53 protein-coding genes, 17 tRNA genes and 1 rRNA gene (1 of these 71 only partly in view) are annotated in these 56,658 nt (G+C 46.3%); 13 read left to right on the top strand and 58 right to left on the bottom strand.

Translation table 11 applies throughout. The annotated features are described in order from the left end of the window. The 4 genes from ACFORK_RS14755 to ACFORK_RS14740 all read right to left on the bottom strand — a co-directional run. Positions 1–699, bottom strand: partial view of a response regulator transcription factor gene (locus ACFORK_RS14755; protein WP_379200595.1) — the 5' portion only. 9 nt of this gene lie to the left of the window's left edge; only the first 699 of its 708 coding nucleotides appear in the window; it begins with the start codon at positions 697–699; its stop codon lies beyond the left edge, outside the window. 217 nt (positions 700–916) lie between these two features. After that, positions 917–1,177: a hypothetical protein gene (locus tag ACFORK_RS14750; protein ID WP_379200109.1), complete on the bottom strand. Its 261-nt coding sequence runs from the start codon at positions 1,175–1,177 to the stop codon at positions 917–919. Between the two features lie 29 nt (positions 1,178–1,206). Next, a complete protein-coding gene (locus ACFORK_RS14745) occupies positions 1,207–1,404 on the bottom strand; it encodes a DUF2933 domain-containing protein (RefSeq protein WP_379200107.1) in 198 nt (65 codons plus the stop codon). A 103-nt stretch (positions 1,405–1,507) separates the two neighbouring features. Next, positions 1,508–2,707 carry a cell wall-binding repeat-containing protein gene (locus ACFORK_RS14740; protein ID WP_379200105.1) on the bottom strand — a complete coding sequence of 400 codons (1,200 nt, stop codon included), beginning with the start codon at positions 2,705–2,707 and terminating at the stop codon, positions 1,508–1,510. Between the two features lie 184 nt (positions 2,708–2,891). Here ACFORK_RS14740 and ACFORK_RS14735 point away from each other — a divergent pair, with 184 nt between their 5' ends. Next, entirely contained in the window at positions 2,892–3,641 is a 750-nt protein-coding gene (locus ACFORK_RS14735) for a YqjF family protein (RefSeq protein ID WP_379200103.1), read from the top strand. 107 nt (positions 3,642–3,748) lie between these two features. On the opposite strand, the gene ACFORK_RS14730 is transcribed toward ACFORK_RS14735, so the two are convergent. From ACFORK_RS14730 to ACFORK_RS14720, 3 genes are all read right to left on the bottom strand, one after another. After that, on the bottom strand, positions 3,749–3,919 hold the full coding sequence (locus tag ACFORK_RS14730; RefSeq protein WP_379200101.1) for a hypothetical protein: 171 nt from the start codon (positions 3,917–3,919) through the stop codon (positions 3,749–3,751). A 101-nt stretch (positions 3,920–4,020) separates the two neighbouring features. Further along, complete coding sequence (locus ACFORK_RS14725; protein ID WP_379200099.1) at positions 4,021–4,587, bottom strand: hypothetical protein; 567 nt, start codon at positions 4,585–4,587, stop codon at positions 4,021–4,023. Then, positions 4,568–5,065: an RNA polymerase sigma factor gene (locus tag ACFORK_RS14720; protein WP_379200097.1), complete on the bottom strand. Its 498-nt coding sequence runs from the start codon at positions 5,063–5,065 to the stop codon at positions 4,568–4,570. The genes ACFORK_RS14725 and ACFORK_RS14720 overlap by 20 nt, the downstream gene beginning before the upstream one ends. Before the next feature lie 314 nt (positions 5,066–5,379). Between ACFORK_RS14720 and ACFORK_RS14715 the strand changes: the two genes are divergently transcribed. Then, positions 5,380–6,480, top strand: coding sequence for an MBL fold metallo-hydrolase (locus ACFORK_RS14715; RefSeq protein WP_379200095.1), 1,101 nt, complete (start codon positions 5,380–5,382; stop codon positions 6,478–6,480). Between the two features lie 76 nt (positions 6,481–6,556). Here the strand turns inward: ACFORK_RS14715 and ACFORK_RS14710 are convergent, their stop codons facing one another. Further along, positions 6,557–7,291, bottom strand: a complete 735-nt coding sequence (locus ACFORK_RS14710; protein WP_379200093.1) for a DNA polymerase subunit beta — start codon at positions 7,289–7,291, stop codon at positions 6,557–6,559. Between the two features lie 119 nt (positions 7,292–7,410). On the opposite strand from ACFORK_RS14710, the gene ACFORK_RS14705 reads away from it, so the two are divergent. The 3 genes from ACFORK_RS14705 (at position 7,411) to ACFORK_RS14695 (ending at position 10,123) form a co-directional block, all read left to right on the top strand. After that, positions 7,411–7,692: an ArsR/SmtB family transcription factor gene (locus ACFORK_RS14705; protein ID WP_379200091.1), complete on the top strand. Its 282-nt coding sequence runs from the start codon at positions 7,411–7,413 to the stop codon at positions 7,690–7,692. 61 nt (positions 7,693–7,753) lie between these two features. Continuing rightward, the gene (locus ACFORK_RS14700) at positions 7,754–8,800 is read left to right on the top strand and encodes an LLM class flavin-dependent oxidoreductase (protein WP_379200089.1); all 1,047 of its coding nucleotides are present in this window, start codon (positions 7,754–7,756) and stop codon (positions 8,798–8,800) included. A gap of 165 nt (positions 8,801–8,965) precedes the next feature. Next, positions 8,966–10,123, top strand: a complete 1,158-nt coding sequence (locus tag ACFORK_RS14695; RefSeq protein WP_379200087.1) for an MFS transporter — start codon at positions 8,966–8,968, stop codon at positions 10,121–10,123. Between the two features lie 313 nt (positions 10,124–10,436). Here ACFORK_RS14695 and ACFORK_RS14690 read toward each other — a convergent pair whose 3' ends face one another. The 4 genes from ACFORK_RS14690 to ACFORK_RS14675 form a co-directional block, all read right to left on the bottom strand. Further along, positions 10,437–10,736: an iron-sulfur cluster assembly accessory protein gene (locus ACFORK_RS14690; protein WP_379200085.1), complete on the bottom strand. Its 300-nt coding sequence runs from the start codon at positions 10,734–10,736 to the stop codon at positions 10,437–10,439. Positions 10,737–11,184: 448 nt separating this feature from the next. Continuing rightward, entirely contained in the window at positions 11,185–11,874 is a 690-nt protein-coding gene (locus ACFORK_RS14685; RefSeq protein ID WP_379200083.1) for a hypothetical protein, read from the bottom strand. 1,123 nt (positions 11,875–12,997) lie between these two features. Continuing rightward, positions 12,998–13,783 (bottom strand): TrmH family RNA methyltransferase, encoded by a 786-nt coding sequence (locus tag ACFORK_RS14680; RefSeq protein ID WP_379200081.1) that lies wholly within the window; start codon positions 13,781–13,783, stop codon positions 12,998–13,000. A 553-nt stretch (positions 13,784–14,336) separates the two neighbouring features. Continuing rightward, positions 14,337–15,035, bottom strand: a complete 699-nt coding sequence (locus ACFORK_RS14675; RefSeq protein ID WP_379200593.1) for a potassium channel family protein — start codon at positions 15,033–15,035, stop codon at positions 14,337–14,339. A gap of 95 nt (positions 15,036–15,130) precedes the next feature. Between ACFORK_RS14675 and sspI the strand changes: the two genes are divergently transcribed. After that, on the top strand, positions 15,131–15,370 hold the full coding sequence (sspI, locus tag ACFORK_RS14670; protein WP_379200591.1) for a small acid-soluble spore protein SspI: 240 nt from the start codon (positions 15,131–15,133) through the stop codon (positions 15,368–15,370). 119 nt (positions 15,371–15,489) lie between these two features. Here sspI and ACFORK_RS14665 read toward each other — a convergent pair whose 3' ends face one another. From ACFORK_RS14665 to ACFORK_RS14620, 10 genes are all read right to left on the bottom strand, one after another. Then, positions 15,490–17,073 carry a peptide chain release factor 3 gene (locus tag ACFORK_RS14665; protein ID WP_379200079.1) on the bottom strand — a complete coding sequence of 528 codons (1,584 nt, stop codon included), beginning with the start codon at positions 17,071–17,073 and terminating at the stop codon, positions 15,490–15,492. A 440-nt stretch (positions 17,074–17,513) separates the two neighbouring features. Beyond that, a complete protein-coding gene (zwf, locus tag ACFORK_RS14660) occupies positions 17,514–19,064 on the bottom strand; it encodes a glucose-6-phosphate dehydrogenase (RefSeq protein ID WP_379200077.1) in 1,551 nt (516 codons plus the stop codon). Between the two features lie 204 nt (positions 19,065–19,268). Next, positions 19,269–20,117, bottom strand: coding sequence for a YwmB family TATA-box binding protein (locus tag ACFORK_RS14655; protein ID WP_379200075.1), 849 nt, complete (start codon positions 20,115–20,117; stop codon positions 19,269–19,271). A 209-nt stretch (positions 20,118–20,326) separates the two neighbouring features. Then, positions 20,327–20,974: a response regulator gene (locus tag ACFORK_RS14650; protein WP_175369894.1), complete on the bottom strand. Its 648-nt coding sequence runs from the start codon at positions 20,972–20,974 to the stop codon at positions 20,327–20,329. Between the two features lie 24 nt (positions 20,975–20,998). Continuing rightward, positions 20,999–22,012: a sensor histidine kinase gene (locus ACFORK_RS14645; RefSeq protein ID WP_379200588.1), complete on the bottom strand. Its 1,014-nt coding sequence runs from the start codon at positions 22,010–22,012 to the stop codon at positions 20,999–21,001. A 44-nt stretch (positions 22,013–22,056) separates the two neighbouring features. Then, positions 22,057–22,704 (bottom strand): cell wall-active antibiotics response protein LiaF, encoded by a 648-nt coding sequence (liaF, locus tag ACFORK_RS14640; protein ID WP_379200073.1) that lies wholly within the window; start codon positions 22,702–22,704, stop codon positions 22,057–22,059. An 825-nt stretch (positions 22,705–23,529) separates the two neighbouring features. Further along, positions 23,530–24,231: a PspA/IM30 family protein gene (locus ACFORK_RS14635; RefSeq protein WP_379200071.1), complete on the bottom strand. Its 702-nt coding sequence runs from the start codon at positions 24,229–24,231 to the stop codon at positions 23,530–23,532. A gap of 2 nt (positions 24,232–24,233) precedes the next feature. Further along, complete coding sequence (locus ACFORK_RS14630) at positions 24,234–24,737, bottom strand: PspC domain-containing protein (RefSeq protein ID WP_379200069.1); 504 nt, start codon at positions 24,735–24,737, stop codon at positions 24,234–24,236. A gap of 4 nt (positions 24,738–24,741) precedes the next feature. Further along, positions 24,742–25,419 (bottom strand): PspA/IM30 family protein, encoded by a 678-nt coding sequence (locus tag ACFORK_RS14625; protein WP_379200067.1) that lies wholly within the window; start codon positions 25,417–25,419, stop codon positions 24,742–24,744. A gap of 47 nt (positions 25,420–25,466) precedes the next feature. Beyond that, entirely contained in the window at positions 25,467–25,769 is a 303-nt protein-coding gene (locus tag ACFORK_RS14620; protein WP_175369873.1) for a hypothetical protein, read from the bottom strand. Positions 25,770–26,057: 288 nt separating this feature from the next. Between ACFORK_RS14620 and ACFORK_RS14615 the strand changes: the two genes are divergently transcribed. From ACFORK_RS14615 to ACFORK_RS14600, 4 genes are all read left to right on the top strand, one after another. Then, positions 26,058–26,744: a response regulator transcription factor gene (locus ACFORK_RS14615; RefSeq protein WP_379200064.1), complete on the top strand. Its 687-nt coding sequence runs from the start codon at positions 26,058–26,060 to the stop codon at positions 26,742–26,744. Between the two features lie 11 nt (positions 26,745–26,755). Next, the gene (locus ACFORK_RS14610) at positions 26,756–27,772 is read left to right on the top strand and encodes a sensor histidine kinase (RefSeq protein ID WP_379200062.1); all 1,017 of its coding nucleotides are present in this window, start codon (positions 26,756–26,758) and stop codon (positions 27,770–27,772) included. Positions 27,773–27,871: 99 nt separating this feature from the next. Then, the gene (locus ACFORK_RS14605) at positions 27,872–28,570 is read left to right on the top strand and encodes an ABC transporter ATP-binding protein (RefSeq protein ID WP_379200060.1); all 699 of its coding nucleotides are present in this window, start codon (positions 27,872–27,874) and stop codon (positions 28,568–28,570) included. Further along, a complete protein-coding gene (locus ACFORK_RS14600) occupies positions 28,567–31,101 on the top strand; it encodes an ABC transporter permease (protein ID WP_379200058.1) in 2,535 nt (844 codons plus the stop codon). Before ACFORK_RS14605 ends, ACFORK_RS14600 begins: the two co-directional genes overlap by 4 nt. 125 nt (positions 31,102–31,226) lie before the next feature. Here ACFORK_RS14600 and ACFORK_RS14595 read toward each other — a convergent pair whose 3' ends face one another. From ACFORK_RS14595 to ACFORK_RS14535, 13 genes are all read right to left on the bottom strand, one after another. Further along, positions 31,227–32,069, bottom strand: coding sequence for a MetQ/NlpA family ABC transporter substrate-binding protein (locus tag ACFORK_RS14595; RefSeq protein ID WP_379200056.1), 843 nt, complete (start codon positions 32,067–32,069; stop codon positions 31,227–31,229). 291 nt (positions 32,070–32,360) lie between these two features. Beyond that, entirely contained in the window at positions 32,361–33,023 is a 663-nt protein-coding gene (locus tag ACFORK_RS14590) for a methionine ABC transporter permease (protein WP_379200054.1), read from the bottom strand. Beyond that, a complete protein-coding gene (locus ACFORK_RS14585; RefSeq protein ID WP_379200052.1) occupies positions 33,016–33,777 on the bottom strand; it encodes a methionine ABC transporter ATP-binding protein in 762 nt (253 codons plus the stop codon). Before ACFORK_RS14585 ends, ACFORK_RS14590 begins: the two co-directional genes overlap by 8 nt. 303 nt (positions 33,778–34,080) lie before the next feature. Further along, the gene (locus ACFORK_RS14580; protein ID WP_379200050.1) at positions 34,081–34,794 is read right to left on the bottom strand and encodes a GntR family transcriptional regulator; all 714 of its coding nucleotides are present in this window, start codon (positions 34,792–34,794) and stop codon (positions 34,081–34,083) included. A gap of 11 nt (positions 34,795–34,805) precedes the next feature. Further along, positions 34,806–35,822 (bottom strand): sugar kinase, encoded by a 1,017-nt coding sequence (locus ACFORK_RS14575; RefSeq protein WP_379200048.1) that lies wholly within the window; start codon positions 35,820–35,822, stop codon positions 34,806–34,808. Then, complete coding sequence (gene dagF, locus ACFORK_RS14570; RefSeq protein WP_379200046.1) at positions 35,815–36,570, bottom strand: 2-dehydro-3-deoxy-phosphogluconate aldolase; 756 nt, start codon at positions 36,568–36,570, stop codon at positions 35,815–35,817. Before dagF ends, ACFORK_RS14575 begins: the two co-directional genes overlap by 8 nt. 1 nt (position 36,571) lies before the next feature. Continuing rightward, positions 36,572–37,675 carry a DgaE family pyridoxal phosphate-dependent ammonia lyase gene (locus ACFORK_RS14565; protein WP_379200044.1) on the bottom strand — a complete coding sequence of 368 codons (1,104 nt, stop codon included), beginning with the start codon at positions 37,673–37,675 and terminating at the stop codon, positions 36,572–36,574. Then, complete coding sequence (locus ACFORK_RS14560) at positions 37,641–38,753, bottom strand: amidohydrolase/deacetylase family metallohydrolase (RefSeq protein ID WP_379200042.1); 1,113 nt, start codon at positions 38,751–38,753, stop codon at positions 37,641–37,643. The genes ACFORK_RS14565 and ACFORK_RS14560 overlap by 35 nt, the downstream gene beginning before the upstream one ends. 288 nt (positions 38,754–39,041) lie before the next feature. Continuing rightward, positions 39,042–41,543, bottom strand: a complete 2,502-nt coding sequence (locus ACFORK_RS14555; RefSeq protein WP_379200040.1) for a hypothetical protein — start codon at positions 41,541–41,543, stop codon at positions 39,042–39,044. Between the two features lie 27 nt (positions 41,544–41,570). Then, positions 41,571–42,704 (bottom strand): efflux RND transporter periplasmic adaptor subunit, encoded by a 1,134-nt coding sequence (locus tag ACFORK_RS14550; RefSeq protein WP_379200038.1) that lies wholly within the window; start codon positions 42,702–42,704, stop codon positions 41,571–41,573. Between the two features lie 76 nt (positions 42,705–42,780). Next, positions 42,781–44,118, bottom strand: a complete 1,338-nt coding sequence (locus ACFORK_RS14545) for an ABC transporter substrate-binding protein (RefSeq protein WP_379200036.1) — start codon at positions 44,116–44,118, stop codon at positions 42,781–42,783. 111 nt (positions 44,119–44,229) lie between these two features. Continuing rightward, positions 44,230–45,084 carry a carbohydrate ABC transporter permease gene (locus ACFORK_RS14540; RefSeq protein WP_379200586.1) on the bottom strand — a complete coding sequence of 285 codons (855 nt, stop codon included), beginning with the start codon at positions 45,082–45,084 and terminating at the stop codon, positions 44,230–44,232. Between the two features lie 34 nt (positions 45,085–45,118). Next, on the bottom strand, positions 45,119–45,985 hold the full coding sequence (locus tag ACFORK_RS14535) for a carbohydrate ABC transporter permease (RefSeq protein ID WP_379200034.1): 867 nt from the start codon (positions 45,983–45,985) through the stop codon (positions 45,119–45,121). A 178-nt stretch (positions 45,986–46,163) separates the two neighbouring features. Here ACFORK_RS14535 and ACFORK_RS14530 point away from each other — a divergent pair, with 178 nt between their 5' ends. Together ACFORK_RS14530 and ACFORK_RS14525 are read left to right on the top strand one after the other, a co-directional pair. Continuing rightward, positions 46,164–46,880: a response regulator transcription factor gene (locus tag ACFORK_RS14530; protein ID WP_379200032.1), complete on the top strand. Its 717-nt coding sequence runs from the start codon at positions 46,164–46,166 to the stop codon at positions 46,878–46,880. 39 nt (positions 46,881–46,919) lie between these two features. Continuing rightward, the gene (locus ACFORK_RS14525; RefSeq protein ID WP_379200030.1) at positions 46,920–47,240 is read left to right on the top strand and encodes a hypothetical protein; all 321 of its coding nucleotides are present in this window, start codon (positions 46,920–46,922) and stop codon (positions 47,238–47,240) included. A gap of 238 nt (positions 47,241–47,478) precedes the next feature. Here the strand turns inward: ACFORK_RS14525 and ACFORK_RS14520 are convergent, their stop codons facing one another. The 5 genes from ACFORK_RS14520 to ACFORK_RS14500 all read right to left on the bottom strand — a co-directional run bounded on the left by ACFORK_RS14520 (position 47,479) and on the right by ACFORK_RS14500 (position 53,157). After that, positions 47,479–48,426 carry an ABC transporter ATP-binding protein gene (locus tag ACFORK_RS14520; RefSeq protein ID WP_379200028.1) on the bottom strand — a complete coding sequence of 316 codons (948 nt, stop codon included), beginning with the start codon at positions 48,424–48,426 and terminating at the stop codon, positions 47,479–47,481. After that, positions 48,398–49,483 (bottom strand): ABC transporter ATP-binding protein, encoded by a 1,086-nt coding sequence (locus ACFORK_RS14515; protein ID WP_379200026.1) that lies wholly within the window; start codon positions 49,481–49,483, stop codon positions 48,398–48,400. Before ACFORK_RS14515 ends, ACFORK_RS14520 begins: the two co-directional genes overlap by 29 nt. 8 nt (positions 49,484–49,491) lie before the next feature. After that, on the bottom strand, positions 49,492–50,481 hold the full coding sequence (gene opp3C, locus ACFORK_RS14510; protein WP_379200024.1) for an oligopeptide ABC transporter permease: 990 nt from the start codon (positions 50,479–50,481) through the stop codon (positions 49,492–49,494). Next, entirely contained in the window at positions 50,481–51,416 is a 936-nt protein-coding gene (locus ACFORK_RS14505; protein ID WP_379200022.1) for an ABC transporter permease, read from the bottom strand. The genes opp3C and ACFORK_RS14505 overlap by 1 nt, the downstream gene beginning before the upstream one ends. Positions 51,417–51,486: 70 nt before the next feature. Next, entirely contained in the window at positions 51,487–53,157 is a 1,671-nt protein-coding gene (locus ACFORK_RS14500; protein ID WP_379200020.1) for a peptide ABC transporter substrate-binding protein, read from the bottom strand. A gap of 447 nt (positions 53,158–53,604) precedes the next feature. On the opposite strand from ACFORK_RS14500, the gene msrA reads away from it, so the two are divergent. After that, positions 53,605–54,108 (top strand): peptide-methionine (S)-S-oxide reductase MsrA, encoded by a 504-nt coding sequence (gene msrA / locus ACFORK_RS14495; RefSeq protein WP_379200018.1) that lies wholly within the window; start codon positions 53,605–53,607, stop codon positions 54,106–54,108. Positions 54,109–54,850: 742 nt separating this feature from the next. Here the strand turns inward: msrA and ACFORK_RS14490 are convergent. The 18 genes from ACFORK_RS14490 to ACFORK_RS14405 all read right to left on the bottom strand — a co-directional run. Beyond that, positions 54,851–54,929: transfer RNA gene (locus ACFORK_RS14490), tRNA-Leu, on the bottom strand. A gap of 29 nt (positions 54,930–54,958) precedes the next feature. Continuing rightward, positions 54,959–55,032, bottom strand: a tRNA-Cys gene (locus ACFORK_RS14485). Between the two features lie 7 nt (positions 55,033–55,039). Beyond that, a tRNA-Gly gene (locus ACFORK_RS14480) sits at positions 55,040–55,114 on the bottom strand. 5 nt (positions 55,115–55,119) lie between these two features. After that, positions 55,120–55,194: transfer RNA gene (locus tag ACFORK_RS14475), tRNA-Gln, on the bottom strand. 17 nt (positions 55,195–55,211) lie between these two features. Beyond that, positions 55,212–55,287 (bottom strand) — tRNA-His (locus tag ACFORK_RS14470). Between the two features lie 46 nt (positions 55,288–55,333). Then, positions 55,334–55,409 (bottom strand) — tRNA-His (locus tag ACFORK_RS14465). A 45-nt stretch (positions 55,410–55,454) separates the two neighbouring features. Beyond that, positions 55,455–55,530, bottom strand: a tRNA-His gene (locus ACFORK_RS14460). A 23-nt stretch (positions 55,531–55,553) separates the two neighbouring features. Next, positions 55,554–55,627, bottom strand: a tRNA-Trp gene (locus ACFORK_RS14455). 4 nt (positions 55,628–55,631) lie between these two features. After that, a tRNA-Tyr gene (locus ACFORK_RS14450) sits at positions 55,632–55,717 on the bottom strand. Between the two features lie 5 nt (positions 55,718–55,722). Then, a tRNA-Thr gene (locus ACFORK_RS14445) sits at positions 55,723–55,798 on the bottom strand. Between the two features lie 20 nt (positions 55,799–55,818). Then, positions 55,819–55,894: transfer RNA gene (locus ACFORK_RS14440), tRNA-Phe, on the bottom strand. 12 nt (positions 55,895–55,906) lie between these two features. Then, positions 55,907–55,984: transfer RNA gene (locus ACFORK_RS14435), tRNA-Asp, on the bottom strand. A gap of 4 nt (positions 55,985–55,988) precedes the next feature. Continuing rightward, positions 55,989–56,065: transfer RNA gene (locus ACFORK_RS14430), tRNA-Met, on the bottom strand. Positions 56,066–56,106: 41 nt separating this feature from the next. Beyond that, positions 56,107–56,182: transfer RNA gene (locus tag ACFORK_RS14425), tRNA-Val, on the bottom strand. 55 nt (positions 56,183–56,237) lie between these two features. After that, positions 56,238–56,312, bottom strand: a tRNA-Glu gene (locus ACFORK_RS14420). Between the two features lie 15 nt (positions 56,313–56,327). Beyond that, positions 56,328–56,420: transfer RNA gene (locus tag ACFORK_RS14415), tRNA-Ser, on the bottom strand. 3 nt (positions 56,421–56,423) lie between these two features. After that, positions 56,424–56,499 (bottom strand) — tRNA-Asn (locus ACFORK_RS14410). A gap of 62 nt (positions 56,500–56,561) precedes the next feature. Next, positions 56,562–56,658: ribosomal RNA gene (locus tag ACFORK_RS14405) — 23S ribosomal RNA — on the bottom strand; the annotation flags it as partial.

Below are 56,658 nucleotides of genomic sequence, written 5' to 3'. Positions count from 1 at the left end.
CTCTCCCGGAACCTGAAACTTATAACCGACACCCCACACGGTTTGAATCGGGTTGTAACCCATGCCCGCCTTTTGCAGCTTCTCACGAATATTCTTGATATGGGTATCAATCACCCGGCTCTCCCCTTCGTAGTCATGTCCCCACAATCTTTCCACCAGTTCCTCGCGGGTATAGGCACGTTGGCTGCTCTGGGCAAGCAAGAGTAACAGGTCGAATTCTTTTTGCGTAAAATCGACTACCGTCTCCTGAATATGAACCTCGCGAGCCTCCGGCCAGATCGACAGTTGCGGAAACTCCATGCTCCGCTGTTTAGGCTCGATGACCTGAGCCATTGCCGCTCTGCGAATCAGAGAATAGATTCTCGCCAGTAATTCTTCCGGTTCGAACGGCTTCGTTAAATAATCGTCTGCGCCAATGCCCAGACCATGGATCTTGTCCTTCGTCTCCGAACGTGCTGTGAGCATCAGAACAGGTATTGTTCCCAGCTCCCGAACAGCCTTGCACACTTGCCAGCCGTCCATATCTGGCATCATTACATCCAGCAGAATAATATCAAAATCATGCTTCTTGATCATGGACAAGGCCTCCCGGCCAGTCGAAGCCTCCTTAATCGCAAAGCCTTCTTTCATCAAATAAATGCGCAGCAGATTGCGCATATTCCACTCATCATCCACAACCAGCACCTGAAGCTTCGGCATGTTGTTCACCTTCTTCGCTCTTATGATCGATAGATACGGAGCCTTACTCTTCACTATATAGTAGCGCAAGCCATGCTCCGTCACAATGTCTTGGTCTGGTCAGTTAGACACGTAGCCGCAAGCATGAGTGACTTGCGGCTACGTGATGCTATTAAATCTGAACTTAATATCCGAACGTAAGGCTCGGTCGTCACTACGGAGAAATACATCTTAGATATCAATGCTTTTTCTTCCGCATCAATAAAGGCATCAACACCAGATGGGATAGCGGACAGAGAAGGAGCAGGCTGTACACTAATATCGAATTGGCTCCTCCACCACCTTTTACAGCATTGGCAGCAATCATCAGCACCACTGCAACCATTGGCAGAATACAGCATAGCTTCATCAATAGATTCCGTCTGCCACTTGCCTTAGGATCAGACTCCTTATGGTCTGGCCCATGGTTCTTCTCCGGCTGGTTTCCACAGCAACTCATTGTCGCAGCCTCCCCGGTTCTTTAATGTCTTAGCTCTGTTTCAGCTCTTGTATTTCCTTCTGCATCCTCTCATTTTGTATTCTGAGTTCTTGCAGTTCTGCTTGGAATTCTTGGGCAGCAGGTTGTTTGGATGACCCGTGTCCGTGTCCATGTCCTCCACGCATACCGAACATCATGAATATCATCATTAAAGGACACGCAAGCAGCAATAGCCAAGACCAGTCCATAGCGCAATACCTCCCAGGTAATCGGATTAATATCTTCATTGTACCGATACGATGTGTAGAATTGATGTGGAAGGCTTAGAAAATTGGAAGAGATCCGTGACCGTTAATGCCCAGCATGAGGGTTGCCCCCGGACGCAGGAGAAATCTCCAGCATATCATCAATCTCACTTTGTACTTTTTCAGAGATTCCAGCCTCGCTTCCAGTTAACCAGGCGTGGTTATAGGGCCCCTCTGCGGGCGATGTCTGGAACTTCGGCTGAACCTCCATTAAATATTCCATGACTGAGTCCGGCATCGCCTTCTTATCTACATACAGTAATGGAGCATGCTTGCCCAAATGGCTGAACGGAGCGGCGGCAATCGCCAGCATAGGGGAATCTGACGTCAGGAAAGAGAAGTTATGTCCCGGTGTGGTGATCCCCCAACCAAAGTCATTGCCTGTATCCTTAAACTTTGCAAAAGCAATAGCGTTCTCGTACGGGTCATCTCCCGAAATACGGGTAACCGTTCCGTACGTCTTCAGCTCATCCTCGACCTTAGCCGATACCGCCGATTTAGGACCCAAAATATAGATCGCTGCGTTCCCGCCACGTTCCTTTAGCACCTCCACAGTAGGCACAGGAATCTCTTCTTTCTTCACATATAACAGCGGTTCCGGCATATGGGCTATCCAGTTCACCGCAGGCAATGTATATTCAGGACTGTCCATGGAGCCGATAATCACGGCTTGGGGCAGCTTGCCTGACACTTTTTCATAATAAGCATCAATAGCCCGGGCTATAGCTGCCGGCTCGTCCCCCTCAATCTTGTCCATCTTCATATTCAGCGACTTCAGCTGTTCTTCCACGCTAGCCGTTACAGGACCTACGATCACAAGCTTAATTCCCTCATTTCCTTCCGCACCTTTGGGATTCAAACGTTTCAGCTCGTTCAAGGTCACTGCAGGAACAGTCTCTTTATTGAAAAAGAGTACAGGTCCATTGCTCGGATGATGGATCAAATCTGTACTGACGGCGGCAATCTGCCAATTGCCCACATCTGTCAGAACTACACTCGAAGGTGTGTTGCTATCGGTTCTTGCTGCCCAGAGCGTCCGCGAGACCAGCGCCGCCGCTTCGGCAGGATCGGAGGTGTTAATTCTTGTTGTATTTTTCGTGCCTACCCATGGCATGGCCACTGTAGCTCCGTCCTTTGGATTGGCAGTAGCAGCATCAGTATTAGCAGCCTTATTCCCGATTTGACATCCGGCCAGTGTAGCGCCCAGCGCTAGCGTTAACACGCCGACGACGATCATCTTTTTCATTACATTCCCTCCATTTTTAGATACCATATTTTTATTAGTTATTACTGTAACCAATAAGTATGGAGAAACTGTGTAGTTGACGGGGTATATAGGGGGAGCAAAGCAATCTTTGCTCAGGATGATTTATAAGTTTAAATATGGAGATTGTATAGATAACACATCTCGCCTGGGAGGACAGCACAACTTGAACAACCAAGAAATTCTTGAACACACATCTCATCGCCCCTTCCCCTTGCCCAAAGGACCGTGGATGATGAAGCAAGGCTGGAATAAGGTCTTGTTCGCCCATTGGCCTGTGAGCGAAGCTTCTGTATCGCCGTTCATTCCTCCGGGCCTAGAACTGCAGCAATGGGAAGGGAGACCATGGATTAGCGTTGTTCCTTTTCAGATGGACCCACTGCTCGTGAGGGGGCTGCCTCCCCTTCCTTTTGTTCATACATTCCTGGAGCTTAATATTCGTACCTATGTAATTAAAGATGGCAAGCCGGGCGTCTTTTTTCTAAATATGGATGCTTCCAGTCTGCCCGCTGTTACCGGTGCCCGGGTCCTCACTTACTTGCCTTACAACTATGCAGATATGACGCTTCAATCCGAAGGGCATGGTGTCCGCTACATTAGCAAAAGACAGACTAAACTTGGAGAGGCCGTATTTAACGGTGTTTACTCAGCGGCCCAGTCCGTACCTGTTCATGCTATACCCGGAACTCTGCTTCACTGGCTAACGGAACGGTACTGCCTGTTTGCAGTCAGTTCGAAGGGAAATCTATATGTCGGTGATATCCACCATCAACCATGGCCTCTACAGGAAGCCAAGCTTCAGCTCGACCAACATACTTCGACTAAGGCCCTGGGGCTTGCACATGAATCCGAGCCCTCATTTTTGACCTACACAGAACGTCTTGAAGTCCTACTCTGGCCGCTCAAAAAAATATAAATGCCGCTAACCTCTTATGGCATAAACCACTCAGCCTGTTAATGATTCAACACGAAAAAGACTGCCCTCCGGTCAAATAGCGACGGAAGAGCAGCCTTGGTGTTTGCTTAGGATTCATTTTTGGGGATCTGGTTAAGACTTGGAACATAATCCTCAGCCTTATTGTTGGTCAACGTCTGAGGCTCCTCTGTGAAATGAGCGTGATTTTGCTGATTGTGCTTCTTATCCGCGCGATTATTCGCTCGATCATACTTCGGATCTGCGCTGTTCTTAGGCATGACATTCACCTCCATCCCTTTACGTTAGTATGGGGAAAGAGAGAGCCTTTTATCCTAAGAGAATGTGCTATTCGGCGCCTGCAGAAATCCTGCGTTCTGCTTTATTGAGCGTCCTTCTGCGGAGCCATATTGTTGTAGATGTTGTCCGCCGTCACTTTACCTGTGCTGACATCCTGAGAAGTATAACCGGAGACGATATTGCCTACTTTAAATTCCTTTTGCAGTAAATCCTCAGATGGCTCCGCCGCAGTTGGGCCTTTGATGCCCAGCTCCGTTGCGTCTGTTACCGTCACCCATAGATCGCCGACCTTGAAGCTCTTACCGTCTGCGCTTACCTCAGAGATTACACCCTCGATATTGACTGCGGCTTTGCCTTTAACTGGAGGTTTAGTGGTAGTCACAGCCGATGGGGTCTGTGTGTTAAAAAGTGCACTCTGGCTCATTGTAAAGGTACCCACCGCTAATACGGCACATGCCGCGACCCCAATCGCCCAACCTCTTACTGTTCTCTTATTTGCAGTTTGCATATTTACCCGCTCCTCAGGATTATTTATTTTAGTGTTATTTGTATTATCCATCTCTGATAACAGCTTCTGATACGTTACCTCTTGGAAATCTTCACTTGTTTTCACATGAGACATCGCTGATTTATAAACTGATTTCTTCATCTTCCAGACCTCCAATCTTTTCTTTTAAAAGAAGGCGTCCACGTGCCAGCCATGTGCCCACAGTAGCCGGCTTCGCTCCCATAATCTCGGCAATTTCCTGAATCGAATAGCCTTCGTAATAGTGCAGATGAATGGGGATACGATATTTTTTATCCAAGGCCAGCACGGCCTGTAAGATCTCGTTTTCTTCTTTTGGGAGGTAGCTCAGATCCTCCGGGACCGGATTTCTACTTTTAAACCAGCCGGTTTTCAGCATGTTTTTACTTTTATTGATCGTTGTGCGAATAAGCCATGCCTTTTCATGCTCGTTATTTTCAAAGGCTGGACGTTTTTGCAGATAGGTCAGAAACACCTCTTGTGCCACCTCTTCTGCATCCGCTACATTTTTCAGGTAAGTGAACGCAATCTTAATCATGCTTTGAGAATATAAGTCCAGGGCCCGTCGTACCGATTCATTGATATCAAATGAAGTGTACACCTCACCACCTCCTTTCACTTTAAATACAACTGAGCCCTGCGATATTTTTCATGACGTTTAATATTTTTTTAGGATGCAACGGTTGCTGCTAAATTAATACAAAAAAAGCTCCGGCCAGAAGGCGGGAAGCTCAGCGTATAGGGTGTATTTTCAATACAATAACGACATAATACATGCATAAAGTGAACTTAAGAATAGCACCTTGCTGATTGATGAGGTCCTGATATTTACAGGGCATTCTCCAGTCAGCTTGCCTAATTCTTAAGTTCAGCTTACATAGCAGTCACAAATTTAACTACTGTGGGTGAAAAAAGATGACCCTTCTATTAACGATTGTTATCGTAGTTCTGATACTCGTCCTGATTGCCTTTCTGTATTTGCATCAAGCCCCATTCGGAAAACTGCCCTCTGGCAACCGGCTTGCGCGGATTGAACAGTCTCCGCATTATCGGAATGGAAAGTTCCAGAACGTACTGACCACACCAATCTATGGTGAGAACTCTAACTTATATACTGTTATAAAGGAGAAAATCTTTACAAAGGAGCGCCTCAAACCACTCCAGAAGATCCCTGTACAAAAGACTGATCTCCATGCTCTTCGGGACGATGAGGAAATGATGGTTTGGTTCGGCCATTCCTCGTTTTTTATCAGGACGGGTCGTAAAAATATGCTGTTTGATCCGATCTTCAGTCAATCAGGTGCACCCGTCTCCTTATCGAAGGCCTTCCCTAGCACCAATTACTATTCCCCTGACGATCTGCCGGTTATCGATTATCTGTTCATCTCCCATGACCATTGGGATCACCTCGATTATGCTACGCTCACGGCTCTGCGGCCAAAGATCAAGCAGGTGGTCTGTGGTTTGGGGGTAGGTTCATATTTGGAACATTGGGGATTTAGTGCTGAGGTTATCACAGAGCTGGATTGGGGAGACACGATCCCTTTGGGTGATGGATTTACTGTGCATGGTGTCACTGCGAGACACTACTCGGGACGCGGCTTGCAACGGAAGCGGACGTTATGGCTATCCTTCGCAATAGAGACACCTGCTAAAAAAATATTTTACAGCGGAGACAGCGGCTACGGGCCTCATTTTGCTGAAATTGGTAAGCAGCATGGGCCGTTTGATCTCGTCATACTGGAAAATGGGCAATACAATACGCAGTGGAGAAATATCCACATGTTTCCTAATGAAGTACCGAAGGCCGCGAAAGACCTGCGTGCAAAAAGCCTGCTGCCGGTTCATGCCGGCAAGTTCGCCCTGAGCATCCATAGCTGGGACACGCCTTTCCGCAGAATATCTGAGCTCGGTGAGGATAAAACTTTTCATCTGCTTATGCCGATGATCGGCGAGCCGGTGGAACTTTGGAGGGATCAGCAGCAGATTGAGCGCTGGTGGGAGAGTATAGAATAAGACGTTAAAAAGCCAGCTTTCCTTTAGTGAACTGCGCCCCAGTTGTTAGACACGATTAACAGTGGGGCTGCGGTTATTAGGAGGAGACTGGCTTATTTGTTCGCTCGATTATAAGATCATTTAAACTTTCTATAATCCATTCAATAATTTGGATGGAGGATTCTATCCGTTCCTTGACCTCCCCAACAAAAAGGTTCTTAATTAAACCCTTTAGATTATCGGATAATCCCTCCAGATCCTTCAGATGAAACAAGACTGAACCATTGGGGGGCATCGGCTTATTATTGGCTGCCCAAACCCCTTCGAGGATTTTCCATGAAGTAGTTCCGGCAACAAAAGCAGCTTTTAAATCATCCTCTGCCATTTGAGCAGCTTTAATTTTAATCAGAGTGCTCTCAAGCCAATATTTTATTGATTTCATTTCTGTGACAGGAGTTTGATACCCAGAGTAAAGTTGTTTGGATCGTTCTATAAGTTGTTGGAGTTGCCCTTCGTGATCAATGAGAATGACTGAGTCCAAGAAATTGTACATCCCCATAGGTCCATTTTCACATTTACGGGTCGCCATTGCGAAATCTGAATATTTAAGTTCAACACAAATGCCTTGCCTGAATTCTGAGCGAAAGGGTCTGCTTAACCCTTCCTTCAACAGTATGTACATGTCCAAATCAGAGGTTTCGTAGGATTCACCCCTTGCTACTGAACCTTGAAGAAGTAAGCCAACAGCTTCGTGATCCTGAATGATTTCCTCGTATATTTCCATCACTAAATTGCGATGAATTTCGTTTTTGATCAAGCGAATAGAATCCATTAGGCACCTCCATAATTCATTATAAATTAAATCTTTATCTTTACACTGTAGAAATTAGATGTTAATATCATTTCTATATTTATAGAATAATAGAAATGATGATGAGAAAGGAGAACAGGATGGATCAAGTTGACAATGAACTACTACAAGCTGTTAAAGTATACAAGGCTTTAGGTGAACCTACACGACTAAAAATCGCATTGATGCTGGTAAAAGAAAGCAATCAATGTGTGACTGCTATTGGCGAAGGACTCGAAACCGTGGCAGCTTCAACATTATCACATCATCTAAAGCAACTGACGGATTCAGGCTTAATTCAGTCACGAAAGAGCGGTCCGTTTATTCACTACAGTGTTAATCACGAAATTGCAGAGAAATTTGCGCCATATATCTTGGTGTAAATTTTTTTCAGATACAATTCTATTATTCTAGAAATATAGAATATAAAAGGAGACAGGAAAAATGGAAAAACACTCAACAAGCATAGAACTTGGAATAACAACCTTTCTTCACACCAGACCTGAAGCGGGAGGTGTTTTGCCAGCAGAACGGCTACGACAAGCCATTGAAGAGATTCAATTGGCTGATCAAGTTGGTCTTGATGTCTATGCCATCGGTGAGCATCATCGTCTCGACTACACAAGCTCATCGCCAGCGGTCATCTTGGCTGCTACTGCTTCCACCACTAAGCATATTCGGCTATCTAGCGCCGTAACGGTACTGTCTTCGGCCGATCCAGTTCGTGTCTATCAGGACTTCGCCACACTGGATAACTTAACTAATGGGCGAGCTGAGATTATGGCTGGACGTGGTTCTTTCGTCGAATCCTTTCCCCTCTTCGGATATAACCTGAACAATTATGAAGAATTATACGAAGAGAAGCTGGATCTTTTACTTAATATTCGATCTGCAGAGAAAGTAACATGGACAGGCAAACACCGTGCTTCACTAAACAATATGGGCGTATATCCACGTGCGCAACAGCCCGCGCTTCCTGTGTGGATTGCCACTGGCGGTAGTCCGGAGTCGGCCATTCGTGCCGGTCAGCTTGGTCTTCCTGTCATCTTTTCCATTATTGGCGGTATGCCGGAGCGTTTCGCTCCATTAGTACAGTTATATCGTCAAGCCGCTGAGCAAGCAGGGCACAATCTCTATGATATGCAAATCGCCTGTCATTCGCATGGTTTTATTGCAAATTCATTTGAAACAGCTAAGGACAAGTATTTCCCCATCATGGCAGATCAAATGAATCAAATTGGTAAAGAACGCGGCTGGCCAGCTTATTCACGAAGTACGTATGAGGATGCGTTAAGCCCCCGTGGTGCTCTCTATGTTGGAGATCCAGAATACGTAGCCGAAAAAATCGTGCGTGCAGTACAACAACTGGGCTTGACCCGTTTCCTTATGTATGTTGACTTTAGCACTCTGCCTCATAGTGATCTGTTAAAAACGATTGAACTTTTCGGCACAAAAGTAGCACCCATTGTACGCAAGGAATTGGCTAAATAAGATGAACTTCAGATCCGAGCGTAAGGCTTGGTCGTCACTACGGTGGAATGTTTGGACTTCCGGTATTAAAAAGATTAAAAATATACGATGCGAAAGAAAATTCATCTATTTTTCCAGCTAACAATTCTATATTTCTAGAAATGTAAAATCGAAAGGGGCAAAATAATGCATAACACGTGGAAAATCTATATATTAGCTATTGTAAGTTTTTTAGTGGGGACTTCAGAATTTGTAATATCCGGGATACTGGATCGGGTCTCTAGCGATGTAGGCGTAACACTGTCTACTGCTGGTCAACTCATTACGGTTTACTCGATTGCTTACGCGATTGGTACGCCTATTCTCATTGCGATCACCTCAAAAATAGACCGGAGAAAACTCATGTTGGCTGCTTTGGTCCTATTCTTTATAGGAAATCTGATCACAATCTTAACCACCGGCTATACGATGCTGGTTGTAGCACGAGTCGTCTTAGCATTAGGCACCGGTGTCTTTATGGTGGTTGCGCTAACGGTATCTGCTCAAATGGCCCAACCAGGCAAACAAGGCAGCGCCATTGCTACTGTTCTGCTTGGATTTAACCTTTCGCTTATTTTGGGCGTTCCTCTGGGAAGAGTTATTGCCAGCACCTACGATTGGAAAATGATTTTCCTCGGAATTGGTGTACTCAGCTTGATCGCGATGCTGATCATTTCATTCACTATTCCAAGGTCCAAAGGTGAAGCAGCTGTACCGCTTAGAGAACAACTCGCCTTGTTGAAAAATCCGCGGCTTTCATTAACCTTATCGATCAGTTTCTTCTGGATCATGGGATACACTATCATTTACACGTTCATCACACCATTTCTGCTCAGCATTACTGGAATGAGCGATAACCTGGTGAGTATCGGGCTGTTTGCTTTCGGTATAGCAAGTCTGCTTGGCTCCCAGGTTGGAGGATACGGCGCAGATAAATGGGGGATTCCACGTACTTTGATTGGAAGCCTGCTGTTCCACGCTGGTATTCTGCTCCTTATGACTGCATTCGCTCATATTACGGCTGCTGTCTTTCCTTTGCTGATGTTATGGTCATTTTTCGCCTGGTCTACCTTTCCCGCTCAACAAGTGTATCTGATTGGCATGGCGCCCAAAGCATCGGGAATCCTTCTGAGCTTGAACACCTCCATCGTACAACTTGGAATGGCTGTGGGAGCTGTCATTGGTGGTCTGGTTGTGGAAAAATTCTCACTGCAAGCGGTCGGCGTAGTTGGCGCAATTGGTGTCGCCATTGCAATCCTCCCGGCAATAATATCGCTTGCTATGCGAAAACAGTCTGCGAATTAATTTTGAATAATAAAATAAATAAGATTTGTGTAGCCCCCTCTGCACAATTCTTATTTCTAATCGCCCTTTTGGTGAAATGGAGCTTCCCCAAGCATTTCATCAGGGGCGATTCTTTTTATGTTCAATATATGAGGACTAACTCCCCTCCCCATCGTGGATATTGATTAGTCAAATTCCAGCTGGACCCTAGCGAAAAAAAGACGGATGAGTCTTGGCAACAAGCAGTCGGATTAAAATTGAAAAGCCGAGTGACATCAGGAGGAAACACCTGAAATCTGCTCGGCTTGCTGAAATACTCTATAAACTTCAATGCTTATTTTTCAAGAAATCCCGTAGAAGGATTCGTGATGAAGAAGCCCTCCTGTGGCACATAAAAATATTGAATCCAAACCCCATCCAAAAGCGGTTCGCGTGTATCCAACAATATCTTAATATCCTTATCTGTTTCGATAATTTCATCATGTTCAGTTGGTGTATCAAGTGCTACATCATAGTGGCCGTGATTGCCATGATTCTGAGTAATAATTACACGAATCATCTTTCCTTCAGCTTCTGGACTGTTTAGCATATCTTTTAGAACTTTAGCTGCATTACGGTTAATTTTACACTTCATCTTCAATCGACCTCTATTCGTCTTAATTTACAGTAAGAAGTTCATTATAACATAACTTAAGGTGCTATATATAATTTAGTGTTCCCGAGGAGCAAAGAAAAAGACTGGAACATGAACGGTTGAAAAGCCGCCATTTTCCAGTCTTTGATGAGTTGAGGATAGTTTTTTAGGGTCGTGGATGTGAGTTATATTTCACTTTGGCACTAAAAAACGCCTATTAAGGCGATCTTGTAGCGTTATTTTTACATAATCTGTAATAACTATTGGCATAAGTCGTTATTTAAATGCCCTTTAGATGTTTGCTCAAAGAAACTAAAGATTTAGACTAAAATTGTTGGACGCTGTTTCAAATCACAAGAATTAAGATTTAATTTGAAGTCTCAATCTGAGCTTAGGAAGTAATCAAGGACTTACATACGGATTAACTGTGGGTTGAATTATTTCAAGATTAAGCTTTCGTTATTCTGTAATCTGGGTTATGCTGATTCCATCCAGTACCTGTATTAATACTGGTATCGCCATCACCGTCAATAAATATCTCTCTACCATCAGGAAGAGTTCTCCAATGTGGAGTGACGTGATGCATTTCAGGATTTTCAATAGTGGTATAATCAGAATCTGCAATATCGATACTTGTTGCATCAGCTAACCCATCTACATCTATACTATCTGAGGCTATTAAATCAGCATCTACACCATCCAATCCTTCAACCAGATCAATTATCCCAATTGATAGTACTCCGATCGCGGAGATTTTTGCCAGATCCTTACCAAGTTCAATAGCTTTATCTTTATCCCCACCAATTATTGCTTCAACAGTACCCATTCCTTTCCCAGCCACATGAACTATCCCATTACCGATGTCCTTGGCTGTATTCCCAACCGTATCAAAAACTTCTTCAAGCCCCTTATTTGATTGAGATTTATCACCAGTAATGGTTCCAGCAACTACATCATAAGTTCCACTTGCTAAACTTCCAAGTCGTTCACCAGTTCTTGCGGTCGTTTGATGCACTCCCTTACCAACCTCTTTAATGAAATTACTATTAGTAACTTCTCCTACTATTTCTATAGAGCCACCAATAACCCCGCCTACTACTTGTCCAGCTAATGAACCTAGTCCTTTCAAGAACCCCATAGATGTTCCCCCATTTATAACTTATTATAGGTATATTATACCATGTAATAATTATTAAATTATAAAGATTTTATCAAGATTCCTCTAATTTGTTTAAGTAGTCTTATCCAAACCTCAGGGGTATTAATCTATTTATATGCAAATGTTTTTTTATATACAGACTGCTTAATCATCTAACTCAAAATAAAATTCTGTTCAATAAACTAACCCATATATTTGCAAAAAGAGATTAAGTACTAATTATTATTAAAGAAACGAATCACTACCTGTTAAAATATCGTGAAATTATATAGGGTTCAAACATATCAGGACATATACGAAAGGAAACTTTTCAATATCGAAAAGCATTTCAATGATTCTTCAGATCGGAAACAAGAAATTCATTTTTTAAAAAACGAGTTGATGTAAAAAAATAAAAATTCCTGTCCCAAATGTTCCCCTCACACAACAGGCTTAATCCCTTGCCCCACAAGGCTTTTCCTACATTTTCGAGATAAAAATTATTGTCCCTTCAGATCAGGTTACAGGGGCCAAAAACCGGTAAGAAACTGGTTCAACTGTGAACGAAAACGAATAAAAATTAGTGTCCTTGATTTGGTAGAGAAATGCCTGAGGAAAGCAAGGATCGGCATCTAAAACACCTGGGTAATAGCCTGAGAAGTGCCTGAGTAAAAGCTTGAGAAAACCTCTTCCATTGCTTCAAAAGCCTTGATCCGCCTGGGTTTCTGCTTGAGTAATGATTCGAGAAAAGACTGAGAGATCACTGCATTATTTTCTACCGCAACGACAAAAAGACTGGAAAATGGATCGAGGAAAAAATCGATCTTATCCAGTATTTGGGTATTTTGGACACTAATTTTTATTCCTGGTCAGTTTTTTTGAAAATGTACAGGAATTATTATTTAATTACAGCTGATAAAGGCCCCTATAAATAGCCGAAATATCATATTTATACTTTTAAAATATTGAAGACCCAACTTTATTAAAGTTTGCACTCCTTAATAATTAAAAAGCCGGTAGTAGCAACGTCGCTACTACCAGCTCTAAATTCAGTCTCAAACATATCATGAAAAATGTCTCAGTTATACTCGTTACTCACACGTAGACAAAATTTATTGTTTAATTAACCCCGCTGCCGCATCCCTTCAAACAGCAGGATCGTGGTCGCCATCGCTGCATTCAGCGATTCCGCCCGGCCAGCCATCGGGATGATGATACTCTTGTCCACGAGCTCTGCGGTCTGTGGCGAAATGCCGCGGCCTTCGCTGCCAATCAGCAGCCACTGGTTGCCGCGAAAATCGTGGCTGTAGCACGATTCTTCGCCTTGCAGCGAAGTGCTCACCAGTAATGCCCCGCGCTCACGCGCTTGCGGCAGGATCTCGCCGAGATCTCCCTCTATAATAGGGAGATGGAACAGCGAGCCCATCGTGGACCGGATGGTCTTCGGATTGTACAGGTCGGCGCAGCCCTGACCCAGTATCACCCCATCCGCGCCGGCGGCATCGGCGCTGCGGATAATCGTGCCGACGTTGCCAGGGTCCTGCACCCCGTCAAGTACTACCACGAAGCTATCCTGCACAGACAGGATAGCTTCCGCCCCGTGCCCTTCCTTCCGCACGATGGCGAACACTGGCTGCGGTGTATTAGTGCTGCTGCATTTGGCAATGACCGCAGCCGATACACCGATCACTTCCATGCCTTGCACAGCCTGAAGGTGATCCTTCAGCTCGGCTGGCATCCCCTTGTCGAGGTCATAAGCCAGAATCTCCACATCGGCTTCCGCCAGCAGCGCTTCCTGTACGAGGTGTACACCCTCGACGATATATTTATGGGCCTTGTCACGGTGCTTTTTCTCCTGCAGCCCGGCCCATTCTTTTACCCGCGTATTTTGCGGAGACATGATTTCCATAAGGTCTTCCTTTCATTTTCGAATCAACAACCAAATTTAGTAATGGCCGCTTAATTGGATTGCTACGGGCTCAAAGAGCTCGGAGGGTTCTTATGTTCACTGTTAAAACCTGATTTCTCGATTATAAGAGAACTTAGAAGTTCGAATCAGACTTTTAAGGCAAACAATTCCGTTTCCCCATTACCCCAAGGGCTTTGATAACGGGGAAATATCCCATTAATTCTTCCCTTTTAGGGCTTTGAACATAAATAACTGGAATTTATCCCGTTAATTTTTCCCTTTCAAAGCTTTGGTCATAAATAACAGGAATTTATCCTGTTGATCCACCTCTTCCATCACTTAATTGGGCAGACTAAGGTGATTAACAGGAGTTTTTCCAGTTATTTTTAGAAAAGAAGCGGATTTAATGAAAATAACAGGAGAAATTCCCGTTATTCCAATGCCCTATAGAGTGAAGTTGAGCTTTTCGGCCCATTTTTCATCTTGGATAGATGAAATCCCAGTAAAACCAAGGGGACGTTTTGGTTCTAAAGCCCCCACAGCCCCAGTCCCCCTACAAATAAGCCATCTCCAGCTTCGCCAAATTATCCTTCCGGCCAACGATAACCAGAATATCGCCTTCAGCCAAGCGATCTTCGGCCCGAGGCGAAATATTCATCTCCTCACCCTTGCGAATCGCCATGACGTTACAGCCATATTTTGCCCGAATGTCGAGTTCCAGCAGGTTTTTGCCCAGCATCGGCCCGGAGACCTTCATATCGAGAATGCTGTAATCCGGCGACAGCTCAATATAATCCAGAATGTTCGGGGAAGCCAGATGATGCGCCACACGCATCCCCATATCCCGCTCTGGATAAATAACCTTGTCCGCTCCTATTTTGCCCAGCACCTTACCGTGCAACTCGCTTTTCGCTTTGACCAGAATCGCCGGAACCCCCAGATCCTTCAGGATCAGCGTGGTCAAAATGCTGGACTGGATATCCTCCCCGATCGCTACCACAACCACATCAAAATTACGAATGCCCAGCGCCCGCAGCGCTTCTTCATCAGTGGAATCCGCGGTTACCGCGTGGGTCACGATACTCGATATTTCCTGTGTCCGCTGCTCGTCCGCATCAATTGCCAGCACATCAAACCCCATGCCGCTAAGCGCCTTGGCTACACTTGAGCCGAAACGCCCCATGCCGATGATGGCATATTGTTTTTTGGGCATATCCATGCACCTCCCGTTGCTGTCTGCATCTCCCCACAGTATAGCATAAGGCCTTAAAAACTTGAATTTTCAGCCCCAAGGCAGGGTACATTATATCCTGTAACCCTTTGCTCAATTATTAAGGAGGTTGTATGATGCCAATTACACTTGATTTGCGGCAGGCGGTTATTCATAAAGTGCACGGGCAATCCGAAGCCGATCTTCGTCATATGATCGAGGGCTCTATCGACGGTCCTGAAGCTGCGCTTCCCGGCCTCGGTGTGATGTTCGAGATCACTTGGAAGCACCTCGACGCTGCCAAGCAAGATAAGGTTATCGACCTGCTGCACGAAAATCTCAAGTCGATGACTCCCGGATCTCTGACCACTTCCTGATCTGGAGTGCCATCAGCCAAAAACCTCCGCAACATCAGGATGCTAGCCAGCCTGAGCGCGGAGGTTTTTCATCAATATCCGAACAAATGATTATGGGAACTACAGTTTCTTACTAAAAGTTAAGGAGCGGTCTCCAAGAACTTCGCCGTCGGATTCTTCTCCATAGCTGTACGCATCGCGTACTCGTTCTCGAACAGCACCACAAAGTTGCCCTTCTTGTCTTTGACCAGCGTCGAGTTGATCCGGAATTTACTTGGGTCAGGCTCATTCTCGTCAACGATCCAGCGAGCGAACTGATACGTCATCCGCTGCAGCTGTACGTCCACGCCATACTCACCCTTCATGCGGTAATCGAATACCTCGAACTGCAGTTGTCCAACTACGCCCAAGATGATATCGTCAAAGCTAACCGTACGGAACACTTGGATCATGCCCTCTTCGGTCAATTGGTCGACACCCTTCTGGAACTGCTTCGATTTAAGGGCATTCTTAATACTTACCTTGGCAAAAATCTCCGGCGAGAACGTTGGCAGCTCATCAAATTCAATATCACCAGCTTGGCTCAGCGAATCCCCGATTCGGAAAATCCCTGGATCGAACAAACCAATGATATCGCCCGGATACGCTTCTTCCACAATATCACGATCCTGTGCCAAAAATTGCTGCGGCTGAGCCAGCTTGATATCCTTACCGGCACGGACATGCTTTACACTCATGCCGCGCTGGAACTTGCCAGACACAATACGCAGGAAGGCAATCCGGTCACGGTGAGCCGGGTTCATATTGGCTTGAATTTTGAATACATAACCTGTAAACTTCTCATTTGTCGGCTCCACGGTACCCGCAGTACTACGGCGCGGTTCCGGCTTTGGTGCCAGCTCAAGGAAGTTATCCAGGAAGGTCTGTACCCCGAAATTGTTGATCGCACTGCCGAAGAATACAGGTGTAAGCTCTCCCCGCAGCACTTTCTCATAATCAAAAGCGTCACCCGCTACGTCCAGCAGCTCCAGGTCCTGGCACAACTGATCATGCAGATATTCTCCAGCCATCTCACGAATAATCGGATCATGGTACCCTTCAACCTTCTGTACCTTAATCACTGAGTGGTCATCCCCTTGGAACAATTCCACCTGGTTCTTCATCCGGTCATATACTCCGCACAGCTCGCGTCCAGAACCGATCGGCCAGTTCATCGGCACAGAACGAATACCCAGCACTTGCTCCAGCTCTTCCATAAGGTCAAACGGACTACGGCCTTCACGGTCCAGCTTATTGATGAAGGTGAAGATCGGAATGCCCCGTTTGGCGCAGACCTGGAACAGCTTGATCGTCTGAGCCTCGACACCCTTCGCTACGTCGATCAACATGACCGCGCTATCTGCTGCCGTCAGGGTACGGTAGGTGTCCTCACTGAAGTCCTGGTGACCCGGGGTATCCAGAATGTTCACCCGATGATCATTATAATCAAATTGCATAACCGAGGAAGTAACGGAAATCCCCCGCTGCTTCTCAATTTCCATCCAGTCACTTGTTGCATGTTTGCTGGCCTTGCGGGCTTTAACCGTTCCTGCCAGCCGGATCGCGCCACCGAACAACAGCAGCTTCTCCGTCAAAGTTGTTTTACCGGCATCCGGGTGGGAAATAATCGCAAACGTTCTGCGCTTATCCACTTCCTTCTGCAGGATCTCATTCTCTTTACTCATTACACATATCCCTTCATATATAAAATTCATGGTGCGTTTTCAATGGCGCCAGGTCCGCATCAAATCGGTAATTTGATCATTTTACATTTCCCTTCACTTGGAGAATTAATGAAATGCAAGCATCCTTTAAAGTATAACAAAATCGGGCAGAGATTATCTACATAAAAGCCCGCTTTGTAAAAAGAAACGGCTACTTTAGCCTTAGAACAAGGACAAGTACCCGTTTCTTGTAAAAATATACGTTTGATCTCTTGCACCAAGACAATAATCCTGTTATCCAAGTAGAAACGGCTTTGCCGTCCGCTAAGGGACGGTATCTGTTTCAGCGAGAAATATAGGGATGATTTATAGTGTTAAGCATCACATTCTTATTTTTTCAAAAAAATCTCCCCGCGATCTTCCGCAGGGAGATTTATACACAACATGTACGGCTTCATTGTTTAGTTATTCAGCCGCCATACTACATTATCTTCTTCCTGGCCGTTCACCGGCCACCAGTGGAAGCCTTCCTGTGCCAGCAGTTGATCCGCTTCGACAGGGCCCCATGAGCCTGCAGGGTAGGAGGCCAGATCGCTAGCCCCTTCCTTCCACGCCTTGGCGATACGGTCCACGAACGACCATGCCGACGATACTTCATCCCAACGCGTGAAGTAAGTGGAATCACCACGAGCTGCATCATGCAGCAGACGCTCATAAGCTTCCGGCGAGTTGATACCCACCATACAGCTTTGGCAGAAATCCATAGCCAGTGGCTGAATTTCCGATTCCGAGCCCGGTTTCTTGGCATTGATCTTCACATAGATGCCTTCCATCGGGTTTACACGGATTACGAGCAGGTTCGGTTCCAGTTTATGCTTTTGACCTAAGTAGACGTTGGTCGGCATGCCCTTGAATTCCACAACCACTTCCGTTGTCTTCACCGGCAGACGTTTGCCTGTACGGATATAGAACGGAACTCCGGCCCAGCGGAAGTTGTCTACAAATACGCGGGCGGCGAAATACGTCTCCGTATTGGACTCCGGATCTACCTTGTCTTCCTGCCGGTAAGCTGGCAGGGACTGACCTTTATGCGAGCCTTCTGTGTACTGACCACGCACAACGTTCTCACGTACCTCTTCAGAGCTAGCGTAAGGACGGAGTGAACGGAGTACCTTGACCTTCTCGTCACGGATATCCTCAGCCAGCAAGCGGCTAGGTGGTTCCATGGCAATCATGGTCAGCAGTTGCAATATGTGATTCTGCCCCATATCCCGCAGAGCTCCGGCATGATCGTAATATCCGCCGCGCTCTTCGACACCCACAGTTTCGCCGAGTGTTATCTGAATATTGGCAATATGCTTGTTATTCCAAAGCGGTTCGAAAAAGGCATTTGCAAAACGGATCACCTCAATGTTCTGCACCATTTCCTTACCGAGATAATGGTCGATCCGGTAGATTTCTTCTTCCTTGAAGACCTGACGAATCTGCTCGTTCAGTTGCTCTGCGGATTCCAGATCATAACCGAATGGCTTCTCGATGACAAGGCGATTCCAGCCTCTGCTATCCAGCATGCCGCCGGCTTTCAAGTTGTTGGACACACTGCCAAATAGCTCAGGTGCTAGCGCAAGATAGAAAATACGGTTGCCCGGAATTTCGAACTTACCTTCCAGCACTTCTGTCTGGGCACTCAGCTCGCGGAAACCGTCAATATTATTGATGTCCAGAGATTTGTATTCAAAATGCTGGACGAAGCCGTTCCACTCGCTCTCATCTTCTGCCTGATAACGGCAGAATTCACGGATGGATTCCTTCACGTCTTCTCTGAATTCATCTTGAGTACGCGGACGACGCGCCACGCCGATTACCGCAAAATCATGTGCCAGTTTGCCTTCACGGTACAAGCTGTAAATAGCCGGGAACAGCTTACGCCGGGCTAAGTCTCCGGTAGCCCCAAAGATAAAAAATACAGCACCGGGTGTGTGCAGTGCATCAAGGGTTTGATTTTCAGCCATGGCTCCTCATCTCTCTGTATGTAATTTAGTTGACAATCATTCTCAACGCCGGATACATGCATTAACACTTTAACGGCGTGATGCCATTTTATCATATTCCGAAAAAGGATGCTATCACATTCCTGACAATTACCCTCGGGATATCGACAAAAGCGATCACCTTTTCTTATTATGGACTATATTTCAACTTATATGATGTTTTCTTCAATATTCAATCGTAATCAAAGGAAAACCGATGGTTATTCTGTTCTCATTATTGATATCATCTCTATGGACAGCCGCCTGCATTGCCAGCTTGTGATTGCCACTAACAACAAAGCGTTCCAGCCCTGGCACCGTATAAGAACGGCTGTAGGTGGCATCGTCTTCATAACTCTCCGCTTCAGCCAGCCCAGGAACTTGAGCAGCAAGGTTCTTTTCCGTCACTAGTAAAGCCTCTTTAGGTTGCCCTTGCTCTTTGGCCGTTCCTTGCAGGGAGGCATTCCATTCGGCATCAATACCATTGTCCAGCATGAGCTTGCCCATCTGTAGAGCTTGACTCTGCCAATCCCCTGCTTTAGTCAAATCTGCTGTCTCCAAAGTGGCTATCACATAGCTATGGCCTTCGCCCAGCTCACTCCAGAAGAGCGAAATTAAGGCATTCTCTGTCAGAGAGGACGTAGCACGGTAGGTCAGATGGCCATGCTCTTGAACAGCTGTAGGTGTGCCTAGTCCAAGGCCTTTGGCTAGCTCCGCAGCACTGACAGGACCTGCTGGACTTACGGCATCCCTCCCACTGTACTCACCCTGCCATTTCAGAACAAGGCGCAGGGGGGTGCCAGGTTGCGTAGCCCGCTGGCCGACCGATTCCAATAAAGAAAGGGAGTCTTGTAGGCCGCTAACCCCATCACTGTTTGTCACATCAGCGCCTGTGGCAACAGTATGTGCTGTGGCCACTTCCTTGATGGATTCAGCCTCCGCCTCATTAATAAATCCAGCCACGAGGATCACCGCAAGACTCAAACACAGTACCAGCAGCGTTGCTTTCCCTGCTCCCTTGTTCCCATTCTTCATCGTCCATCTCCCTCTCCATCCGGTCTAGCAATCTACTAAACAGGATGACCAGGGATGAGAGATTTTAAACCTGAATCAATTTCATAATTCTGATTTCAATCCGAATAGGAACAATATATACCGATACCATGTATAACTTGTTATCGATGATTAGACGCTCACTTATGGATTTTTGATATTGATTCACCTGCAATAAAAAAACCTGCGGATTACTCCGCAAGTCCGTTTTTATATGCATAAATGGCCGCCTGGGTGCGGTCCTCCACATCCAGCTTGGCGAGAATATTCGTCACATGGAATTTCACAGTTTTGATCCCAATAATAAGCTGGTCGGCGATATCCTGATTGGATTTACCCTGAGCCAGCAGGCGCAGCACTTCCATCTCACGTTCTGTCAGTTCTTTATACGCCGGTGCTTCTACCTTTGCATCGTTGCGGAAGCGATTCATCATCTTGGAAGCCACCTGGGATTCCAGTACAGATTGTCCCCGAGCCGCAGCGCGAATCGCATCCGCGACTTCAGTCGCCCGTGAAGTTTTGAGCAGATAGCTGAAAGCTCCGGCTTCGATCACCGGGTACATTTTTTCATCATCCAAATAGCTGGTGAGCACAATGACTTTGCAGTCGGGAAATGTCTTCATCAACTGCCTCGTCGTTTCAATACCGTCCATACCGTCCATGACAAGATCCATCAACACTACATCGGGATTGTATTCATGGGCAAGGCGGATGCCTTCCTCCCCACTCCCTGCTTCCCCTACTACTTCGATACCGTCTTCAGTACCCAGGACCGCAGCCAGTCCGATCCGGACCATCTCATGATCATCGACTAGCAGCACCTTGATAGATGTCTCCATTTCCTCCATTGCTACCCTTCCCTCCTATTCATTGACTACCGGTACAGTAATCTCAATACGTGTTCCTTTGCCCGGTGCGGTGATGAACTGAATGGAGCCTCCGGTCTCAATAATACGCTCCTGCATGTTCGACAGACCATAAGAGGTCTGCTTGTTCTCATCCAACTCAAAGCCTACACCATCATCTCGCAGCGTTAACCGCACAGTATCTCCGCGACGATGCAACCTGATCTCCATCTTGGAAGCCTTGGCATGCCGCAGCGTGTTGGAAATAGCCTCCTGCACAATGCGGAACAAATGGTTCTCGATCCCCTTCATCAAATGAACATCAGGGTCCATCTCGAACACAATCTCAATGGGCATTTTCTCTTGCAGCTCCCGAACCAGCTCCCGCAGACCCTGCTCCAGTCCCTTGCCCTCCAGATAGACAGGCCTTAAGTGCAGCAGCAATGCCCGCATTTCCGATTGGGCCACCGCTGACATCTCTTCGATCAACGCAATCTGGCGTTGAGCTTTGTCAAAATCCTTCTCCAGCGTCCGTCCCACCGCAGTAGCCGTCATAGAGATGGCAAAAAGCTGCTGCGAAACCGCATCATGCAGCTCACGCGCAAGCCGCTGCCGCTCCTCGATGATCGCCGAGACACGCGCCTGCTCGGCAAGCTGCGCATTGTTGGTGGACAGCCGCTGGAGGGTGTTCACCTGGTTTTCCCATTTGACGCTGATCCGGCTAAGCTGTTCGCCGAGCCTGCCCAGTTCATCGTCGCCAAGCTGCGGCATGGATAGCGTCAGGTTGCCTTTTTCCCACAGGACCAGAGTCTCCCGCAGCCGTTCGAGCTTACGCTTCACGCGAAAACCTTGATAGAACCCAAAGCCCATACCGAACCCTACAGGAAGCAGCACCAGCGTAATCGCCGTCCGCACCCCAACCGTCCAGTTCTCAAACGGTTTCAAATAGCCATATGTATACATGATATACAGAATAACGAGCAGCATGACAAAGGAGAAAAGAGCCCCCTCACCCATGCTGCGCGAAATCATATTCGTATTCTTCTTTCCCACTCGGGGGCCCTCCTTTCTTCTGTTCAGGATAATCTGATATCCAAATCCCCTATTAAATAGGATACGTTAAATTTCACTTTATGTTCGCAGGTCTCATAGTTGGGCGATTTCCAGTTTAGCCGGTTGAGCATGCCTGTATCCCGCTGATGGCCAAAGTCGATCGATCCGAACAGTACAAAGGCCTCAATCTCCACCCCATATCCGTCTGACAGATGGATATCCATATCGCCAAAAATCCCGTGAAACAACATGATCGTCTCCCGATCATCTGCCATAGCAAGAGAAAGGTCTATATCCGCCTCTCCCAGCACATGCCAGGCGCTGAGGCTCTGCATCACCCAAGGCACACGATCCCATTCAAATCTGGAAGAAAAGTTTTGCTTCTGCATAAACCTTGACTGATGCTGCAACTGCTTGGATTTCCTGAAAAAGATGACCAGCGAGATCAGGCATATGCCGAGCACCAGCACCAGATGATCCAGCAGCAGCATGACCGCGCCGATACCAAGCAAGGTGTAGCCTTGCTTCACTTTGCCTGTCGTCGTGCGGTAAATACCCAGCAGCAGGAACAGGAGGGCGACAATGGAGAAAAAGCCAATCCATCTGCCAAATATCATTATGCTGCCAACGCCGATGAGTCCGATGGCAATCAAACGGCTCCGCTTATCCATTTTTGCACCTCCTAAAAGTTTTGCGAAGCAAAACTTGCTTCGTAAGCATAGGCCTTAAGTTTTGCGAAGCAAAACTCACTTCGTAAGCATAGGCTTTAAGTTTTGCGAAGCAAAACTCACTTCGTAGGCATTGAGGGAGGCGTTTGCTCGCGCTCCTTCAGTTCCAAAATTCCTCTTCATGACTTGTTTATCGGCTTTAAGTTTTGCGAATCAAAACTAATGAGTAAAAAGATTCTTCAAAGCATCTTCAAAATATAAATAAAGGCATTTTTGTACCTTAATTTGGCTGTAACTGAGGATCAGCTTAGATTAAGGGCAATTTTGTACGTTAATTCTTCCGATTTATGCCCTACAGCGCATTTTCGCAAAAATAAGGTGCAATAATGCTCTTATTTGCTTAATTCCCCCAAAAACGAGGAATATAAGGTACAAAAATGCCACTAATTCCAAATAGGATGCCAAATAGAATCCAAGTATACGATCCAATATACAATGGCGAACTCAGTGCCAAACTCAGTACCAATCGCAGTACCAATCACAATACCAATCACAATGCTAATCGCAGTGCGAAACTCAGCGCCAAACACAATGCCAATCGCAGTACCATACTCAGCACCAAACATCGTACCAAATATAGTGCACTTCATTATCTTAAAGAAATTTACAGCAGAAAATCCGGAAATTTAAACGTGCACGCCTGCTGCCAGCAACCCAATTTCTTTAAGAGGATAACCGCTACAAAAGCCATACCGGTATGGGGACTCCATACCGTATGGCTTTTCCTAGTTCAGCATATCATATCCGCCTATATTTGGGGAACAGGCTTTAATCTTCTTTTTTGCTGAGCGAAGGCGCCGAGGATGGGCCATTCAGCTTGTTTTTAAGTGCAGCGAGTTGTTCTTCAACCTTCAGTTGCTTCTCAGCATCAACCGGATTGTAGGCTGCAGAAGGGGTGTATGGCGCACGCAGGACATCTGCTTCCGCTTCGAGCTGCATGATCTTCTCTTCCATACGATGGAATCCAAGGGATGCGCTACCGCTCTCGATGGAATGCACACTGCTGATTTGCGACATTTGCTTCTTGGCTTTGGCCATTTGAGCACGGGATACCAGTTCATTGCGTTTGTTACGCAGCTTGTAGAACTCATCCTTCATGTCATGCAGTTGCTGTACCAGGTCTTTAGCTTGAACTTCGGCTTGAGCGTGAAGCTGGCTGTACTCGGCTTCTTTTTGATCGAAGTAGATTTTTTCTTCCAACAGCTTGCGAGCCACTTCTTCTTGGCCGTTCTTCAGCGCCAGTTCTGCTTGGGCTCCGCGTTGTGCGGACATTTTAGCGGCTTCCTCTACACGTTGCTTCATGCGGCGCTCATTGGCCATTTGCTTCGCAACGGTTACTTCCGCTTCGTGAATCTCAGCCTCCATATCGCGCAGATACTGATTGAGCATTACAATCGGGTCCTCTACCTTATCCAACAAGTCGTTTACCGACGCTTTAGTCATATCCTTGATTCTTTTAAATACTCCCATGATTACACTTCTCCCTTCTCGTATTTAGACAGTTTTTGTTTAAGCTCTTCCACTTCTTTTTGCAGGGCTTTCTTCTCAATATCTTTCATCATGGCATCCAGACCGGAGTCTGGAGCAGAATATGCTTGGCTTTTCCCAAAATTAGGGTTGTGATTCGACTGACTTCCGTAAGGGTCGTGGCCGTATCCACCGTTCCCGCCATTGCCAGCGTGGCCTCCATGACCACCGTATCCGCCGTTGCTACCATGTCCGTGTGGACCGTGTTGATACCCACCATATGAACCACCTGGAGCTCCAGGTCCGGGGCCAAATGGATTATAATGCTGCTCTTTCGGAATAATCAGTGCGGCGATGATGTATACCGGAATGACCGTTCCGCCTGTGAACGGAATGCTGATCAGCAGCAGAATTCGGAATAATGTGGAGTCAATACCTATGGTTTCCGCCACACCGCCGGCTAGCCCGGTTACGACTCTGTCTCTTGTTGAACGATACAATCGGGTCATAGTACTACTCCTTTCCGCTATTGTTCAGCTTCTCCTTTAAGCGGGCCATTTCTCTTTCGAGTACAGTGGCTACCGTCTCACCAGCTTGCACTGCATATTCCTGACCCATGCGCCGAAGATCGCGCAGGCTTTTGGCTTCCAATTCCCAATCGTTCAACCGGTCATCTAGCCGTCCGAACATCTTGGGAACATCTCCACCATTGCCATAAGCACTGGCTCTTTGATTCATCCGTTGCTGCAAACGCAGCGACTCCATCCGTGCGGAGTAATATTGACGTTTGCTATATACGGTCTGGTATTCCAGCTTCAATTCATTGAGTTGTGATTCCAATTCATACAGTGATTCACGACTCTGCTCTAGCAGACCAGTGTATTGCTCCAGCTTTTCTTCGTGAATGATCTTCTCCTGCAAAGCGAGCTTGGCGAGATGGTCCTCACCGGCTTTGAGTGCCAGAAGTGCTTGCTCCTCACGTTTGTCTCTCATGGCAGTTGCCTGATTTACCTGATTCTGCAGTTGCTTCGTGTGCGAGGCATATTGCTGGTAAAGCCTTTCCGCTTCGCTGATTTCCTCCCGAGTTGAATGTAGAAATTGATCAATCAGCTTCACGGGATCCTGACTTTGCTCCAGACGTTCATTTAAGTTAGCTACAGTGATATCCCTCATGCGGCGAAAAACACTCATGATTTCCTGCTCCCTCCCTGCTTATATTCATTAAGTAAACTTATTTATTAGTAGGTACCCGATCTTTTTCCCTTCAATACCGAGATGCCCCAGACTACCAAAGCGATTCCCAGAAGCGGTCCAATGATCCAGGAAAGCTTCGCGATCAGAGACATGACACCGACGAACAATACTACCCAACCAATAAGCTTGTGACCTCTCTTGATTCCGTAGTACCCGAGAACAACCAGCAACACCGGGAACAACAATCTGAACATCCCGTGAATCAGAGGAAGCGCAATTCCCATCAGCATGAGGGCACCAATTACGATCAGTACAATCGCCAACCCGTTTCCTTGTCTTCTTTGCATTTTTTCTCACCGCCTTTCGTTGTCCTTAACCTTATGCTCTTATTCTAGGGCAATCTGCGTTCTTTCAAAACAGACCGGGGACGGTTTTTGGTACTGGACCTTAGACGGGGGAGGTATGGGACTGCAGGCTGTCAGAGAGCTGGACAGGTCCATAAATGACCTCATTTCTCTGCAAAAATGCGGGTTTTGGCCTGTTTTACAGCTTCACAAGAAAATTATGGAAAGTTATAATTAATCATCAACTTCATGTCCACTTGGTTAATCTCAGGCAATCAAAGGAGAATAAAAATGACAACCTTACTAATCGTCGAGGACGATCACAGTCTGAACAAGGGAATTGCGCTGACGCTCTCCCGAAGCGGATTCATCGTCAAACAGGCTTATGATATAGCGACAGCAAAATCCATCATGGCATCCCAGCAAATTGATCTGCTTATTCTGGATATTAATCTGCCCGACGGAAGCGGGCTGGACTTTTGCGAGAGTATTCGCACGGTCTCCAGAGTGCCGATTATCTTTTTAACCGCCAATGATTTGGAGCCTGATATTGTAACCGGATTCGAACTCGGAGGTGACGATTACATCACCAAGCCGTTTAGCCTGATGATTCTGCGAGCCAGAGTGCTTGCTGTACTGAGAAGAACAGACTCAGGCAATGAAGAACGAGTAACAATCGGTCCACTGTCCTTCAATTTTGGGAAGCTGGAATACTATAAACACAATCAGCCATTGATACTGAGCAGAACAGAGCATAAGCTGCTGAAGGTGCTCGTGGCTAACCCCGGGAACATTCTGACGAGAGAACAACTGATCAATCGAATCTGGAGCGAAGACGCAGATTTCGTGGACGAGAACGCGCTGACTGTAGCGATTAAACGGCTGCGGAGCAAGATTGAAGACGATCCCTCCTCTCCGCATTACATTAAGACCGTCTATGGTCTGGGTTATATGTGGACGAAAGAACAGCAGCTATGATGAAGAAATTCATGCAGCAGACCAGGCTGATTCATCTTCTTTTCACCATCTTCTTCATTATCATCGTATCGGTTTATACGGGTATCCATCTCTCGTTCTATGGGATGAATAGTAAACTCTTATATATCTCATTTCTGTTCATGGCATTAATGATTCTGCTGGGTGCTGCCTGGGTGTGGTTCCAGAAGCAGCAATTCACTGCTCATATACAAAAGGTAGACGACATTGTGGATGGAGCCATTCATGGACGTGACCAGCTGACCTTATATGAAGAGACTTCTTTATCCTCACTAGAACACAAACTAATCCGTTACATAGAGACATCAAAGGCAAGCGAGCAGAATATGGCTGCCGAGAAGAACATGATCAAGGAACTGCTATCTGACATTTCTCATCAGACCAAAACACCGCTCTCCAACATTATGGTCTACAGCCAGCTTCTTGAGGAGACTCCCCTACTAGATTCAGAGCCGCGGCATTTCGCCAGTCAAATCAAGACACAGTCGGCTAAGTTGGATTGGCTTATCCAATCCCTGATCAAAATGTCCCGGCTGGAGTCGGGCATGATCTCCCTTCATCCACAAGTCAGTAACATCATTTCGGCTATCACCCCAGCGGTAGCACAAGTATTTAATCAAGCGGAAAGTAAAGAGATCACGATCAGTATTAGCTGTGATTCAGAGATTGCAGCCCGCCACGATATGAAGTGGACAAACGAAGCCATGTTCAACCTGCTGGAGAACGCCGTAAAATACACAGCACCAGAAGGAAAAATCCATGTTGCAGCCGAGAGTAACGAGATGTTCGCAGTCATCGAAATTTCAGATACAGGCAGCGGCATCGCCCCTGTGGATCTGCCACATATCTTCAAGCGCTTCTATCGTGGGAAAAATGTGGGGGATGCAAAAGGTGTGGGGATCGGATTATTTTTAGCGAGGGAAATCATCACCGCGCAAGGTGGCTATATCAAGGTAAGCTCTACTCCAGGCCAAGGCTCAACGTTCTCCATCTTCCTCCCCCATAGGTGAATGTGTCAAAAACGACAGATTGCGGTCACGGTCCTGTCAGATTTGTTTGCTACTCTCTAGAGAGTGGACAGCTTTTACTTAACTTGGGAGGAATAAAGCATGCCGATTTTAAGAATGGAGCAACTGAAGAAGCACTATGGTAAGGGTGAAAATACAGTTAAGGCGCTGGACGGTATATCTCTGACCGTAGAAAAAGGCGAGTTCCTCGCCATTGTAGGCACCAGCGGCAGCGGCAAAAGCACGCTCCTGCATATGCTGGGCGGTCTGGACCGGGCCACGGAGGGTAAAGTCTATGTGGACGGTCATGATCTTTTTGCCATGAACGATGAGAAGCTGACGATTTTCAGGCGTAGATCGGTAGGCTTCGTATTCCAGAGCTATAACCTGGTCCCTATTTTGAATGTACGGGAGAATATTGTGTTGCCGATTGAACTCGACGGAGGAAGTATAGATGAATCTTACTTTGATTTGGTCGTTCGTACGTTAGGTTTACAAGCGAAACTGCAGCAGCTCCCCTCTCAACTGTCCGGCGGGCAGCAGCAGCGAGTGGCGATTGCCAGAGCTTTGGCGACCAAACCGTCAATCATTTTGGCGGACGAGCCTACAGGAAATCTGGATAGCAAGACCAGCCAGGAAGTGCTGATTCTACTGAAACAGATGAGTGAAAAGTTTAACCAGACCATCGTGATGATCACCCATAACGAGCAGATTGCTCAGACCGCGGATCGTATTATACGGATCGAAGATGGTATGATCGCCTCCGGTTCTGCCAGAAATCCAGAGGTGAGCGGCGCATGATCGTTACGAATAATCGCAAGATCATCACCCGCTTGGCCCAAAAAAGTCTGCGAGCCAACCCTGCACGCAATTGGGCTATCATTGGTGCCATCGTATTGACTACGCTTTTGATTACGGCCGTGTTCACCATGGCCCTCAGTATCAACCAATCGATGGAACGTGCGCAGATGCAGACCACCGGCAGTGATTTCCATGGGGGCTTTAAATATTTGAACCCTACTGAACTGAAAAAGCTTCGTGTACATCCTTCTATTAAGGAGTATGGAATTTCTCTTAAGGTGGGTGAAGTGAGCAACCCTCTCTTCAAGAATAACCGTGTTGAGGTTTTGCATGTTGACGAAAGCTATGCCAAGCATACCTTTGTCGATTTTATAGAGGGCGGGCTGCCGTCAGCCGAGAACGAGATCGTCTTGAACACCTGGGAACTGGACATGCTTGGGGCCAAACATCAATTGGGTGCAGTTGTGCGATTGGATATTGATACCGGTGAGAAGATCATTAGCCAGGACTTCACCGTCTCAGGATACTATGAAACAGATAAGAATCTGGCGATGTCCGGATTGGCTTTCGTATCTAAAGCCTTTACTGACAAATATATTTCTGGAATTGATCCTGACCACTCTGAAGCAACAGGTTCTTACGTTAATACTTCCAGTCTAGAAATAATGCTGGATAACTCCTTCCATATCGAGGAGAAAATAAAAGGGATCTTGGCTGACACTGGATTAAAAGTAGAATATGGTGTAAATCCGGCGTATGCCAGTGTCTCCCTCTTTAGCGATCTCATGAATATCCTTCCTTATCTCGTAGTTATTCTAATCACCATGCTCAGTGGCTATTTGCTAATCTACAATATCTTTTATATTTCCGTAGTGCGAGATGTGAAATTTTACGGACTACTGAAGACCATAGGCACCACCCCTCGGCAACTCAGAAAAATCATTCACACGCAGGCCCATTGGCTCTATCTGGTCGCCCTGCCGTTCGGGCTTGGGCTTGGCTATCTAGTGGGCCGCCTGATTACACCGATGGGCAACAGCTTTTCAAGCGACTCTGTCGGTACGGTATATTCCTCCAGTCCTTGGATTTTTGCAGGCGCAGCCGTATTCTCCTATCTAACGGTACGGATCGCGTCAAGCAAGCCAGGCCGAATGGCCGCACGCATTTCTCCGGTTGAGGCTGTGAAATTTGCCGGGGTCAGCAGCAGTATGAAGTCCAAGATCAAAAGATCAAGGCATGGAGCGAAATTGCATCGTATGGCTTTCTCTAATTTGCTCAGAAGTAAAAAGAAACTCGTATTGATGCTCTCATCGCTCTCACTCAGTATCGTCTTGTTCAGTACGATCTTCACGATAATCTCTTCGCTAGATGTGAATAAATATCTGGCAACCTTTATATCTGGAGATTTGCTTGTTCAGAATGAAGTGCTGACCAGCATCACAGGCGGACGTAATGGTGATCCTTACAGGCTAACGGAAGCATTCTCTGATCAGCTTGGCAGCATAGACGGGGTTGAATCCTTAGATAAAGTTTACTACAGGTATGAGCATCTACCTTTTGATGCTGCCTCCCGTGCTGTGCTGGAACCGTTAGCCGTTGGCGCTACTGCTGATTCCCCTATCTCCTGGACGATGAAGAATGGGAATATACCTGTCGACTTGTATGGAGTTGATCCGGGTTGGTATACGCTGGTAGATAAAGATATTATGGACGGAACATTTGATCAGCTAAAGTTCGATTCCGGCAAATATATACTAATTTCAACCGCCTCGCTTGGAGATGATTCCGAGCTGGATACCTATTATCATCCAGGAGATATCCTATCCTTTCCGACTCTCGGTAAAAGCTACGAAGTGATGGCCTTGTTGAAGCAGGACGGTATTTATGCCGCCACGACAAAACGTTATTCCGCATATGGCTTCAACGCCTTCCTACCTTCTTCAGAGTTGCAGGAGAACCCAGCCATGGAGAGCGATCCGGCTGTGATTGTCTCCGCCACACTTCATGTCGATCCAGCCAAGCTGGACACCGTGAAACAAGCGACCAAAGCGATCGTCCAATCTACAGACGAGCTGAGCTTAAAATCAAGAGAGGATTACAAAGCCGAACTTGGCGGATTCATTAATGTTTTTCAAACGATAGGGTACGGTCTTAGCTTTGTCATCGCCCTGATCGGTGTGTTGAATTATATTAATGCTGTGCTTACAGGCGTCCTCTCGCGCAAAAACGAGTTTGCTGTTCTGGAGAGTATAGGTATGACTAAAAAGCAGCTTAAGCGCGTTTTGATTTATGAAGGGCTGTACAACGTGCTGTTCACTGTACTTATAACCTCAACATTAGGTGTACTGCTAACCCATACCATTGCTAAAAGCATTACAAATGCTATGGCCTTTACTGTCTTTAGAATGAGCTGGCTGCCCTTTATCCTCACCGTGCCGGTGCTGCTAATTATCGCTTACACAGTAACCCTGAGCGCATATAAAACATTATCCCATGCTACGATTGTGGAGCGGCTGCGCGAAGCTGGGTAAGACATTGACGCAATAGCGTCCTGTACCCTGTTCAACGCAAAAAGGGCAAGCCCGGTTCACATCGGGCTTGCCCTTTTTCATATGAGATGAACAAAATAAATTAACAAACTTATCTTTTAAGCCTCTTATTTAAAAGCAGGCAATGCGATATCCGCATAATTGTCCTCAAGGAATTTCTTCACTTCAGGGCCGCTAATCGCCTTGGCCAGCTTCTGGATGGCTTCGGAGTCCTTGTTGTCCTCACGTGCTACCAGGGTAATCGCGAATTCGGAATCCTCGCTCTCTGTAATCAGCGCATCCTTGGTAGGTGTCAATCCCAGTGGTTTGGCATAGGCCGGAGTCATCGCTACCAGATCGGCATCATCCAGCATACGGGACAGCATTAGCAGATCTACTTCCTTGAACTTGAAGTTCTTCGGATTCTCAGTGATATCAGCCTGTGTAGCTTGAATGCCTACGCCTTCTTTCAGCTTGATCAGTCCGGCAGCTTCGAACATTACCAGAGAGCGGCCGATGTTTGACGGGTCATTCGCCATGACGAGTGTAGCACCTTCCGGCAGATCAGCGATGTTCTTATACCGTTTGGAATAACCGCCATAGATCGCGTTATACACCGGTTGAACAGGTACCAGATGTGCCCCCTTGCTTTCATTGAATTGCTTCATGTAAGGAACGTGCTGGAAGAAGTTCGCATCCACTTCCTTATTCGCCAGGGCTTCGTTCGGCTGTACGTTATCCGACAGCACCACGACTTCCATATCTACGCCTTCTTCTTTGAGCAGCGGTTTAACGATATCCAGAATATCCGTCATCGGTGGAATCAGCGAAGCCACTTTTATTTTTACAGGCTCAGCGCTTGCTTCTGCTGTTGCCGATGGTGCTGCTTCATTCACGGATGTATTTTTGTTCCCACAACCTGCCACGATCAATACCATTACTGCGAACAGTGCAATTATAGACTTTTTCATTAGTTTGATTACCCCCAGATTGATATTTGTATATAAGACGAACTTAAGATCCGAACTTAAAGCTCTATCGTCACTACGGTGGAATGTTTGGACTTCCGGTCGCTGTTGTCCCCAGATTTCTTATTTAATAACCGCTTCTAGCGGTTGAAATCTGGTGAGCTCATGCTTCCGACGCGAGCTTTCCTACGGAAAGCTTTCAGGCGAGCGCTTCGCTCCTCCAGTTCCAAACTTCCCCCTTCGTTCCTCCTCGCTTTTCGTTACTTTTTTGTTCGGCTTATAAAGATACAAGCCTTACTTCTTGTCCAGCAACCGCGCTATGGTACTGCCGCTGAACTGGACGATCTGGACCAGCACGATCATGATCACGATCGCATAAGCCATTACCTCGGTCTCATAACGCTGATAGCCGTAGCGGATCGCAAAGTCACCAACCCCGCCCCCGCCAACTACCCCCATCACCGTGGAAAAAGAGATGAAGCTGATGGTTGAGGTGGTTAATCCCAGCACCAGCCCTGAGCGGGCCTCAACATACAGAAATTTAAAAATCAGCCCCAGCTTGGAAGCTCCCATCGATAATGCCGCCTCCGTAGTTCCCCGCGGGATCTCCAGCAATGACTGCTCTACCAGACGAGAGTAGTAGGCAATGGCGACAATGGACAACGGAACTGTAGCTGCAATCGTCCCAATAGCCGTTCCCACAATCAGACGAGTCACAGGAATCAGTGCAACCACGAGCAACAGGAATGGGAAGGAACGCACGATGTTCACGACCGTGTTCAGCACCAGAGACAACGTCTTATTCTCATACAGCTGACCCTTGCGGCAAAAATAGAGCAGCGTTCCCAGCGGGAGGCCCAGCAGCACCGCCGCTCCTACGGAAATGCCGACCATAACAAAGGTCTCCCCGATAGACTGCCACATTTGTTCCTGGTATTTGAAGGCATTCTCAAGCATGTTCTTCCCTCACTTTGCCAAGAATCTGCTCCCGGTAGGAACCGGAGCTGCTTGCCGCAGGAAGGAATTCACCGTCCGCCCGGGAAAAGGTATCTACCATTCGTCCAGCCTCCATCACAGAGACATGGCTGCATAGTCTTTTGACGACATCCATCTCATGGGTAACGATAACGATCGTGACCCCAAGCTTCTCGTTGATATGCTGCAGCACCCCAAGAATCTCCGCCGTCGTTGCTGGATCAAGCGATGATGTGGGTTCATCGCACAGCAGCAGTCCCGGATGATTCGCCAGCGCACGGGCAATGGCTACCCGCTGCCGCTGCCCTCCACTGAGCTGAGCGGGATACTGTCCGGCTTTGTCAGCCAGTCCTACAAAACGCAGGCATTCCTCCACCCGCTCCGCGCGTTCACGCTTCGAGACACCAGCCAGTTCCAAAGGGATGGAGACATTGCGGCTAACTGTCACGTTCGATACAAGATTGAACTGTTGAAAAATCATGCCGATCTTCTGCCGTTCTTGTCGCAGCAGCTTCTCCGGAAGCAGTGTCATCTCTCGACCATTTAAGCTAACGGTGCCTTCATCCGGACGTTCCAGTAGATTGATCAAGCGCAGTAATGTAGACTTTCCCGCCCCGCTTGCCCCGATAATTCCGTGTATAGATCCCTTTTCAACCTCAAGCGTGACACAGTCTACCGCCTGATACACGCCATCCTTTACTTCAAAGCTCTTGCTTATACGGCTCAGTGACAGCATGTGAATCCCCTCCTTCCCATGCCTTACGGCAGCAGCGAACGATCAGGTAAATATTGTACTATAAATATTCAAAAACTGTTTTATTCAAAATCTCCTTAAATAATAAGGTATTTCATCGTCTGTGTCATTAATTTTCTTAAAATGATTTATACTCTTTTGGAAAGGCCCCATGAATACGAAAAAAATCCCCACCGCGAGAATGAATCGCGAAGAGGATTTTTGTAATATAACCCGATCTGCTTACTGCTATACCACATACTTTAACAACGTCTGTACATTTACACATCTATACAGCTTGTAGATCTACACATCATAGTCTGCTACATAGCTCTGCAATTCTGTATTGTAATAACCAATACTCCATTCCATCGCTGTTCCCTGCTCATTAAAGGAATAACGCGTTCTCTTCAGCACATGGCTATTGCCTGGCAGACGAAGATTCTCTTTCACCTCCGGCGGGGCGAGAGCCACAGCGAATTCATCTCGCAACCTGTCGGGTAAAATGCCCTGCTCCTCAAGCCAATCATAGAGAGAACGTCCGCTTAAGCTGGATAACTCCAGTTCCTCTACGGTCATGCTCAGATAATGCGTATAATAAATGTAGGGCGCATCGTTAAGGAAAAAAATACGATCCAGCTTCAGACAACGCTCGCCGAACAACCGATAAGGCTCGCTGCCTTCTACACACAGATGCACCTCTGCACGCAACCACTCCTTGCGGATGGTATGCCCTGCCTCCACGAGAATTTCCGTGAAATGCTTCCACTTGGATAGCCGGGAGATCTCCTTGTTGCGAATGACCTTGGTGCCTCTCCCGCTGCCTTTTTCCAGAAACCCTTCCTGAACCAGCTCCTGCACAGCCCCTCGGACGGTAATCTTACTGACGGCAAATTCCTTCTCCAGATTCGGCTCTGAAGGAATGATTGACCCTAGCGGGTACACACCGTAAAGAATTCGTTCTTTTAAAATATGCTTAATTTGCAGGTATAACGGTCTGTCTTGCCTCGACAAACTCATGTCAAATTCCACTACCTTTCCACATCGCCTACGGCTTCCGTCATTGCACGGAGAATATCTCCTTCCGAAGCCTTCGGCGTATCGCCGGAGATCGTATGGGCTAGCATGCCCGCCACTGCCGCGAACCGGACGGTTTGCATCGCGGGCCAACCCTCCAGCTCTCCATGAATAATTCCACTCGCGTAAGCATCTCCTGCACCGATTCTATCATATACAGAGAACCTTAGGGGATCAGCGAATACCAAACTTTGGTCCTTATATATGTAACCGAGCAATGAATGGGTATTGTCCCCGTGGATTTCCCGGTGGGTTCCAGCAATGACCTGAATGCCGTATTGGCTGGCTACATCCGGAATGAGTTCTTCAAGCTGCGCCTTACGACACTCCTTGGCCGTGCTCATCCCTAGCGTCAACAAGGCGTCTTTCTCGGTCATTATAACGATGTCTGCTAGTTTCAGCATATCCTCATAATATGGCTTAGCCCGGGTATGGCTTTCCGCTCCCCAGAGCGACGCGCGGTAGTTGCAATCGAAAATCACCAGTCCTCCCTGCGCTTTCACAGCCAAGGCTAGTGCCTTCATATGATTTCGAACAGCATCGTTCATAGCCAGCGTAATCCCACAGAAATGAATGGCAGCGATAGATTGGGCAATCCCGCCATAATCATATGTGCCTTCGGGTGCTCTATTAAAGCTGCTCTCCAAACGATTGGTATAGGTTACCCGGCCGGGACGAACTCCAAATCCATTTTCGAGAAAATACATGCCCATATAATCTCCACCCCGCTGGAGGAATTCTGTGGTGATTCCCAGTCCCCGCAATTCGGCGGCCGCAGCGTCTCCGACCGGGTTGTGTGGTAAGCGCGAGATCAGGCAGCCCGTATGCCCGAAGTTGGCCAGCGCTGACAACACATTCACACCAGTTCCGGAAAAAGAGTAGCGCAGCATATTGCTCTGGGACAGCAAATCATGGCCTGGCACCTGCAGGCGCATCATGACCTCGCCGAAGGCGGCAATCTTTTTAGGCATAGGCGTTAGCCAGCTTTTTCATCATTTGCAGCAAGGTCTGCACGTCGTCTATATTCGTCTTGCCAGATGCCTTGTCAATAATCGAAGAGTACACATGGGGGATCACCTGCTGCACTCCGGCTTCCAGAGCGATTCGTAGAATGGCTTCGAAATTCTCCATGTCAATGCCGCCTGTTGGCTCGAGGGCAAAGTTCTCCTCGGCACAGGCCTTGGCTACAGCACGATACTCCTCTACAAGCTTCAGGCCTTGCATCGGAAAATATTTGATCGCATTCCCGCCCATATCCCGGATTAACGCAATCGCTGCTTTCACCGGTACGATGGCGTGTTCCTCTCCTGCCGCACTCCAAGGACCTGTTGAGATATTGACGTAGCCCGGTCGGCCTGTGGGTGACACCAGACTGTTGATCCAGCCCTCTGTACCCCCAAGATTGGCCCGGGTAGCTCCCACGGCGGGGAATACCTGATTGATATGACTTCCCCCGTAATGCTTAGCAATCTCGGCAACCACAGCCGCCTGGCGGTTATCTCCGGCACCAAGCCCAATCGACACGGCGTCATCAATCTCCTTACCGTATTCGCGCATCGCATTCACGGCTTCCTCTACTGTTTTATAGTTTTTGGAAAGGACGCCTACCAGAACATATCCTTCTGCCGCTTCATAAAGAGCTTTGGCATTCTCAATATCCTTCGCTAGTACATTTAAAGCCACCCTATGGTTATAGAAGCGTTTTGCAATATTAGACATGTTATTTTCCTCCTGCCAGTTTATAAATTTCGGCTTGGATAACCTGGATGTCATCACCCAGCAGCGGACGCGGATCAATGTCAAAATAGCCTTGCCTTGCCCCGTAGTCCCGTGTATATATGGCAATATCGCCCTCTTTCAACTTTTCCACCGCAGTTACTGCGCTAATTCCAGTCTGTGCCTGATCCAGATGCACGCGTCCCCGATAGATTGCCCGTCCTGCCTCGTCCTGCACAATCGTTACCTTCACGCCAGGTACCTCGTTCAGCGTAAGCAGGGTTTGCAGCATCTCTTTTTCCTGTTCGCTGCGGTCTTCCTTAAGGATGTATTCGTCCAGCGCTTGGAGCAGTCCAAAGGCCGTCTCCTTGCCCACCTTCATGCTCCGCCCTATACCATGCAGCTGTACCTTCAGCCATTCAACATATGTACGCCGCCCGGCAACGATGCCGGAGGTCGGACCTTCAATCGCTTTAGAACCGCTATAGATAGCTAAGTCAGAGCATTTCACGTACTTGTGGAGATCTTCCTCAGCTGCTGCATCGACGATTAGAGGAATACCCCGCCGCTGGGCGATTTCCCAAGCTTCATCGACAGAGATCATATTTTTTTGGACCGCATGATGTGATTTCACATAGAGAATAGCTGCGGTGTTATCGCTGATAGCATCCTCAATATGCTGGCCTCGGCCTTCGTTGGCATACCCAACCTCGACTAGTTTCCCTCCGCCCAGGTATACCATCGTTTCCACAGGTGCACCATATTGCACATTGTGACCTTTGAGAATGATGATCTCATTTCGCTGAATCTTATCCTGATGCAGGCGCTCACTGATGCGGCGGTTGCCTTGCGTCACCAAGGCGGCTACCGACAGTGCGATTCCGCTAGAAGCTGAGTTCACAATCACTGCGGCTTCGGAGCCAAGAATTCGTGCAATATAATCGCCACCCTTATCGACTAGATCGGCAATTTCCACATAGCTCTGCCCACCTTTTTTCATAGCCTCCATAACGGTATCGCTGGGTGCAGATACGCCTAATATGCTCATGCGTCCGCTGGCATTAATAACCCGCTTAAGCCCGTACTTCGCATTCAAAGAATTCTCCATGTGCAACAGCTCCTTTAACCTGGATTAGTTGATCTGCTATTCTTTGCTCTCCTTCGGAATCCACCAATACGGCTGGCCCTTTCTCTACGGTGAACAATGTAAGGTTGGCAGGCTCTCCGATCCCTATCCGGCCCAGCTCCGGCTTGCCGAGCCATTCCGCTGCTCGTGTAGTGACCGCCGCAAGTGTATCTTCTAGCGAATAACCCAAGTAGAGAAATTTGGATAACACATTTGCCAAGATGTAGACTGGCCCGTTCAACCGATTGCCGCGATAAATATCGGTGCTGATGGTATCCGGCGGAATCCCGTGACGCTTCGCCGCTTCAGCGATTTTGAAGGAAAAGCTTGCCGTACCGTGACCCACATCCAGATGAACGCCTCGCGCTATCGCCTCTTGCAACACTTTCAGGGGTTGCCCCTCTTCGTCGAAGAGATTATTGCTCTTGCCATTCAGATAATGAGTGATAATATCTCCACGTTTAAGCAGCGGCACTACTTCTTCGATCTCCGGGGGACCTGAGCCGATATGCACCATGAGTGGCAGCCCTGTCTCGTCAGACAACTCTCGGGCTCTGCGCAGCGGTTCAATGCCCATCTCTCCTACCACGCTCCTGCTGATTCTCGCCTTTAGTCCAACGATGAATGAACGATTCTTCAGCATGGATTCCTGAACACTGACATTGTCGATCCATTCTGGCCGGGACAATTCATCCACTCGCTGCAATCCGATTCGGGAAATGTTCAGAAAAGCAAACACACGTGTCTTCGCATTCCTTGCGCTGTCGGCAAGCTCGGCGATTCGGTCGCTTCCGCAGCTCCCCGCATCGACAATAGTTGTAACGCCCTGCTTGACCCCAATCTCGTCTATTTCGTCACCATAGGGGTGAAGTTCAGAACAGGCATGCACATGCATGTCAATCCAGCCGGAGCTTACAAAAGCACCTCCCCCGTCCCACTCTCGCAAGCCTCGGCCTGCCCCAGGTTCCGTAATGTCCGCAATTCGCCCATTCTCCACGACGATATCCAAGGCCTGCCCGCTGATGCTTTTTAAATTACGCAGTACGAGCCTTTCATTCAATTCTTCCACCTCATTCATTATAACGTTATAATGTTTAATGATAGAAAGGTACTACGGATCAACGATTTTCTTACTCCTATCATATTCAAGTTACCGATATCTGACAAGTGCTTTGCGGGAAGCGTGGTGGTTTCGCGGATTTACTAAATCTTCAGCTGAGCGGAACCACTATTCACTTGCTCATACATTCAGCCACCTCTTCTCTTACTTTCGTTTGCTAGCACGCAAGAAGCCGTGAGGCTGCCCTCACGGCTTCTTCCCTACTACTTTTTACACATCCCTCTCCCATTACTGCTGATCATTTTTCTTGCTTAGCGAAGTGAGCTTAAATGTTTGTGTTGCAAGTTGCTTCCGCTGCCCTTGGAATTCATCGTATACATTCAACCGAATTGCTCCTCCGCCCAGCGTCTTATATCCATCACTTATTAACGACAGTGTATATCGCTTAAAGCTCCCTACCTGAAGCTCTGTACCGAAATTTAGCGTCTGAGACATGGACTGTCCCAGCGGATCAACGAGTTCCAGCACAAGCTTATGCTCATATGGCCCGGCTTCATAGAGATTGCTGACCTCAAGATTATAATTCAACACTGCATTCAGCGTATCACTACCTACAGTAACTGTGGCATTTGCATCCGTAATGGATAGCGTATATGGAGACATATTTATACCCAGCAGATTGTTTTGCGGCTCCGCAGTAACCATGTTCAGCCCCAGCGACACCGTGTTGATATAACCGGCAGGTTTGCCACCGGGAGAAGTTAGCTTGCCATCAGCGACCCCTGCGCCCAGATACAGTACCAGCTTTGCGGGGTCCACATTCGCGGGAATCTTGCTCCAGACGGTCACCAAGCTTTTCCCATTAGGACCTGGAGGGGTTTCCGACTGGCTGACCTTGGCCTCATAGTAGTAACTGTCCTGCGTCTTATAGTACACCACAAGCTGCGCCTGATCGGCTTTGCGCTTCTCCTCATTTGTCATGACCAGCTCTGTGTACATGATATTGGAGCCAGTGCCGGGATAGACAGTGGTATGGAGTTCAGCCACCTCTGCTTTTTTCCCGGCTAACTCCAGCTTGAAGGGACTGAGGGGTGCGATCTCTTTCACCTGATTATACAGTTGGGTGGTGTTCAAGGTCAGGAAGTTCTCCTTCTCCTCTCTTACCGTTTCCTGGAGCTCAATCTTTAAGTGATTGAATGTATAAGCATAAGGAACCTTGAACAGAACGTAGACGGCAGCCGTTTCATTGGGAGCCAGAATCGTTTGCGTGTCTTCCGTAACTACCTGCGAAGTATCGCTAACATTGTTGCCCTCAGCCATCACAACTCCTTTAAGGGTAGGCAGCTGCACAGAAGTGGATTGAAGATTGCGAATGTTGATTTTGACCACCATTTGGTCTTTATCAAGCCATGGCAGCCGTTGAACATTTACCAACTTCACACCAAACTTGCCCTGATTGTTATCAACCATATATTCTGAATCCTGCCACTGGTTACTTTGCAGCGAATAAGGGATCTGATAATAGGCCGTCGGGAAAATAATCTTCCCCTCCGCAGCAGGCTCTACCAGTTGCAGCTGCAGTTTACCCTGATTTACCGATAAAGGAACCTCGGCTGAGAGGTCGATGGTCTTCTCTTCCAGCGGCTTTAGGGTCAGACTCGCGAACGCCTTGGAGTCTACCGGGAAGCTGAAGCCTTCTGACGCTTTCACTTCAAGCTTATACGCAGGTAGCGTAACGGATTTGTTGCCGCTATTTTTCAACCGGAATTTTAGCTCCCACTTGGCTGAAGCGCCGCTTGCAGCTACCTTGGCACTTTTCAGCTCGGTTTCTACGGTGTTATTGCTGATCAGAATCTTCTTAACCACGGTACTAGGAACCACGAGATTTGGAGTAATAGCTGTCGGAAGATTATAGGTGGCTACCGGCAGCTCGATCTTAAGTGTACTGTCCTCCTGGGAGAACTGTAGGCGCATTCTATCTGTTTTAATATAGGAAGGAATTTCCGTCAGGAAAAAGATCGTTTTCTTCTCCTTGGGCTGCACTTTATGATTCGCTCCTGCCGTATCATCCAAGGATAGCTTGAAGATCGAGCCTCCCGCCGAGGCAAGGTATCCTTTTAAATTCAAGTCTTCAAGGGTCTTCGTGCCGAGATTGGAGAAGCTGATGCCTACTTTTGCATATACTTTTCCATTGTACTTGTAGATCTGCAAGCTTTCTGCCTTAGTGCTAACCGGCTGATTGTTCAGTATAAGATTCTGGCTCTGATCTTGAGGAACGATGATGGAATAAGTAGCAGGAACAGTAAAGGTGCCCAGTTGTCTACGGAAATCCGCACTGTTGAAGTCCCAGGTGTACAAGGAAATTTTCATCCCGTTAATCTTGTTAGCCTTGCCGATATTCACATAGTAAGTGACACTCTGAGTAGATTTAGCAGGAATAGCTTTGGCATATGTACTGCTAGTCACCGTATTTCCCTGGACAACGGTACCTCCCGGTGTAGTCACTTTATTGAAATAGTCTTTTAAAAGAACACTGCTATTAGTACCATTCGTATAGCTGAACGAGTAGGTCAATATATTACCGTTGTCCTGCTCCATCAGATTGACATCGGTCAATTTGACGCTAACCCCATTCTTCAGGAGTATCGTCCCGAGCTGATCCAGTGTAAAACCTTGAGGTGCAGTTGGAGCAGCACTTGCAGTAATCGCGTGACCCCCATAGCCCGCTGCCTGGATAAAAAGAATTGTACAGAGCAGTATGGCCGCACCAGTCGTTCTAAGTTTGTTCATTACACTCCCTCCCGCTTCCAGTATTACTTATTTGATTCTAATTCGATTCCCCTCCTGTAAGGGTTCACTTGATTCCACAATCAGTTCGTCATCCTTCAAAAGCCCGCCCAGAATAATCGTTTCTTTTTCCACGGTGTCACCTTTAACAACATACGCCTTTTGAACAGTGTAAGTTGTTCCAAGGGTGCCTCTATTCTCACGGACCACCCACACATAGTTACTCTCTCCATCACGCTTGATCAGCTCATTCCGAATTACCAGGCCTTGCGCAGCGGGCTCCTTCTTTATGGCTATCGAAGCCTCTTCATCTCCCTCGGTTCCTTCCGCCGGCAGCGTCATAATGATTTTCCGCTTATTCGTGCTCTCAGGCGCATTTTGCTCGCCCTCTCCTTTGTCATTTGGGCCTGGGACTGAAGAGGCAATCGTGATTTTAGATAGCGTGCCAGTGAATTTCTCACTTTCTTTTCCTTTCAATTGAACAGGAATCTTCTCATCCTGCTGCAGCATTGCTGCCGCATCCTTATCTAATGTGAAAGAAAATTCATACCCTTCACTCAGTTGGACCATTGTCATGAGCTTTTGCCCCTGCCCAATCATCATTCCTCGCTCTGCTGGCAGTTCAATAATTCTTCCATCAAACGGAGCGTGGACTGCACGGCTTTTGCCTAGCTCGCGTTTTAGCCGTTCTATATTGCGCTGGAGGCTGTTCCGATCCAATGTGTTGATATCCAGCTCCCGTTTGGCACTGATCATCCCTTCTTCGTCTTCGGCATTGCCAGCGGCAATATACTGCTCCTTCAGCTTTTCCCGGTTCAAGTCATGTTTCTTAAGTTGGTATTCCGCATCTATCAGCTCTTCTTGCGACTTGGTGCTGTCGAAAGTCACTAGCAGCTGTCCTTTTTTTACGCGCTCCTTCTCCTTCACATGCACTTCGCTGATCAGCCAGCCGTTATCACTGTTCAATGTCTTCACTTTCTTCGGGGTGAGGATGCCGCTGCCTTTAATATGATGCACCAGACGCTTACTTGAAGGTTTCTCGGTGGTCACTTTCGGCAGCATTGCCGTCTCTAGGGTATTACTGAATAATGTTAGACCGGCCAGCAGCACAAAGAATAGGATTAACCCTATACTTGCCCAGCGTTGTTTTCCCTGCAGTAACATCTGCTGCTCCTCCATTTCTTCCTGCCTCTAAAACTCATGATAGGGAGAGATCCAGTAACGATCTCCCCCTCTTCCGTTACTCATTCAAATATGTTTTCGCTCGGTTCTGGATAAGTTTACTTACTTCTTCTGCCGATTTCTGTCCGCTCATGAAGCTATTGAACTCTTCCATGACGATCGTTATCACTTTCATATCGCTAGATCTTCGAAAATTGGTTTCCGAGATCAGCTTCTCTACCGTCTCAATCCGTTTTTTTACTGTCTCGCCATCCGGCAGCATGTCTAGTGGTATCATGGTTTCCAGTGTTCCGCTCTCTATTTTTTGCAGAGTTTCCTTGAATTTTTTATCACTGATCCCTTTATTCATTGGTATTCCCGCGAGATTCGGGGAAGCCTGCATTTCATCAGAAAGCAAAAACTTGATGAATGCCCACGCTTCCTGTTGAACATCAGATTTGCTGTTTATCCCTAAACTGTACGTAGGCTGGAACGGTGCACCAACCTTTTGCCCGCTTGCGTTCGGCTTCTGGTAATAATCCATACCCTGGGGCTTTGTCAGTGCTTGCTCGGGGCTGAATACATTCACCATTTGAAATGCCGCATTACCGTTATCGAACGACATTCCATCACTGAGTAAGCCTTCGTCATACATTGATTTGATTTGTGTTATCATATTGCGGAATAAATCCGAGTCGAAGTTCGGCTGACCCTGCCCTACAAGCTGAGAATAATTGTCCTCGATAAAATCGAAGAGCAGCGACAGGGGATCCAGGCTAATAAGCTTTTCGGCATCGCCTTGCTCCTTCAGCTTTTGGGCAACATCCTTGAACTGGCTCCAGCTCCACGCTTTATTAGCATCAACTGAAATATTCGCCTTCTTTAATAACTCTGTATTTCCCTGAAACAGGGAGAGCGAGAAAGAGAGCAGCATAGCATACAAACCCTCTCCGTCTTGGGATGCCTGCAAAATATTACTGTATAGTGCATTTCGATCGAACGAGCTGTCTTTAGACAATAGATCGTTCAAGTTCACCAGCAGTTTTTTGGCGACGAATTTGTCCTGGGGCAATTCGCTCATGAGAATAAGATCGGCCCCTTTACCGGAAATGACTTGCGTCGTCAGCGATTGCACGTACTTTTCCACGTCTGCTAGTGAGATAGACTCTACGGCCATACCGCCGTCTCCGGTGACATCCGATGCTTTATATTCTTTCATTTCGATATGAATATCCTTATGCTGTTCCTCAAATTGTCGCGCTGCAGTTTCCAAGAAACGATCCTTCCTCATGACAGAGATGACGACAGTTTTCTGGCCGCCCTCCGTCTCGGCTTTAGTACCTCCTTCTTCGTTGCCAGAACAAGCAGATAACAGCATGGCGCTGGACAGCATGACGATCAACCCTATTTTTTTCAAATGAATCATCCTCTCAATGTAGTCAAATTTGGTTGTTGCAGAAGAAACACAGCCATCGTAAAGCCAGCAATCCGTTGACTTGGCAGAACTCATATTGCCTATTCTCTTCGCTCAGCCTTTCACGCCGGAAAGCTGGATTCCTTCGATAAAATACCGTTCGGCGCTTAAGAACAGAAGTACCATCGGCATCATGTATATAACTGAGGCGGCAAAAGAGACGCCAAGCGCATCTTCCTGAATGCGGGAGAGAAACACAGAGAGTGGCTGCATCGCAGCGTCCTGCAGAAAAATAAGCGGCTGCTCGACCATGTTCCAATAGTCGACGAATAGGAGTACGATGAGTGCGGCAACACCCGGCTTCACCATCGGAAGTGCAATCGATATGAATATTCGCAAGTATCCTGCCCCATCGATTTTGGCTGCTTCAATAAAAGCCGAATGGATCTGGAGCATAAATTGCCGAAGCAGAAACACACCAAAGGCGCCGAATATACCAGGCAGTATGATAGAGCTAGGATGATTTAGGAGACCCAGCCGATCGGCCATCAAGTAGTTGGGCACAAGCGTCACCTGGAACGGCATCAGCATCGTCATCAAATAAAGTAAGAACAGTCCATCCCTGCCCGGAAAATACAGCTTGCCGAACGCGAATGCAGCGAGCGTTGCCACGAACGCCTGTCCGATGATGATAGGAACCACTAACAATATGGAATTCCAGAACAGGTGTAGAAATTGCGGTGTCGCGATTAGTACTTTGTTATATTGCTGGAACGACACCCAGTCGGGAATCCACTTCAGATTAACGAATACGCTCGTATCGGTTTTGCCTAACATGCTGTAATTTGACGTAATCTCCCGCTCTGTCATGAAGGAACTGACAATGTTCAGGACAACGGGCATAAGCAGCAGGACGGCGATGGCGATCAGCAACAACGAACGCAGCAGCGGCGCGACCCATTGCTTCATCACCTCATTCACCCCCTTCACCTTTTTCTTGTGTTTACTCCATATAAGAGCGGAAAATCTGCTCTGTGCGAAACAGAATTAACATAAGCACCATAATGCAAAGCGCCATCAACACCGCCGCGGACGATACTTTCTGGATATCCAGGGACAGGAACATATTGTTCATGTAATGCTGCATCATATAGATACGGTCATGCGGGTATGCACCAGCGACAAGATACGTCTCACGGAACACCTTGAACGAGTTCAGCACAGACATGAGTACGACCAGAAATGTCGTCGGCGTCAAATACGTCAGCGTAATTCCGAACAGCCTGCGAACTGGACCTGCCCCTTCCAGATTGGCAATTTCATAATATTGATCCGGAATGTTCTGCAAGCCAGCCAGGAACAGGATGACGTTGTAACCGATGTTCTTCCATACATAGACCAGCACAATCACAAAGCCAGCCCAGTCGGATTTCATCCAATCGTGACGGCTAAGGCCGAAATGCTGCAAAACAGCGTTTAATGTGCCATTCCAATCGAATAAGATTTGCCAGACTAGTACAATCGAAGCAACAGGCACAACAAGCGGCAGTACATACGCAGTGCGTATCCAGTTCCGAATAAATACCCGCTGATTCAAGAGTAACGCTAACAAAAGTGATACAGTAACGAGAATCGGCACGCTAATCATGGTGAACCAGAACGTGTTAGACATCGCTTTTTGAAAAGAGGAGCTAAGGAACAATTCGTTGTAATTGGACAACGTGAAACTTCCTCCAATTCGATCCTGGAACGAGTTCAAGACACTCTGACCGAACGGAATGAGATAGAACAAGGAAAATCCACACAAGCTCGGAGCCAGAAAACCTAAGGCAGCTAGAAGCTCCCTGCGTGCCAGACGGTGAAACTTCACGAAGAAACCTCCAATCGGGAGCCGATCAACGCTTTGTTCGGAACGGCTGTACATCGATTAGTTTACAAACAAATCTGGGAGTAAATATGTAAGCAATGTGGAAAACGTGTGGAATCGGGCCGTTTCTGAACCTTTTATGGTAGAATTGTCCTCGGGTAAATGTTGGGGAGGTTACTGCATGAAGTCCTATCAAATCGCCGTAGTCGACGACGATATCCAGATCCAGGAAATCGTTGCGACTTATTTGTATAAAGAGGGATACCGTACGATGAAGTTTTCGACTGCCGAAGACGCTTGGGAGCTGTGGAAGAACGATCCGCCAGATATGTGGATTCTCGATATCATGCTTCCAGGGATGAGCGGCTTCGAGTTGTGCAGAAAAATTCGTAAAGAGGCGGAAGTGCCGATCATCATGATCTCGGCGCGTGATGAAGAAGTTGATCGCATCCTCGGGCTTGAGCTAGGCAGCGACGACTACTTGACTAAACCGTTCAGCCCGAGAGAATTAGTCGCACGTGTGAACCGCTTGTTCCAACGGATTAGCTCGATTCGTCAAGCCCAGGAGAAGCTTGTCCCTTCGCAACCGGAAGACACGGAGTTAGAAGTTGGCGAGCTGCGGCTCATCTTGGAAGAGCGACGTGTGTTCTGGCTTGGAGAAGAAGTCGAAATGACCCTGAAGGAATTTGAATTGCTGCAGAAGTTATCTGAGCAGCCGAATCGGGCGTTCACGCGGGACGCGTTGCTTACGATGATTTGGGGAGATAATTATTATGGCTATGACCGGGCGATCGATGATCTGGTGAAGCGGCTTCGTAGAAAAATAAAGGAACTTCCGATCGATACCATAAGGGGGCACGGTTATCGACTGCGGACGGAAAGGAGTTCGGTTGATTGATAGATTCCAACAGAATACACATATAGGAGTCTGATTAGAATGAAAACGAAATTAACATTGCTAAGTGCAGTGCTGGCTATCTCCCTTATCTCCGCTCAATCCGCGTTCGCTGCCACTGCAACATCGTCGGCTGGCCAAAAAGCCGGTACTACCGTTACCCAGTCCAGTCCTAATACTGCTCCAATGGGGCAACTCACCGATACAACGAAAGCAACTCCTGTGAAAGAAGACACTCCTAAGCCAACAGCTACCCCAACGAAAAAAGATAAAGCAAAAACTGAAGCTAAAACACCAGCGAAATCACCCGCCAAATCACCTGCTAAAGCACCAGCTAAAACAGACAAGAAAAAAAGCAAATAAGTTTGCTACAGATTATAGGAACAGTCAGGAGCGGTCCCTGCTGTTCTTTATTTTGCTTTTCCGGTTCTGACGCCGTTGTCTCTTTCGCTGCTTCCCTGCCATTAGCCGCCCTTCGGGTCGGCTCAATACAGAAGAGAGTGTCCCGTATAGCCTATGGCTACGGGGACACTCTCTTCATCTACCTCAAAAATGGATGTAACTATAGTAAACGCTGAAACGACAAATTGTTGGGTCAGATTTACAACTCTCTTAAATAAGGATCATAAAGGCTTTCTTTCCATCGTTTCAAATGATGATCTGATGCAAGAACCTGGTGTGTATCACTTAAATGATGAATTACAGCATCGCTATAAACAATATCATGTTTATTATAAAGCTGGCGAATTCTTGCCTTCTCACCAAAGGGATCGGGAGTTGGAATAGAAGATAGCAATGACTTCGTATAAGGATGAAGCGGATTTTCATAAATATCCTTCACTGTCCCAAGCTCAACAATATGACCCAGATGCATAACGGCTACTCTATCCGAGATCGATCGTACCATTGATAAATCATGAGCAATAAACATATAGGTTAAATTGTGTTGCTTCTGTAGTTTTTTCATGAGATTAACGACCTGTGCCTGGATGGATACATCTAAAGCGGAAATAATCTCATCCGCAATGATAAACTTTGGTTCAACGATCAGTGCTCTTGCTATTCCAATTCTTTGCCGTTGTCCTCCTGAGAATTGATGAGGATAACGATTTATAAGTGATCCTGACAAACCCACACTTTCCAGTACATTAATAACACGTTGTTTTCTATCTTCAGCCGAATGACTCAAGTGATTAATATCCAATCCCAATGCAACGATATCCAGAATGTTTTTTCTTGGGTTCAGCGATGCCATAGGATCTTGGAATATCATCTGCATATTCCTTCTTAGAGATTTCTCTTTATCTTTTTTTAGAGGGCCAGAAATTTTCTCATCAAGAAATGTAACATCGCCCTGCTGGTAATCATAGATGCGTATCAACGAGCGGCCCAACGTGCTTTTGCCACTTCCACTTTCACCAACAATACTGAAGGTTTCGCCCTCATAAATATCAAAGGATACATCATTGACAGCACGAACAGTCGTTTTTCGGTCAATTTTAAAATGCTGATGCAGATGCTTAACGGACAGTATCTTTTTGCGGCTCATTTATCCGTCCCCCTCTTAATTTTGCCAGCCTTTTTGCGAGTATTTCAGGCAGCTCTACTTTAGGTGCTCTTTCATCTAGCAGCCAGCTCTTTACACGATGTGTAGAGGTTACATTAAAGTATGGGGGCTCTTCTTCAAAATCAATGGCAAGTGCGTAATCACTTCGATAAGCAAAGGCATCCCCCTGAGGAGGTTCAATTAAACTAGGCGGTGAACCTGGAATCGAATATACCTCTTCATGGGGATCATCTGTCAGCGAAGGAATTGAAGAAAGAAGGCCCCAGGTATAAGGATGCTTTGGATTATAGAAAATTTCATTTGCCCGACCTTCTTCAACAATCTGTCCTGCATACATAACTGCAACACGATCGGCTACATTAGCTACAACACCAAGATCATGAGTGATAAAAATAATGGCAATACCTGTACGTTTTTGAATATCTTTAATTAAATCAATGATCTGCGCCTGTATTGTAACATCAAGAGCAGTCGTTGGTTCATCTGCAATTAATAAATCAGGTTCGCATGCGAGGGCAATAGCTATCACTATACGCTGTCTCATCCCGCCTGAGAGCTGGTGGGGGTATTGTTTAATCCGTTTTAAGGGATTTTCTATCCCGACAAGCTCCAATAGCTTCAGTGTTTGAGTATAAGCTTCTTTCTTTGTCGCTACCTTACGGTGAATTAGCATGCTTTCCATAATTTGCTTTCCCACAGTGGTCGTGGGATTTAAGCTTGTCATAGGATCCTGAAAGATGATAGCAATCTTACAGCCACGCACGTTTGTTTCAAATTCTTTATCACTTAGTGTTGTTAAATTAAGAGTTTCTCCCTCGTTGTGAAAAAAAATACTTCCATCAATCACGGCATTATTACCTGCCAGTCCTAAAATGGCTTTCGTTGTTATGGACTTCCCGCTGCCACTTTCGCCCACGATAGCGAGTGTCTCCCCACGATTCAAATCGAAACTCACATCGCGAATGACATGATTAAAACCGGAGTTCATTTTAAATTTAAGTTTTAAGTTTTGAACCTCTAATAATGTATTGTCCTTCATATTATCACCTACAAGTCTTTCATTTTGGGATCAAACACATCGCGAAGCCCATCCGCTATGAGATTGAAACTAAGCATTAATAGCGATAACACAATGACAGGGGAAATAACAATATAAGGTTGTGTTAATATACTTTGATAGCCTGTGCTGATTAAAACGCCAAGTGAAGCTTGAGGAGGCTGAAGTCCGAGACCAACAAACGCCAAAAAGGATTCATAAAAGATAGCACTCGGTATAGAGAACATAGACATGACTAAGATCTGCCCTGCTATATTGGGTAACAATTCTTTGATCATAATTTTGAAGTTGGAAGCGCCCAGCGTTTTCGCTGCTAATACAAACTCATGCTCTTTCAGTCTTAAAACCTGAGAACGAACAACGCGGCTCATACCTATCCAGCCTGTTAGTATCAACGCAAGTATAATTGTGATGATTCCCGGTTCTAATAAAACCATAAAGATAATAACAACGACCAAGCTGGGAATACCACTGAGGATTTCTATAAACCGCTGCATTACCCCATCAATTTTACCGCCGTAGTAGCCTGAGATAAGACCAAAAGTAATACCAATAATAACGTCAATACTTACGGCAACGAACGCGATTAAAAATGATATCTGTGTCCCTTTCCAAACGCGGGCCCATAAATCACGCCCTAAACTATCACTGCCAAACCAATAGTATACATTCTTCAGAGACTCACTATCATACATATCAATTCCATCTGCTTTACCATTGAATATACCTATCTTCTCTATTAATGGAATTCTTGGCGGTAGATTTAATTGACTCTTCTCAACATGATCAAACGTTGTTCCACTCATAAGAGGACCCACTAATGAAAGCAAAAAGATTACGATAATAACAACAACGCCAAAAACTGCACCTTTATTTTTACGAAAACGCGTAAAAGCATCTTTAAAGAAGCTGCCACTCTGAATGCTTTCTTGTTCTGTGTGATTTTGACGTTTATCAAACTCAAATAAATTTGTTGCCATTACGCACCTCCTTTTGCAACACGAATTCTTGGATCTATTACGCCATATAAGATATCAACGAGCAGATTAACAACAATATAGAGGGCGCTATAGACAAAAGCGATCATGACAATCACGTTATAATCTTTTACCAGAATCGCATCAACCAATAAACTCCCAATCCCCGGTATGCCAAAGACTTTCTCAACAACTAATGATCCTGTCATCAGATTAACCATTAATGGACCCACAACTGTAATAACGGAAATGATTGCATTACGTAAGCCGTGTTTATAAATGATTTGCTTGGATCTAACCCCTTTTGCACGGGCAAGTTGAATATAATCAGAATTAAGCGTCTCAATCAGCTCTGTCCTAAGGAAGCGAGCTATTTGTGCGATGACAAACATCGAACAGGCCAATGTTGGCAGTATCGATGATCTGAAGGGATGCTCGATCGAATAAGTTAGATCTGCCCATCCTAGACGATAGCCAATATAGTAACTGAGCAGCAAAGCAAATACGTAAGCTGGAATACTTACACCGATTACGGAGACTACAGTAGCAGCGCTATCCTTCCATGTATGAAGTCTAGTCGCGCCGATGATCCCTAACATTATGCCTAGAATACTCCCCAACACCATCGTCTGGAATCCAATTCTGACGGATACGCCCAATTGAGACCAAACGATACCGGATACTAGCTGGTTTTTTACAATAGAATAAGAAATACCAAAATCTCCTCTTATTGCGTTCAAGAAAAAAATAAATGCTTTTTCAAAGAAAGGCTTATTTAGACCATAGTGTTCACGTAATATTGTGATTTGGTCAGTTGTTAATCGTTCATCATTAAATGGCGATCCCGGTAAAAACTCTAGGAGTAAAAAAAGAACAAATAGAATAACCAGCAATGTAACTATTGCCCAGAATATACGCCCTAAAATAAACTTTGTCATAAATCTCACCTCTTAGCAGACAAAAGAGCGCAATGCGCTCTTTTGTCTCTTGCTTTGTAGTTATTACTTTTTACTCAACAGAAATATTACGATAAGAAATAAGTCCGCCTACAACGAAGTATTCTACGCCCTTTACTTTCGGATTAATCAGCATCGCTTCCCCTGCTTGGAACACAGGTATAGCTCCTCCGTCCTCGCCCAGAAGCAGTTTCTCTGCTTCTTTGAAAGAGTTCCAACGACTACTTTCATCCGTAGCGAATGCCCCTCCTGGAGCTGTTTTCTTCACGATTTGGTCATAAGCTGGATTATTGTACTTTGGATAATTGAAGTTCGAGTTAGAAAGGAATAGCGTTCCGAGATAATCATAAGGATCTCCATAGTTTGGACCCCATCTAGTCAATCCCAGCTGATAATCGTCTTTTTTCATACGGGCAAGACGTTCGCTTTTGGTTACCGTGACAATATTAATCTTAATACCATCCAATGCTTGCAAGTCCGCTTGAATCGCTTCTGCCGTTTTCTTGATTTCATTAGAATTTTCAATTAGCAATTCGAGTGTTATTTGATTAACACCTAGCTCGCTTTTAGCTTTATCTAGATATTCCTTGGCTTTTTCAACGTTATAGGTTTGGAATGTAGGAGAAGTATCCCGGAAATCCTCACCTTCCGAATCCGTAGCTAAACCTTTAGGTACAATAAAGTCTGCTCCAATCGATCCATCTTTCAAAATATCATTGGCAATATGATCTCTATCAATTGCATAACCCAGCGCTAATCTCAGGTTTTTATTTTTAAGTGTTTCAAATTGGTTATTCGGGGAAAGATACCACACATAACCCGTTACTACACTGGTAAATGCTTTATTAGCAGCATATCTGCCAACGAGCTCGGACGATATTTTGGTTACATCAATATCTCCTTTTTCAAACTCTAACGCTGCAACAGAATAGTCTTGGCGTTTAACAAAATCCACTTCATCAATTTTGATATCATTTGCCGCGTAATAATCCGGGTTTTTTATGATTTTCCAGCTGTTTAGTTTATTCCATTCGGAGAATTTGAACGGACCATTAGACAATAAATATTCTGGAGCCGTAGCATATTTATCACCTTGTGCAGTAACAAACTTTTCATTCAAAGGATTAAAAACAGGGATGGGCAAAAATTTAATAAAATAGGGAACTGCTGTTTCAAGTGTAACCTCTAAAGTATGGTCATCCAGCGCTTTAACACCCAATTCTTCAATTGGCAGCTTGCCTGCAGTTATCGCAGCTGCATTCTTAATGCCCGCGTCAGCTACAAAACCTGAATATTCACTTGCTGTTGCTGGATCTGCAGCTCTGCGCCAGGAATACACGAAATCATTAGCAGTAACAGGCTCACCATTCGACCATTTAGCATCTTTTCTTAAATTAAACGTGTACACTTTCCCGCTATCGTCATGACTCCAATCGGTTGCAATACGTGGAACTATATTTCCGTTTTTATCGTAATCTACAAGCCCATCTGTAAATGTTTCTATCATTTCAAGAGAAAAGCCATCTGAAGCGAGGGTTGTATCTAGACTGATAATATCTACGTCTTTTGCAAATTTAACAACACGCTTAGAGCTTTCAGAGACACTATTACCTTCAGTGACATTTTTACTTTCAGCAGCACTATCATTTTTAGTTGATGTGCAACCGGTAAAAATAAGAACTGCTGATAAAGCGATGCCTAATACAAATAACTTTTTACTCATTAATAGTCTCCTTGTTTACGTATTCACTAGAGTTGCACCACACGAAGGAGTAAATGTTGTGAAAATAAATTCAAAAACCAATTATTATATCCTCTATTAAAAGCTGTATCTTCTAGTAAAAGATAATTAAACGGTAAATTTATAAAGCTAAAAACATAGCAAGTTTCCGCTGAAAGCTTTTAGAGATATGTAATTTACGATTCATGTATGCCACCGAGCTCATGATGATTTACATATAATAAGCGTTTGAAAATTTTGATAACATCATTGCAACACTAATGTAATTTACTATAATATTTATAGTTTGTTATGTCAATAATTCAAATGCGAATTGTAAGAATTAAACTTATAAAATTTTTTTTATTGTGATATACTACGTTTACGAAATAGGGGCTTGGAAACATGTACAGCATAAACATATCTATCCCAGCCATGGAGGAGAATAGTATGACGTTTAGTAATGATGAAATTCGGACAATAGTGGTTGCAGGAGGTTGCTTTTGGGGAGTAGAGGAATATTATCGACGCCTAAAAGGGATTATCGATACAGAAGTTGGATTTGGACATGAAGATGAGTCTATAGATACAAATAACTACGATGACCTAATTGAATCTGTTAAGCTAACCTATGATTCTAATCTCATATCGCTTGATAATATTATTGATCATCTCTTTAGAATAATTGATCCCACTTCATACAATAAGCAAGGGCCTGATGAAGGTCCTCACTATCGAACAGGGATCTTCTATGAAAATTTGTCTGATAAAATAATGATTGATAATGCCATTACTTCTAAATCTGCACTATATACACAACCAATTCATACAAAAGCAAGAAATCTTCATCACTTCCAAATTGCAGAGGCAAAACATCAAGAGTACCTTGCCAATAATCCGAATGCACAGTGTCATGTTGATTTTAGCTTGATTAAGGATGATGAGAAGAAATGAAAGCATACGCTCCATTTCCATCTAACAGATTATCCATCTATTCTAGGCTGAAAAAGTAGGCAATAGGTGTATTAGGCGATCCTAATGTGATCCTCAAGACGGGGAAGCTATTTATTATTTTTGCTGTAATGACAGCCCTACTCTCAATTAAGCTCAACTGAGTTAGCCCGGCACTAACGAATGCTCAGGCCCTTACTCAGGTCCTTAATCAAACCTGCTAATTTCATTTATCTTAGTCTCTACTAAGTGCTTACTCTTGTTGTCAACGCAAAAACACCTCCAAGATCGTATCCACATCTTATGACATGTTTACATTTTCTTGAAGGTGTTTTATTTTGTCTCAAGTTATAGGGTCAGTTCCCAAACAAATAGTTTTGAATGATATCCTGGCTTAATTCGTTCACCCATAGTATCTACGTAAATGTATTCGAGGCAATCTGTGCAGTAGGGGTCCTCATACATAGCACGATTTGCTTCTGTTCCGCTTTAAGGCGAACCAGGAGCTCGTAGTCACAGCTTCCGTCGAATTAGATATCATAGCTGCGCGAGCTTGCTGCTAGCAAATGGTGTAGGATGAAAGAAGGTCTAGAGTGGCTTGGTCATAGTGGCTGCGCATCTACAGCCGATGTTTACTCTCATTAGGAGTACAGTTCGAAGGTTTTCTCTCCTATGCCATGAATAGATTTTGAAGCAAATAAAAAAGCTCATTAGACTTTGCATCTAATGAGCTTTTCTGCTTGTATACCGGTGAGAGGACTCGAACCTCCACGGTTTCCCACTCGATTTTGAGTCGAGCGCGTCTGCCATTCCGCCACACCGGCATATTCAACTATTGAAACTCCAAAAATAATGGAGGCGCCACCCAGATTTGAACTGGGGATAAAGCTTTTGCAGAGCTTTGCCTTACCACTTGGCTATGGCGCCGTAATTATGGAGCGGACGACGGGAATCGAACCCGCGACCCTCGCCTTGGCAAGGCGATGCTCTACCGCTGAGCCACGTCCGCATAAATGGCTGGGGATATAGGATTCGAACCTATGCGTGACGGAGTCAAAGTCCGTTGCCTTACCGCTTGGCTAATCCCCAACAAACATTTTCAATAATGGGGCGACTGATGGGTCTCGAACCCACGAATGCCGGAACCACAATCCGGTGCGTTAACCCCTTCGCCACAGTCGCCATATGAATCCAAATTAATTAAGCTTATTATTTTCAGTGAGGTAAATGGGGCGACTGATGGGTCTCGAACCCACGAATGCCGGAACCACAATCCGGTGCGTTAACCCCTTCGCCACAGTCGCCATATGAATCCGACTTAGTTAAGCCTATTATTTTAGTAAAGTAAATGGGGCGACCGATGGGTCTCGAACCCACGAATGCCGGAACCACAATCCGGTGCGTTAACCCCTTCGCCACGATCGCCATATTAAACTTTAATAAAGAATTGGCAGGGGCAGCAGGAATTGAACCCACACCAACGGTTTTGGAGACCGTTGTTCTACCTTTAAACTATGCCCCTAAAATGGTGGGGGATGATGGATTCGAACCACCGAACACGTACGTGAGCAGATTTACAGTCTGATGCGTTTGGCCACTTCGCTAATCCCCCAAAGATGGTGCCGGCGAGAGGACTTGAACCCCCAACCTACTGATTACAAGTCAGTTGCTCTACCAATTGAGCTACACCGGCATATTAAGTTGTATACTTCATGGTGGCTCGGGACGGAATCGAACCGCCGACACGAGGATTTTCAGTCCTCTGCTCTACCGACTGAGCTACCGAGCCATAAAGTCTAAATGGCGGAACCGACGGGATTCGAACCCGCGATCTCCTGCGTGACAGGCAGGCATGTTAGGCCAACTACACCACGGTTCCAAATTGGTTGCGGGGGCAGGATTTGAACCTGCGGCCTTCGGGTTATGAGCCCGACGAGCTACCGGGCTGCTCCACCCCGCGTCAGTAAAAACATATTTCCTTGTCCTCCAGAGGAGGTTACATGGTGGAGGCTGAGGGGATCGAACCCCCGACCCTCTGCTTGTAAGGCAGATGCTCTCCCAGCTGAGCTAAGCCTCCATAACGGACATTTCTTATCATACCACATTCCACTATGTAAAATCAAGTGTAAAATTGGTGACCCGTAGGGGATTCGAACCCCTGTTACCTCCGTGAAAGGGAGGTGTCTTAACCCCTTGACCAACGGGCCTTGCTGTAATAATAGTGGCGGAGAGAGAGGGATTCGAACCCTCGAGACGCTTGTGGCGCCTACACGATTTCCAATCGTGCTCCTTCGGCCAAACTCGGACACCTCTCCATATGGCTCCCCGAACAGGACTCGAACCTGTGACAACTCGATTAACAGTCGAGTGCTCTACCAACTGAGCTATCAGGGAATATTCATATCAGGCCTTAATCGCCTGAAAACTGGATCGAAACGAATTTGCATTTTATCTAATAGGATAAGCCCTCGACCGATTAGTATTGGTCAGCTCCATGCATTGCTGCACTTCCACCTCCAACCTATCTACCTCGTCGTCTTCAAGGGGTCTTAC

This window comes from Paenibacillus sp. GCM10012306 (assembly GCF_042649265.1).
GTDB lineage: Bacteria > Bacillota > Bacilli > Paenibacillales > Paenibacillaceae > Paenibacillus_AQ.
The sequence above is the reverse complement of the archived record's forward strand: the minus strand, read 5'-3'. Positions and strand labels throughout refer to the sequence as shown.

What these genes read in the sequence shown, in the direction of transcription:
- ACFORK_RS14530 (WP_379200032.1), top strand. Translation starts at nt 46,164, where the DNA reads ATGAAGTCCTATCAAATCGCCGTAGTCGACGACGATATCCAGATCCAG.
- ACFORK_RS14540 (WP_379200586.1), bottom strand. Translation starts at nt 45,084, where the DNA reads ATGAAGCAATGGGTCGCGCCGCTGCTGCGTTCGTTGTTGCTGATCGCC.
- ACFORK_RS14595 (WP_379200056.1), bottom strand. Translation starts at nt 32,069, where the DNA reads ATGAAAAAGTCTATAATTGCACTGTTCGCAGTAATGGTATTGATCGTG.
- ACFORK_RS14690 (WP_379200085.1), bottom strand. Translation starts at nt 10,736, where the DNA reads ATGAAGTGTAAAATTAACCGTAATGCAGCTAAAGTTCTAAAAGATATG.
- sspI (WP_379200591.1), top strand. Translation starts at nt 15,131, where the DNA reads ATGCCAATTACACTTGATTTGCGGCAGGCGGTTATTCATAAAGTGCAC.
- ACFORK_RS14500 (WP_379200020.1), bottom strand. Translation starts at nt 53,157, where the DNA reads ATGAGTAAAAAGTTATTTGTATTAGGCATCGCTTTATCAGCAGTTCTT.
- ACFORK_RS14590 (WP_379200054.1), bottom strand. Translation starts at nt 33,023, where the DNA reads ATGCTTGAGAATGCCTTCAAATACCAGGAACAAATGTGGCAGTCTATC.
- ACFORK_RS14665 (WP_379200079.1), bottom strand. Translation starts at nt 17,073, where the DNA reads ATGAGTAAAGAGAATGAGATCCTGCAGAAGGAAGTGGATAAGCGCAGA.
- ACFORK_RS14685 (WP_379200083.1), bottom strand. Translation starts at nt 11,874, where the DNA reads ATGGGGTTCTTGAAAGGACTAGGTTCATTAGCTGGACAAGTAGTAGGC.
- ACFORK_RS14710 (WP_379200093.1), bottom strand. Translation starts at nt 7,291, where the DNA reads ATGGATTCTATTCGCTTGATCAAAAACGAAATTCATCGCAATTTAGTG.
- ACFORK_RS14610 (WP_379200062.1), top strand. Translation starts at nt 26,756, where the DNA reads ATGCAGCAGACCAGGCTGATTCATCTTCTTTTCACCATCTTCTTCATT.
- ACFORK_RS14515 (WP_379200026.1), bottom strand. Translation starts at nt 49,483, where the DNA reads ATGAAGGACAATACATTATTAGAGGTTCAAAACTTAAAACTTAAATTT.
- ACFORK_RS14505 (WP_379200022.1), bottom strand. Translation starts at nt 51,416, where the DNA reads ATGACAAAGTTTATTTTAGGGCGTATATTCTGGGCAATAGTTACATTG.
- ACFORK_RS14645 (WP_379200588.1), bottom strand. Translation starts at nt 22,012, where the DNA reads ATGATTTCGCGCAGCATGGGTGAGGGGGCTCTTTTCTCCTTTGTCATG.
- ACFORK_RS14575 (WP_379200048.1), bottom strand. Translation starts at nt 35,822, where the DNA reads ATGCCTAAAAAGATTGCCGCCTTCGGCGAGGTCATGATGCGCCTGCAG.
- opp3C (WP_379200024.1), bottom strand. Translation starts at nt 50,481, where the DNA reads ATGGCAACAAATTTATTTGAGTTTGATAAACGTCAAAATCACACAGAA.
- ACFORK_RS14555 (WP_379200040.1), bottom strand. Translation starts at nt 41,543, where the DNA reads ATGAACAAACTTAGAACGACTGGTGCGGCCATACTGCTCTGTACAATT.
- ACFORK_RS14750 (WP_379200109.1), bottom strand. Translation starts at nt 1,177, where the DNA reads ATGAGTTGCTGTGGAAACCAGCCGGAGAAGAACCATGGGCCAGACCAT.
- ACFORK_RS14705 (WP_379200091.1), top strand. Translation starts at nt 7,411, where the DNA reads ATGGATCAAGTTGACAATGAACTACTACAAGCTGTTAAAGTATACAAG.
- ACFORK_RS14740 (WP_379200105.1), bottom strand. Translation starts at nt 2,707, where the DNA reads ATGAAAAAGATGATCGTCGTCGGCGTGTTAACGCTAGCGCTGGGCGCT.
- ACFORK_RS14715 (WP_379200095.1), top strand. Translation starts at nt 5,380, where the DNA reads ATGACCCTTCTATTAACGATTGTTATCGTAGTTCTGATACTCGTCCTG.
- ACFORK_RS14630 (WP_379200069.1), bottom strand. Translation starts at nt 24,737, where the DNA reads ATGACCCGATTGTATCGTTCAACAAGAGACAGAGTCGTAACCGGGCTA.
- ACFORK_RS14725 (WP_379200099.1), bottom strand. Translation starts at nt 4,587, where the DNA reads ATGAAGAAATCAGTTTATAAATCAGCGATGTCTCATGTGAAAACAAGT.
- ACFORK_RS14620 (WP_175369873.1), bottom strand. Translation starts at nt 25,769, where the DNA reads ATGCAAAGAAGACAAGGAAACGGGTTGGCGATTGTACTGATCGTAATT.
- ACFORK_RS14585 (WP_379200052.1), bottom strand. Translation starts at nt 33,777, where the DNA reads ATGCTGTCACTGAGCCGTATAAGCAAGAGCTTTGAAGTAAAGGATGGC.
- zwf (WP_379200077.1), bottom strand. Translation starts at nt 19,064, where the DNA reads ATGGCTGAAAATCAAACCCTTGATGCACTGCACACACCCGGTGCTGTA.
- ACFORK_RS14730 (WP_379200101.1), bottom strand. Translation starts at nt 3,919, where the DNA reads ATGCCTAAGAACAGCGCAGATCCGAAGTATGATCGAGCGAATAATCGC.
- ACFORK_RS14655 (WP_379200075.1), bottom strand. Translation starts at nt 20,117, where the DNA reads ATGAAGAATGGGAACAAGGGAGCAGGGAAAGCAACGCTGCTGGTACTG.
- liaF (WP_379200073.1), bottom strand. Translation starts at nt 22,704, where the DNA reads ATGGATAAGCGGAGCCGTTTGATTGCCATCGGACTCATCGGCGTTGGC.
- ACFORK_RS14700 (WP_379200089.1), top strand. Translation starts at nt 7,754, where the DNA reads ATGGAAAAACACTCAACAAGCATAGAACTTGGAATAACAACCTTTCTT.
- ACFORK_RS14745 (WP_379200107.1), bottom strand. Translation starts at nt 1,404, where the DNA reads ATGGACTGGTCTTGGCTATTGCTGCTTGCGTGTCCTTTAATGATGATA.
- ACFORK_RS14635 (WP_379200071.1), bottom strand. Translation starts at nt 24,231, where the DNA reads ATGGGAGTATTTAAAAGAATCAAGGATATGACTAAAGCGTCGGTAAAC.
- ACFORK_RS14680 (WP_379200081.1), bottom strand. Translation starts at nt 13,783, where the DNA reads ATGGAAATCATGTCTCCGCAAAATACGCGGGTAAAAGAATGGGCCGGG.
- ACFORK_RS14625 (WP_379200067.1), bottom strand. Translation starts at nt 25,419, where the DNA reads ATGAGTGTTTTTCGCCGCATGAGGGATATCACTGTAGCTAACTTAAAT.
- ACFORK_RS14605 (WP_379200060.1), top strand. Translation starts at nt 27,872, where the DNA reads ATGCCGATTTTAAGAATGGAGCAACTGAAGAAGCACTATGGTAAGGGT.
- ACFORK_RS14615 (WP_379200064.1), top strand. Translation starts at nt 26,058, where the DNA reads ATGACAACCTTACTAATCGTCGAGGACGATCACAGTCTGAACAAGGGA.
- ACFORK_RS14550 (WP_379200038.1), bottom strand. Translation starts at nt 42,704, where the DNA reads ATGTTACTGCAGGGAAAACAACGCTGGGCAAGTATAGGGTTAATCCTA.
- ACFORK_RS14695 (WP_379200087.1), top strand. Translation starts at nt 8,966, where the DNA reads ATGCATAACACGTGGAAAATCTATATATTAGCTATTGTAAGTTTTTTA.
- ACFORK_RS14600 (WP_379200058.1), top strand. Translation starts at nt 28,567, where the DNA reads ATGATCGTTACGAATAATCGCAAGATCATCACCCGCTTGGCCCAAAAA.
- ACFORK_RS14520 (WP_379200028.1), bottom strand. Translation starts at nt 48,426, where the DNA reads ATGAGCCGCAAAAAGATACTGTCCGTTAAGCATCTGCATCAGCATTTT.
- ACFORK_RS14650 (WP_175369894.1), bottom strand. Translation starts at nt 20,974, where the DNA reads ATGGAGACATCTATCAAGGTGCTGCTAGTCGATGATCATGAGATGGTC.
- ACFORK_RS14580 (WP_379200050.1), bottom strand. Translation starts at nt 34,794, where the DNA reads ATGAGTTTGTCGAGGCAAGACAGACCGTTATACCTGCAAATTAAGCAT.
- ACFORK_RS14565 (WP_379200044.1), bottom strand. Translation starts at nt 37,675, where the DNA reads ATGGAGAATTCTTTGAATGCGAAGTACGGGCTTAAGCGGGTTATTAAT.
- ACFORK_RS14525 (WP_379200030.1), top strand. Translation starts at nt 46,920, where the DNA reads ATGAAAACGAAATTAACATTGCTAAGTGCAGTGCTGGCTATCTCCCTT.
- dagF (WP_379200046.1), bottom strand. Translation starts at nt 36,570, where the DNA reads ATGTCTAATATTGCAAAACGCTTCTATAACCATAGGGTGGCTTTAAAT.
- msrA (WP_379200018.1), top strand. Translation starts at nt 53,605, where the DNA reads ATGACGTTTAGTAATGATGAAATTCGGACAATAGTGGTTGCAGGAGGT.